The 57,671-nt window shown below is 63.6% G+C and carries 46 protein-coding genes, 3 tRNA genes and 1 pseudogene (2 of these 50 cut by a window edge); 43 read left to right on the top strand and 7 right to left on the bottom strand.

Annotated features, from left to right (window positions below; genetic code table 11):
* The 6 genes from pilV to HEP74_RS08400 form a co-directional block, all read left to right on the top strand.
* Positions 1-339, top strand: the 3' portion of a protein-coding gene (gene pilV, locus HEP74_RS08375) for a type IV pilus modification protein PilV (RefSeq protein WP_185816036.1). The gene continues 126 nt to the left of window position 1, outside the view; 339 of the gene's 465 nt are visible here — the last part of the coding sequence; its start codon lies beyond the left edge, outside the window; its stop codon occupies positions 337-339.
* A 59-nt stretch (positions 340-398) separates the two neighbouring features.
* The gene (locus HEP74_RS08380) at positions 399-1,298 is read left to right on the top strand and encodes a PilW family protein (protein WP_185816551.1); all 900 of its coding nucleotides are present in this window, start codon (positions 399-401) and stop codon (positions 1,296-1,298) included.
* A gap of 2 nt (positions 1,299-1,300) precedes the next feature.
* Positions 1,301-1,870, top strand: a complete 570-nt coding sequence (locus tag HEP74_RS08385; RefSeq protein ID WP_185816037.1) for a pilus assembly PilX family protein — start codon at positions 1,301-1,303, stop codon at positions 1,868-1,870.
* Positions 1,871-1,881: 11 nt separating this feature from the next.
* On the top strand, positions 1,882-5,604 hold the full coding sequence (locus HEP74_RS08390) for a pilus assembly protein (protein WP_185816038.1): 3,723 nt from the start codon (positions 1,882-1,884) through the stop codon (positions 5,602-5,604).
* Positions 5,604-6,023 (top strand): type IV pilin protein, encoded by a 420-nt coding sequence (locus HEP74_RS08395; protein ID WP_185816039.1) that lies wholly within the window; start codon positions 5,604-5,606, stop codon positions 6,021-6,023. Before HEP74_RS08390 ends, HEP74_RS08395 begins: the two co-directional genes overlap by 1 nt.
* A gap of 90 nt (positions 6,024-6,113) precedes the next feature.
* A tRNA-Asn gene (locus HEP74_RS08400) sits at positions 6,114-6,190 on the top strand.
* 76 nt (positions 6,191-6,266) lie between these two features.
* Here HEP74_RS08400 and HEP74_RS08405 read toward each other — a convergent pair.
* A complete protein-coding gene (locus tag HEP74_RS08405; RefSeq protein ID WP_185816040.1) occupies positions 6,267-6,803 on the bottom strand; it encodes a GspH/FimT family pseudopilin in 537 nt (178 codons plus the stop codon).
* 150 nt (positions 6,804-6,953) lie between these two features.
* On the opposite strand from HEP74_RS08405, the gene uvrB reads away from it, so the two are divergent.
* The 19 genes and pseudogenes from uvrB (at position 6,954) to HEP74_RS08495 (ending at position 26,685) form a co-directional block, all read left to right on the top strand.
* Complete coding sequence (gene uvrB / locus HEP74_RS08410; protein WP_185816041.1) at positions 6,954-8,975, top strand: excinuclease ABC subunit UvrB; 2,022 nt, start codon at positions 6,954-6,956, stop codon at positions 8,973-8,975.
* Positions 8,976-9,071: 96 nt separating this feature from the next.
* Positions 9,072-9,146, top strand: a tRNA-Val gene (locus tag HEP74_RS08415).
* A gap of 168 nt (positions 9,147-9,314) precedes the next feature.
* A complete protein-coding gene (locus HEP74_RS08420; protein WP_185816042.1) occupies positions 9,315-9,572 on the top strand; it encodes a hypothetical protein in 258 nt (85 codons plus the stop codon).
* A 35-nt stretch (positions 9,573-9,607) separates the two neighbouring features.
* The gene (locus HEP74_RS08425; protein WP_185816043.1) at positions 9,608-11,281 is read left to right on the top strand and encodes a type IV secretory system conjugative DNA transfer family protein; all 1,674 of its coding nucleotides are present in this window, start codon (positions 9,608-9,610) and stop codon (positions 11,279-11,281) included.
* A 423-nt stretch (positions 11,282-11,704) separates the two neighbouring features.
* Positions 11,705-12,133, top strand: coding sequence for a hypothetical protein (locus tag HEP74_RS08430; protein WP_179565412.1), 429 nt, complete (start codon positions 11,705-11,707; stop codon positions 12,131-12,133).
* A gap of 62 nt (positions 12,134-12,195) precedes the next feature.
* A complete protein-coding gene (locus tag HEP74_RS08435) occupies positions 12,196-13,212 on the top strand; it encodes a VirB8 family type IV secretion system protein (protein ID WP_185816044.1) in 1,017 nt (338 codons plus the stop codon).
* Positions 13,209-13,970, top strand: a complete 762-nt coding sequence (locus HEP74_RS08440) for a TrbG/VirB9 family P-type conjugative transfer protein (RefSeq protein ID WP_179565408.1) — start codon at positions 13,209-13,211, stop codon at positions 13,968-13,970. Before HEP74_RS08435 ends, HEP74_RS08440 begins: the two co-directional genes overlap by 4 nt.
* Positions 13,967-15,160 carry a TraB/TrbI/VirB10 family type IV secretion system protein gene (locus tag HEP74_RS08445; protein ID WP_185816045.1) on the top strand — a complete coding sequence of 398 codons (1,194 nt, stop codon included), beginning with the start codon at positions 13,967-13,969 and terminating at the stop codon, positions 15,158-15,160. The genes HEP74_RS08440 and HEP74_RS08445 overlap by 4 nt, the downstream gene beginning before the upstream one ends.
* 18 nt (positions 15,161-15,178) lie before the next feature.
* Positions 15,179-16,222 carry a P-type DNA transfer ATPase VirB11 gene (gene virB11 / locus HEP74_RS08450; RefSeq protein WP_179565404.1) on the top strand — a complete coding sequence of 348 codons (1,044 nt, stop codon included), beginning with the start codon at positions 15,179-15,181 and terminating at the stop codon, positions 16,220-16,222.
* Between the two features lie 134 nt (positions 16,223-16,356).
* Complete coding sequence (locus HEP74_RS08455; RefSeq protein ID WP_255427914.1) at positions 16,357-17,259, top strand: lytic transglycosylase domain-containing protein; 903 nt, start codon at positions 16,357-16,359, stop codon at positions 17,257-17,259.
* Positions 17,260-17,334: 75 nt separating this feature from the next.
* A complete protein-coding gene (locus tag HEP74_RS08460) occupies positions 17,335-17,736 on the top strand; it encodes a TrbC/VirB2 family protein (RefSeq protein WP_185816553.1) in 402 nt (133 codons plus the stop codon).
* Positions 17,729-18,040 (top strand): VirB3 family type IV secretion system protein, encoded by a 312-nt coding sequence (locus HEP74_RS08465; protein WP_185816046.1) that lies wholly within the window; start codon positions 17,729-17,731, stop codon positions 18,038-18,040. The genes HEP74_RS08460 and HEP74_RS08465 overlap by 8 nt, the downstream gene beginning before the upstream one ends.
* A 172-nt stretch (positions 18,041-18,212) precedes the next feature.
* Positions 18,213-20,681 (top strand): VirB4 family type IV secretion/conjugal transfer ATPase, encoded by a 2,469-nt coding sequence (locus HEP74_RS08470; protein ID WP_185816047.1) that lies wholly within the window; start codon positions 18,213-18,215, stop codon positions 20,679-20,681.
* A 66-nt stretch (positions 20,682-20,747) separates the two neighbouring features.
* The gene (locus HEP74_RS08475) at positions 20,748-21,521 is read left to right on the top strand and encodes a hypothetical protein (RefSeq protein WP_185816048.1); all 774 of its coding nucleotides are present in this window, start codon (positions 20,748-20,750) and stop codon (positions 21,519-21,521) included.
* A 138-nt stretch (positions 21,522-21,659) separates the two neighbouring features.
* Positions 21,660-22,781: a type IV secretion system protein gene (locus tag HEP74_RS08480; RefSeq protein ID WP_185816554.1), complete on the top strand. Its 1,122-nt coding sequence runs from the start codon at positions 21,660-21,662 to the stop codon at positions 22,779-22,781.
* 4 nt (positions 22,782-22,785) lie between these two features.
* A complete protein-coding gene (locus HEP74_RS22105; protein WP_185816049.1) occupies positions 22,786-23,316 on the top strand; it encodes a DUF4189 domain-containing protein in 531 nt (176 codons plus the stop codon).
* A 397-nt stretch (positions 23,317-23,713) separates the two neighbouring features.
* Positions 23,714-23,842, top strand: a pseudogene (locus HEP74_RS22110) (type IV secretion system protein); the annotation flags it as partial.
* A 222-nt stretch (positions 23,843-24,064) separates the two neighbouring features.
* Positions 24,065-24,565: a DUF4189 domain-containing protein gene (locus HEP74_RS08490; protein WP_185816050.1), complete on the top strand. Its 501-nt coding sequence runs from the start codon at positions 24,065-24,067 to the stop codon at positions 24,563-24,565.
* 509 nt (positions 24,566-25,074) lie between these two features.
* Complete coding sequence (locus tag HEP74_RS08495) at positions 25,075-26,685, top strand: alpha-glucosidase (RefSeq protein ID WP_185816051.1); 1,611 nt, start codon at positions 25,075-25,077, stop codon at positions 26,683-26,685.
* A gap of 583 nt (positions 26,686-27,268) precedes the next feature.
* Here HEP74_RS08495 and HEP74_RS08500 read toward each other — a convergent pair.
* Together HEP74_RS08500 and HEP74_RS08505 are read right to left on the bottom strand one after the other, a co-directional pair.
* The gene (locus tag HEP74_RS08500) at positions 27,269-30,028 is read right to left on the bottom strand and encodes a TonB-dependent receptor (RefSeq protein WP_185816052.1); all 2,760 of its coding nucleotides are present in this window, start codon (positions 30,026-30,028) and stop codon (positions 27,269-27,271) included.
* Between the two features lie 601 nt (positions 30,029-30,629).
* Positions 30,630-32,687 carry a glycoside hydrolase family 97 N-terminal domain-containing protein gene (locus tag HEP74_RS08505; protein ID WP_524540792.1) on the bottom strand — a complete coding sequence of 686 codons (2,058 nt, stop codon included), beginning with the start codon at positions 32,685-32,687 and terminating at the stop codon, positions 30,630-30,632.
* Between the two features lie 289 nt (positions 32,688-32,976).
* Here HEP74_RS08505 and HEP74_RS08510 point away from each other — a divergent pair, with 289 nt between their 5' ends.
* Genes HEP74_RS08510 through HEP74_RS08520 form a run of 3 tightly spaced genes read left to right on the top strand, consistent with a single transcriptional unit; the run spans position 32,977 to position 38,344 of the window.
* Positions 32,977-35,178 carry an alpha-L-rhamnosidase-related protein gene (locus HEP74_RS08510; protein ID WP_185816053.1) on the top strand — a complete coding sequence of 734 codons (2,202 nt, stop codon included), beginning with the start codon at positions 32,977-32,979 and terminating at the stop codon, positions 35,176-35,178.
* Positions 35,175-36,668, top strand: coding sequence for an MFS transporter (locus tag HEP74_RS08515; RefSeq protein ID WP_185816054.1), 1,494 nt, complete (start codon positions 35,175-35,177; stop codon positions 36,666-36,668). The genes HEP74_RS08510 and HEP74_RS08515 overlap by 4 nt, the downstream gene beginning before the upstream one ends.
* Positions 36,665-38,344 (top strand): alpha-amylase family glycosyl hydrolase, encoded by a 1,680-nt coding sequence (locus tag HEP74_RS08520; RefSeq protein ID WP_185816055.1) that lies wholly within the window; start codon positions 36,665-36,667, stop codon positions 38,342-38,344. Before HEP74_RS08515 ends, HEP74_RS08520 begins: the two co-directional genes overlap by 4 nt.
* A gap of 80 nt (positions 38,345-38,424) precedes the next feature.
* Here the strand turns inward: HEP74_RS08520 and HEP74_RS08525 are convergent, their stop codons facing one another.
* The 4 genes from HEP74_RS08525 to HEP74_RS08540 form a co-directional block, all read right to left on the bottom strand.
* Positions 38,425-39,996 carry a PepSY-associated TM helix domain-containing protein gene (locus HEP74_RS08525; RefSeq protein WP_185816056.1) on the bottom strand — a complete coding sequence of 524 codons (1,572 nt, stop codon included), beginning with the start codon at positions 39,994-39,996 and terminating at the stop codon, positions 38,425-38,427.
* Positions 39,997-40,006: 10 nt separating this feature from the next.
* On the bottom strand, positions 40,007-40,273 hold the full coding sequence (locus HEP74_RS08530) for a hypothetical protein (protein WP_524540777.1): 267 nt from the start codon (positions 40,271-40,273) through the stop codon (positions 40,007-40,009).
* Positions 40,270-40,569: a hypothetical protein gene (locus HEP74_RS08535; RefSeq protein ID WP_185816057.1), complete on the bottom strand. Its 300-nt coding sequence runs from the start codon at positions 40,567-40,569 to the stop codon at positions 40,270-40,272. Before HEP74_RS08535 ends, HEP74_RS08530 begins: the two co-directional genes overlap by 4 nt.
* Before the next feature lie 261 nt (positions 40,570-40,830).
* A complete protein-coding gene (locus HEP74_RS08540; RefSeq protein ID WP_185816058.1) occupies positions 40,831-41,892 on the bottom strand; it encodes a LacI family DNA-binding transcriptional regulator in 1,062 nt (353 codons plus the stop codon).
* A gap of 375 nt (positions 41,893-42,267) precedes the next feature.
* Between HEP74_RS08540 and thrS the strand changes: the two genes are divergently transcribed.
* The 15 genes from thrS to HEP74_RS08615 form a co-directional block, all read left to right on the top strand.
* The gene (thrS, locus tag HEP74_RS08545; protein WP_185816059.1) at positions 42,268-44,172 is read left to right on the top strand and encodes a threonine--tRNA ligase; all 1,905 of its coding nucleotides are present in this window, start codon (positions 42,268-42,270) and stop codon (positions 44,170-44,172) included.
* A gap of 48 nt (positions 44,173-44,220) precedes the next feature.
* Positions 44,221-44,760 (top strand): translation initiation factor IF-3, encoded by a 540-nt coding sequence (gene infC, locus HEP74_RS08550; protein WP_080601535.1) that lies wholly within the window; start codon positions 44,221-44,223, stop codon positions 44,758-44,760.
* A 493-nt stretch (positions 44,761-45,253) separates the two neighbouring features.
* Positions 45,254-45,451, top strand: a complete 198-nt coding sequence (gene rpmI, locus HEP74_RS08555; RefSeq protein WP_002811096.1) for a 50S ribosomal protein L35 — start codon at positions 45,254-45,256, stop codon at positions 45,449-45,451.
* A 10-nt stretch (positions 45,452-45,461) separates the two neighbouring features.
* On the top strand, positions 45,462-45,821 hold the full coding sequence (rplT, locus tag HEP74_RS08560) for a 50S ribosomal protein L20 (protein ID WP_003466653.1): 360 nt from the start codon (positions 45,462-45,464) through the stop codon (positions 45,819-45,821).
* Between the two features lie 199 nt (positions 45,822-46,020).
* Positions 46,021-47,016, top strand: coding sequence for a phenylalanine--tRNA ligase subunit alpha (gene pheS, locus HEP74_RS08565; RefSeq protein ID WP_185816060.1), 996 nt, complete (start codon positions 46,021-46,023; stop codon positions 47,014-47,016).
* Positions 47,017-47,148: 132 nt separating this feature from the next.
* Complete coding sequence (pheT, locus tag HEP74_RS08570) at positions 47,149-49,527, top strand: phenylalanine--tRNA ligase subunit beta (protein ID WP_185816061.1); 2,379 nt, start codon at positions 47,149-47,151, stop codon at positions 49,525-49,527.
* Positions 49,528-49,548: 21 nt separating this feature from the next.
* Positions 49,549-49,848 (top strand): integration host factor subunit alpha, encoded by a 300-nt coding sequence (locus HEP74_RS08575; RefSeq protein ID WP_003466661.1) that lies wholly within the window; start codon positions 49,549-49,551, stop codon positions 49,846-49,848.
* The gene (locus tag HEP74_RS08580) at positions 49,829-50,185 is read left to right on the top strand and encodes a MerR family transcriptional regulator (RefSeq protein WP_003466663.1); all 357 of its coding nucleotides are present in this window, start codon (positions 49,829-49,831) and stop codon (positions 50,183-50,185) included. The genes HEP74_RS08575 and HEP74_RS08580 overlap by 20 nt, the downstream gene beginning before the upstream one ends.
* A gap of 98 nt (positions 50,186-50,283) precedes the next feature.
* A tRNA-Pro gene (locus tag HEP74_RS08585) sits at positions 50,284-50,360 on the top strand.
* A 618-nt stretch (positions 50,361-50,978) separates the two neighbouring features.
* Positions 50,979-51,680 carry a polysaccharide biosynthesis/export family protein gene (locus HEP74_RS08590; protein WP_185816062.1) on the top strand — a complete coding sequence of 234 codons (702 nt, stop codon included), beginning with the start codon at positions 50,979-50,981 and terminating at the stop codon, positions 51,678-51,680.
* The gene (locus HEP74_RS08595; protein ID WP_185816557.1) at positions 51,662-53,089 is read left to right on the top strand and encodes a GumC family protein; all 1,428 of its coding nucleotides are present in this window, start codon (positions 51,662-51,664) and stop codon (positions 53,087-53,089) included. Before HEP74_RS08590 ends, HEP74_RS08595 begins: the two co-directional genes overlap by 19 nt.
* Positions 53,090-53,406: 317 nt before the next feature.
* Entirely contained in the window at positions 53,407-54,867 is a 1,461-nt protein-coding gene (locus HEP74_RS08600; RefSeq protein WP_185816063.1) for an undecaprenyl-phosphate glucose phosphotransferase, read from the top strand.
* 247 nt (positions 54,868-55,114) lie between these two features.
* Entirely contained in the window at positions 55,115-56,371 is a 1,257-nt protein-coding gene (locus HEP74_RS08605; protein WP_255427966.1) for a polysaccharide biosynthesis protein GumE, read from the top strand.
* Positions 56,368-57,465 (top strand): acyltransferase family protein, encoded by a 1,098-nt coding sequence (locus tag HEP74_RS08610; RefSeq protein WP_185816065.1) that lies wholly within the window; start codon positions 56,368-56,370, stop codon positions 57,463-57,465. Before HEP74_RS08605 ends, HEP74_RS08610 begins: the two co-directional genes overlap by 4 nt.
* Before the next feature lie 43 nt (positions 57,466-57,508).
* A protein-coding gene (locus tag HEP74_RS08615; protein WP_185816066.1) for a glycosyltransferase family 4 protein crosses the window boundary here: on the top strand, positions 57,509-57,671 show its 5' portion. 971 nt of this gene lie beyond the right edge of the window; only the first 163 of its 1,134 coding nucleotides appear in the window; it begins with the start codon at positions 57,509-57,511; its stop codon lies off the right edge, out of view.

The raw sequence follows: 57,671 nt of genomic DNA on the forward strand, positions 1-57,671 counted from the left end.
AACCAGAGCGCGATGCAGCGCAGCCAGATCGTCATGCAGACCTACACCATCCTGGACGCGATGCGCGCCAACCGCGACGCCGCCCTGATCGGCGGCTACAACACCACGGGGATGCTCTGTACGGCGCCCACTGGTGGCAGCCTGATCGAGAATGACCAGGCCGCTTGGCTCGCTGGCCTGAAAGACGCCATCGGTGGTGATCCCGAAACGACATGCGGTTCCATCGCCTGCCTCGATGGCAATTGCGCAATCGGCGTCCAGTGGGACGACAGCCGTGCAAAAGACGCTTCCGCCAATGGCAGTGCCACGCAAAAGCTGGAAACGGTGACGCAGCTGTGAGAACCCTCTCCCTTCGCACTTCCCCGTCGCGCCAGTCCGGCTTCAATCTGGTCGAGTTGATGATCTCGATGCTGCTCGGCCTGCTGGTAGTTGGCGCGGCCGTCGGTATTTTCCTATCCAATCGCAAGACCTATGCAGCTACCGAAGGCCTCAGCCGTGTCCAGGAATCGGCTCGCATTGCCTTCGAGATGATGGCGCGGGACATCCGCGAGGCTGGCGGCAATCCTTGCGATTCCGGGCTGCCCGTGGCCAATGTGTTGTCCGACCCTACCGCCACTTGGTGGAAAGACTGGGCGCAGCCGCTGCAAGGGTTCGACAACAGCAGCCCGCCTGGCATCACGTCCAAGAGCGGCACCGATGCGATTCAGGTGCTGTCCGCAAGCACCGGCGGTGCCACCGTTACCGCGCATAACGCCGGCAGCCAAACCCTGACCCTCAACGCCGCCGCCCCCGATCTGCATGCCAATGCGGTGATGTTGCTATGCGACCGACAGCAAGTCGCGGTGCTGCAGGCCGATGGCGTGTCCGGCACCAGCGTGACCTACGTAAGCGGTTCCTTGAACGCATGCAATCGGTTGGGTCGCTTGCCCGGAGTCTGCGTTGCCGGTTCCAACAGTTACACCTACGAGATGAACTCCCTGCTGACCGAACTGCGCGCAGTGCGTTGGTATTTGGCGGACAACACACGTGGCGGCACGTCGCTGTACCAGGCCGTGGTCGGGCCGGGCGGTACCGTCACCTCCAACGAAATCACCGAAGGCGTCTCGAATCTGCAGTTCGAGTATCTATTGACTGGTGCGAGTGCCTATGTGGACGGCAGCGCAGGCTTGAACTGGGCCAACGTGGTGGCAGTCAAGGTCGTCATGACGGTCAATTCCGCGGATGCCGTCAGTAGCGACAATACGCCGCTGTCGCGCGAGGTGACGACGATCGTGAGCATCAGGAACAGGAATTCGTGAGCATGAATGCGCCCATCAATCGGCAATCCGGTATCTCCCTCATCATCGTATTGATGCTGTTGCTGGTCATGACCTTGCTGGGTCTGGCGGTGCTGCGCAGTACCCTGCTGGAAGAGCGCATGTCGTCCAACATGTACGACCGCAGCCTGGCATTCCAGGCGGCAGAAGGCGCGCTGCGCGATGCGGAAAAAGTCATCCAGGGCGCCGCGGCAAGCGGTAGTCCCGTGGGATTCAACTGTGCTTCGGGTACGACTGTATGTCCTGCCGTTCCGAGCAATACCTATACCGGGAACGTCAACGGGTGTGCCCTGGGTGCCCAGGAGTGCTGGGTGGACGCTGTCGTCACCCAAAAGCTTCAGGCCAGCGCCGCGCAGTACTACATCCAGTACATGGGGCAACGCACCAGCGAAGATCAGCTAGGGCTGGGGTCGAGCATCAACCAGAACCAGTACGGCGGTACTGGCGGTACCTCGCTCGAACACTACTACCGCATCATCGCGCGTAGCGCCAACCCCACCGCTGCAGGCGGGCGCGCGATCGTCGTGCTGCAAACCAACGTCACCGTCAAGTAAGGGCCTTCACCATGACCAGTCGAACAAAGAGTGCGACGCGCAAGGATTCGTTCCTCGCCATGGCGGCAGGTCTCCTGATCGGGACAATCGGTAGTGCTGGCGCAGACGTCGATGTGTCGCAGTCTCCGCTGTACGTGGGCAGTACGGTTCCGGGCAATCTGGCGATCGTGCCCTCTGTCGAGTTTCCTACCGTCATCAGCAAGGCGAACCTATCCGATACGTATTCGGCGACCTCCAAGTTCGTCGGCTACTTCGATTCGAAGAAGTGCTACAAATACAACTACAGCGCCACAGAGACTGATCGTTATTTCTATCCGGTCAGCAGTCTCGGCAATAGTCCGGCAAATTATTCATGTGCCGGAACGCAAGGCGCCTGGTCGGGCAATTTTCTCAACTGGGCGGCTACCCAGACCATCGATCCGTTTCGCTCGGCCTTGACCGGAGGCTATCGCGTACGCGATACCGCGACCGAGACGATTCTGGAGAAAGCGGTGGCAGACCGCGCCAGTACGCAGAACTTCCCGCGGCGCGTGATCACTAACAATGCCGCACTCATCACCGGCGGTACATCGGCGAGGTGGCAGAACCTGAACATGCGCATCGATGGGCTTGGCAACAAGATGCGATTCGGCTACGGCGCGACCACCGATACGGTGGTGGCATACGATCCTTCCGTCCATGCCTTGAACGGCAGTTACCTCAATCCGAACGGGACCGCGTGTACTGCCAAGGACAACAAGGGCTGCGTCCTGGATACCACGCTTACCTTTGAAGTGTCGGTTCGCGTCAAGGTATGTGTCAGCGGCTTTCTGGAAGACAACTGCGTCGCCTACCCGAATGGGGGATACAAGCCAGAGGGCTTGATTCAGCAATATGCGACCCGCATTCGCTACAGTATCTTCGGCTACAAGAACGTCGATGATAATGGTGTCGATACGGGCATTTTACGTGCCAAGCAGAAGTTTGTTGGCCCCTATAGCTACAATCCTGATCAGGGACGCCTCGTCAACACTGCGCGCGAATGGGATCCACAAACCGGTATCCTGTATCAAAATCCCGACTCTGCCGATGCCAACGCTACGACGGCCGTGGTCGGAAATGGCTATCCGATCGTTAATAGTGGCGTCATCAATTACCTGAATAAGTTCGGTCAGCTTAATACGGGCAAGAACGTCAAATCATACGATGATGTAAGTGAGCTCTATTACGCTGCAATTCGCTATTTCAAGCATCAGGGTGGCGTCGCTGCTTATTCTTCCCTCAGTGGGGATTCGCTCAGTAAATACAGGCAGGCAGATGGCTTCCCGGTGATTACCGCCTGGAATGATCCGATCTCTTACCGGTGTCAGGTCAATGTCATCCTGGGCATTGGCGATACAAATACGCACAACGACAAAAACCTGCCAGGCAATACTTCAAATTTGAATGGGGAGCCGACCCAGCCTGCCGAGGTGAGTCGCGACAACTCCGTCAACGTCATCACCAGAATGACCCAGATTTGGCGCAAGGAGGGGCAGACTGCGGCGAATGCGGCGACCAAGGCTTCGGCAAGTCAGTTCAATGGCGGCGGCAATTCGGCCTACATCGCGGCGCTCGCCTACGATGCGCATACCAAGGATATGCGGCCGGATACCGCAAGCGACGGATTTCCAGGCAAGCAGACGCTTTCTACCCATTGGGTGGACGTAGTGGAGTACGGCGACTACAAGTCGCCGAGTACCAATCAGTATTGGCTGACGGCCAAATACGGTGGTTTTCAGGTGCCCGCGGGCTACGATCCAGATACCAATTTAGACGCTTTGTCGGATGGCACTTGGTGGAATGGCACATCCTATGTCAACGGCACTAATACCTATAAGCAACCGGACAACTATTACCTCGCCGCCGATGCGGAAAAGATGATTACCAGCTTGCGCAAGGCATTCGAGCGCATCCTGGATGAAATGAAGGGTTCCGCCGCATCGTTGGCCAGCAACACGACCAAGCTTGAGTCGGGTGCTCGCACCTACCAGTCCGTCTTCTACAGCGGCACCTGGCGCGGCGATTTGATTGCGTACAATGTCAACCAGACCACAGGCGCGCTTACTCAGGCATGGAGCGCCAGTGGCCAGTTTCCGGCATGGAATACGCGAACCATCAAGTTTGCCAGCGATGCCACCACCCTTACGAATTTTGCCTCTGGCAATCTGACCGGTACGCCGCTGTCTTCGGCCACCCAGCAGCAAATCGACTACCTGCGTGGCGATCGCACCAACGAAAAGGCCAATGGCGGTACCCTGCGCACCCGCACCGGGCTGATGGGCGACATCGTCAATTCGCAACCGGTCTATGTGGGTTCGCCGAATGCGCGGCTTTACACCACTGCGACCTTTACCGGTGCCAGCGCCTACGCGTCGTTCGCCGCTGCCAAGGCGACGCGCACGCCCATGCTCTACGTGGGCGCCAACGACGGCATGTTGCATGGTTTCAACGCCAGCTCTGGCGCCGAGAAGTTCGCTTTCGTGCCGAAGGCAGCGATGACCGGGCTGCTGAACTACACCAGTTCCGACTATGAGCATCGCTACTACGTGGATGGGGAGCTGACCGTTTCCGACATCTACGACACGTCGTCTGCGAGCTGGCGGTCCGTTCTGATCGGAACCATGGGGCGCGGCGGCAAGGGCATGTTCGCGCTGGACGTTACCGATCCTGACAACATTTCCTTGCTGTGGGACAAGACTTCCACAGACCTCACTACGCTCGGCAACAATCTGGGCAAGCCGATCATCGGCCAGCTTGGCAACGGTCAGTGGTATGCAATGGTCGGCAATGGTCCCAATAGCAGCGGAGACTCTGCCGATCTGGTGTTGGTCAATATCCTGAGTGGCGTCTCGAGCAACATCTCGACCGGTGCGACTGGCGACAATGGCCTGTCTTCAGTGCTGGCCTGGTCTTCGAACAACGACTACATCGTCGATCGAATCTATGCCGGCGATTTGAACGGCAACTTGTGGCGTTTCGACATGGCCGGCGCGTCCGGCACGGCCACCCGACTGTTCACTGCGCAGTACGGTTCCAAGACCCAGCCGATCACGGCAGCGCCTACCGCGGCGAAGGACCCATCGACGGGATTGACCTGGGTTTTCTTCGGTACCGGCAAATACCTGTCCGATGGCGACCTTTCCAACAAGGACGTGCAGACTTGGTACGGCTTGATCGACCGTGGTAGCGCGATCGCTTCTGATCGCTCCACCTTGAACAAGGTCGATATCCAGGAACAGGGCACTGTGAACGGTTACACCGTGCGCGTCATCGAAGATCAGCCAAGTCCCGGCGTGGATGGGTGGTATATGGATTTGGTGCCGCCATCGGGAACTGCCGAGGGAGAGCGCATGGTCGTATCCAACTTCTTCCAGGGAACTGCCTTGATCGGTACCACGCGCATACCCGACTCGGGTGATGTCTGCAGTCCAAGCGGCAAGGGCTTCGTGATGGCGATCAATCCGTTCACGGGTGGGCGTATGCCGCAGTCGTTCTTCGACCTGGATGGCAGCGGTGGCTCCAGCACCGGTGATACGCTGAATGGCAAGCCCGCCTCCGGCATCGGGCTGGACAGCAGTCCCAATAGTCCCATCTTCATCGGCAATCAGATGCAGATCGGTCTGGACAACGCCAGTACGATCGGCATCGGCACCAATAGCAGCGCGCTCAGCATGAAGCGCGTGTCCTGGCGTGAACTTCTGAGGAACGATTGATGCGTCCCCTTCTTGGCAACCCGTCGCGGCAGCGCGGCTTCACCCTCATCGAAATCATGATCGTGGTGCTGATCGTGGGCATCCTGGCGGCCATCGCGTTCGCGAGCTACGAGTCCTATGTCGTGAAGTCGCGGCGCTCCGCCGCGGCGGTCTGTCTGCAGCAAGGGGCGCAGTTGGTGGAACGTTTCTATACGACCAATATGACCTACGTCGGTGCAACCGCGCCCACATGCGATGCGGATTTGGCGCAGTTCTACACGATCGCGTTCGATGGCACGCCGAGCGCAAGTGCTTTCAAGCTCACCGCAACCCCGAAGGGGAGGCAGCTGACGAAGGACACAAAGTGCGGCACCCTTGGGCTGGACCAGAAAGGCGCGCGAACGACGTCAACCGGCGCGCTTGAGACTGAATGCTGGTGACCCGGTTGCCAGCCTCGTGCTGACGGGGAAGAGGAGTGCCTAGCAACCCTCTTGCCATGCTCACGAGGCCTCTATACAATGCGCCTCCCCGCCCGAATAGCTCAGCCGGTTAGAGCACTTGACTGTTAATCAGGGGGTCGTTGGTTCGAGTCCAACTTCGGGCGCCAGAAATATCAAGGGCTTGCGGATCATCCGCAGGCCCTTTTTCTTTGTGCCGGGAAAATTTCCGGGAAATTTGCTTTTTCAGCTTTTCGCTTGGCAAGCCTGGCTTTCCGCCGCCTTGGCCAAGCGGGTCCGGCCTGCGTTGTTCACGATGACCTCAGCCATCAGGCGTCCCTTCCCGCAGATCCTGATGCTGAGGTTGCTGCCAGCACTGCGGCCGTCAGGAAGAAAGCGAACGACGTGCCTGCCGCTGTTCGAAATCACGGTCATGGAGGTCACCGCCGGTGCGGTTTCCAGGCCCAGAACGCTGCCCGGGTCGGTCGGTTGCGACTGCCGATCCAGGTCGCGGTAGGCCATCCATCCGTGGCTCCAGTCGTTGTCGGCGCGGCACCTCCCATCGCCATTCGATGGGCATACGCTGACTGGCACGCCGTAGCTGATGGCGCTGCTGCGGGCCAGGGCAAGTTGGGAGCTGAGCCGATAGCTGGTGACGGCCAGGCGTTGGCGCATCAGAAGGTCCTGGAAGGCCGGTATGCCGACCGCGGTCAGCACGCAGATCATCGCCATCACGATTGCCAACTGCAGCAATGTGTAGCCTTGAGCACTGGATTTCCGCATGGAAGCCGTCCTTCGATGGGGAGGGCTATCAGTCTCGGTCCCCTGGCATGGGGGCTTGAATGAGAGGGTTCACCGTTCCCATGTAAGGAATCTTCCCGGCGCTGCGTCAGCCGAGGTTCGCTCCACTCAAATTCATCTCGAGGCCCGTTCATGTCCGACCGTTTCCAACTCGTATCGCCGTACTCGCCCGCCGGCGACCAGCCGCAGGCGATCGAGAAGCTGGTGGCCGGCTTCGAGGCCGGGCTGGCCAAGCAGACCCTGCTCGGGGTGACCGGTTCGGGCAAGACCTACACCATCGCCAACGTGGTCGAGGCGATCCAGAAGCCGACCCTGGTGATGGCGCCGAACAAGACCCTGGCGGCGCAGCTGTACGGCGAGTTCAAGGCGTTCTTCCCGAACAACGCGGTCGAGTACTTCGTCAGCTATTACGACTATTACCAGCCAGAGGCCTATGTGCCGTCGTCGGATACCTTCATCGAGAAGGACAGTTCGATCAACGAGCACATCGAGCAGATGCGCCTGGCCGCGACCAAGACGCTGCTGTCGCGCCGCGACGCGCTGGTGGTGGCCACGGTATCGGCGATCTACGGCCTGGGTGCGCCGGAGGACTATCTGTCGCTGCGCCTGATCCTGTCGATCGGCGAGCATATCGAGCAGCGCCAGCTGATCAAGCACCTGACCGACCTGCAATACACCCGCAACGAATACGAACTGCACCGCGGCACGTTCCGCGTGCGCGGCGAAGTCATCGACGTGTTTCCCGCCGAGTCGGACAGCGAAGCGCTGCGCATCGAGCTGTTCGACGGCGATGTCGAGCAGTTGACCCTGTTCGATCCACTGACCGGCGAGACGCTGCGCAAGCTGCAGCGCTACACGGTCTATCCGAAGACCCACTACGCCACCACCCGCGAGCGCACGCTCAGCGCCGTGGACACGATCAAGATCGAGCTGAAGGAGCGGCTGGAGCAGCTGTACGCGCAGAACAAGCTGGTCGAAGCGCAGCGGCTGGCGCAGCGTACCCAGTTCGACCTGGAGATGATGGCCGAGGTCGGCTACTGCAACGGCATCGAGAACTACTCGCGGCATCTCACCGGCAAGGCCGCGGGCGAGCCGCCGCCGACCCTGTTCGACTACCTGCCGGCCGACGCGCTGCTGGTCGTGGATGAGTCGCACGTCACCGTTCCGCAAATCGGCGCGATGTACAAGGGCGACCGCTCGCGCAAGGAGACGCTGGTGGAGTTCGGCTTCCGCCTGCCATCGGCGCTGGACAACCGGCCGCTGCGCTTCGAGGAATGGGAGGCGCGCTCGCCGCGCAGTATCTATGTGTCGGCCACGCCCGGTCCGTACGAACTGCGCGAGTCGGCCGGCGAGATCACCGAACTGGTGGTGCGCCCGACCGGGCTGATCGATCCGGAGGTGGAGATCCGTCCGGTCGGCACCCAGGTCGACGACCTGTTGTCGGAGATCGGGCTACGCGTGGCGCTGGGCGATCGCGTGCTGGTCACCACGCTGACCAAGCGCATGTCCGAAAACCTCACCGAGTACCTGAGCGAACACGGGGTCAAGGTGCGCTACCTGCACTCGGACATCGACACGGTCGAGCGCGTGGAAATCATTCGCGACCTGCGCCTGGGCAAGTTCGACGTGCTGGTCGGCATCAATCTGCTGCGCGAGGGCCTGGACATGCCCGAGGTGTCGCTGGTGGCGATTCTGGATGCGGACAAGGAGGGCTTCCTGCGTTCCACCGGTTCGCTGATCCAGACCATCGGCCGCGCCGCGCGCAACCTGCGCGGCAAGGCGATCCTGTACGCGGACCGGATGACCCGTTCGATGCAGGCGGCGATCGACGAGACCGGGCGTCGCCGCGAGAAGCAGGTGGAGTACAACCTCGAGCACGGCATCACCCCGAAGTCGGTGGCGCGGCCGATCGTCGACATCCTGGAGGGCGCGCGCGCCGATGGCGCGGTCGAGACCAAGTCCGGCAAGGGCAAGGGACGCCGGGTGGCGGAAGAGCCGGCCGACTACCGCATGCTGGAGCCGGCCGAGGTCGCATCCCGGCTCAAGGCGCTGGAGCAGAAGATGTACCAGCACGCGCGCGACCTGGAGTTCGAGGACGCGGCGCGGGTGCGCGACCAGATCAAGAAGCTGCGCGACGCCAGCCTGGTCAGCTAGCCGCACGGCGGCTGGCCTGGTCCGCGCGGCTATTGTTCTTGGCCGCAAGGTGGGCTAAGATTCGCGCCCCTGCAGCGGTATGTCCGCAGCAGCGATGGGCGGTTAGCTCAGCGGTAGAGCACTACCTTGACATGGTAGGGGTCACAGGTTCGAACCCTGTACCGCCCACCACGACATGCAGGCAATGCACTCGTGGAACACGACAAGCCGGCGCCCGCCGGCTTTTTTGTTGCCTATCGTCCAGAGCAGAGCAGGGCGGTCGCGTACCGGCGGCGGGTGGCCCTGGCGCCCAGCTTGCTTTAGCATCCAGGCCGACGATCAGGCGAGGAGGCCGTACGCATGATGGAATATCATCATACGATTCAAGTCAAAGGACGCTACCAGCTGGTGGCGTTGACGCGCGAACCGGAATACAGCCCCGCCAACGTGGTGGGCTACACCGTGACCACCGAGGGTGGCGCACGCCTGGACTCGCGCGACATGTCCTGGGACGAGGCGCGGGTCTGGATGGATAACCTGGTCGAGCAGGACGGCGGCGGCGTCAGCGTCGAAAAAAAGCCGTCGAAGAGCAAGCCGAGTACCCGGCGCCGAAGCTAGAATAGTCGCCAAGGTGCATCAGGGAGGATAGGGGCTTGTCGAATCGTAAGATCGTTGCGGCTGTGGTCGTCGTCGCACTCACTGTCGTTGTCGGCTATTTCCTGTCCGGCTACATGGTGTTGCTGCTGCTCAAGCTGGACACGCGCCTGTTCGGGCTGGGCACCTATTACGAATACGTGCATGCCATCGGCTTGCCGCAGGTCGCGCCCTACGTCGGCAAGATCAAGTGGGCCGGCTACCTGGGCTTCGGCTTGCCTGGGCTGCTGTGCCTGCTGACCCTGTTCTTGATGTTCAAGCCGCGCAAGCAGGCCTTGCACGGCGACGCCCGTTTCGCCGGCGCCGCCGACCTGGCCAAGCACGGCCTGTTCAAGCAGAGCGGCAACGGCATCGTGGTCGGCAAGTTCCGCGGCAAGCTGGTGCGCCTGAGCGGCCAGCAGTTCGTCATCCTGGCCGCGCCCACCCGTTCCGGCAAGGGCGTCGGCGTGGTGATCCCGAACCTGCTCGAATACCAGGAATCGGTGGTGGTCCTGGACATCAAACAGGAAAACTTCGATCTCACCAGCGGCTGGCGCGCCAGCCAGGGACAGGAGGTGTTCCTGTTCAACCCGTTCGCCGAAGACCGGCGCACGCATCGCTGGAACCCGCTCAGCTATGTGTCCGATGATCCGGCGTTCCGCGTCTCCGACCTGATGAGCATCGCCGCGATGCTGTATCCGGATGGATCGGACGACCAGAAATTCTGGGTCAGCCAGGCGCGCAACGCATTCATGGCGTTCGCGCTGTACCTGTTCGAGAACTGGGACGACGAGCGCAACATCGGCTTCCCAGGTGGCCTGGGTACGCCGACGCTGGGGGCGATCTATCGTCTGTCCTCGGGCGACGGCAGCGATCTGAAGAAATACCTGAAGTCGCTGTCGGAACGGCGCTTCCTCAGCAGCAACGCCAAGTCGGCGTTCTCCAACATGCTGTCGCAGGCCGAGGAGACCTTCGCCTCGATCCTGGGAACGTTGAAGGAACCGCTCAATGCCTGGATCAACCCGGTGCTCGACGCGGCCACCAGCGACAACGACTTCCTGCTGACCGACCTGCGCAAGAAGAAGATGACCATCTACATCGGCATCCAGCCCAACAAGCTGGCCGAAAGCCGCCTGATCATCAACCTGTTCTTCAGCCAGATCATCAACCTCAACACCAAGGAACTGCCCAAGAGCAACCCGGCGTTGAAGTACCAGTGCCTGCTGCTGATGGACGAGTTCACTGCCATCGGCAAGGTCGACATCATCGCCTCGGCGGTGTCATACATGGCCGGCTACAATGTCCGCCTTCTGCCGATCATCCAGAGCATGGCTCAGTTGGACGCGACCTACGGCAAGGACGTGTCGCGCACCATCATCACGAACCATGCACTGCAGATCCTCTACGCTCCGCGCGAGCAGCAGGATGCCAACGACTACTCGGAGATGCTCGGCTACACCACCTTCCGCAAGCAGAACGTGACGCGCGGCAAGGATGTGACCCGCAGCGTGTCGGAAGAGAGGAGGGCGCTGATGCTGCCGCAGGAACTCAAGGCGATGGGGAACGATCATGAGGTGTTCCTGTACGAGGGCATCCCGCATCCTGTGAAGTGCGACAAGATCAAGTACTACAAGGACCGGCACTTCACCGCAAGGCTGAAGCCGAAGGTGGATGTGCCCATGCTTTCGTTGTGACATAGAGTGACGTAGTTGGCAAAATTATTGGGAATTTGGCTGGATTGAACGCTTTTTTTCCAAATGCTTGACGTGAGCATGGCGCTACGGCACATTCTCGCGATGCTGGTGCGGTGCAATTGGCAATAGGAACAGGGGCGTGGGTTCTCAGGACACACGCGAGGGTGACATGGAAAGTTTTCTGACAAATTCCGTTTTTCTCGGCGCTGAAAGCCTGTCCTCGGACGTCCTTCGTCCGCGGGAGCGCACGCGCGCGCCGGATTTGCGCGACCCCCGACTCTGTCACCAGGCTCTTGCGCCGGCTGTGCGTCGCGCCGTGCCGTCCCTGTGGCGAAACCTGCAGTTCTCAGACCGTCGGCCGTTTGCCGGCCGTCCATCAAAAAACGTTTCCGCAATTTAGAGGCTCGCGTGAAAAGAACGCATATGTTTCGGATGATCGCCACTCTGAGCGCCGTTGCGCTGCTGAGCGCCTGTGCCACCAGGCCGGCGCCTGATTTCCGCGGCAGGTGGAAGCCGGTCAACCGGTTCTCCGAGTCGACGATGGAGATCCCGCTGTATTCCTCGTACGTGTACCAGGCGGTGCCGATGGACGGCACCCTGAAGACGATGCTCGAGCGCTGGGCCAAGGACTCGAACATGCAGTTGAGCTACAGCATCCAGTCCGACTACACGCTCTATGCGCCGGTGGCCAAGATCAACACCACGAGCATCCAGCAGGCGGTCGCCGAACTCAGCGTGGTCTATGCGCAGGAAGGCGTCACCGTCTCCGCTGCCGGCAACCGCATTCTCGTGCAGCCATCGTCTTCGCTGAGCGGGACCGCGGCCCCGGCCGGCGACGGCAACGCGAAGTGACTTTACTTTCGGGGGCCATCCATGTGCCTCCGCAGCCACATTACGTAACCTGGTGAAGTCTGATGTTCGGTAAAAAACCAGTTGAGAGCGAAAGCGTCAACAAGGCGGTTGCAAAGGCTGTCAACTACGAGGTCAGCATCGCTGATCTGGCGCGGCGCAGCGAGCGCCGTGCCTGGTGGGTCGCGTTCGGCGCGATCGTCATGTGCCTGCTGCTGGGCGGTGGCTATTACTACATGCTGCCGTTGAAGGAGAAGACCCCGTACCTGGTGATGGCCGATGCCTACACCGGCACTGCAACGGTCGCAGTTCTGCAGAACACTGGCGATGTGCGCAACATCACTGCAAGCGAGGCGCTGGCCAGAAGCAATGTGTCGCGCTTCATCACCGCTCGCGAATCCTACGATTTCGAGATGATGGGGCTCAACGACTGGAACACCGTCTTTGCGATGTCGGAGAAAGATGGCGCGGTTGCCAACGAGTATCGGGCGCTGCATTCGCAGAACAATCCGTCGGCGCCTTATTTCATCTATGGCAAGGTCAGGTCCATTCGCGTAAACATCTTGAGCATCACCTTGCAGGGTGGCGCCGGTAAGCCCTATACCGGGGCCAATGTCCGCTTCCAGCGCAGCATCTACGACAAGAAGTCGGGGCAGACCACGCTGCTGGACAATCGGTTCGCGATCATGGGGTTCCGCTATAACGGCAATCTGGCCATGTCCGATAACCTGCGAGTAGAGAATCCACTGGGTTTTCAGGTGACCGATTACCGCGTCGACACGGACTATGCCTCGATTCCTGCACCGCCGCCGGCGGCGCTGCAGGCGCCGGCAGTGCAGGCGGCACCCGTCGGCCAGGCCATGCCCGCAGGCCAGCAGCAGGTCATGCCAGGTCAGGTGCCGGGCCAGCCGATGGCGCAACCTGGTGCGCCGGGTGTCAATGGAACGGTACCCGCTCAGCAGCAGGCTCCGGTAATGAACGCTGCCGGCGTGCCTGTGTATCCGGGCACACAGCCCACCCAGGCAGCGCCCGTGCCCAACGCTGCACCTCAGAACAATGGCAATGGAGCGAACGTTAGATGAGTTTCATGACTAAAAACGGCTCGGCGCGTCTGGCGCTGGCGGCCCTGGCTTTGGTTGCGCCGCTCGCGTCCGCTCAGGTTGTCCAGCAATACGAGTACGAAGCGGACAAGATCTACCAGGTGCGTACCGGACTCGGCATCACCACGCAGGTCGAGCTGAGTCCGAACGAAAAGATCCTCGATTACAGCACTGGTTTCACCAGTGGCTGGGAGTTGAGTCGTCGCGAGAACGTCTTCTATCTGAAGCCGAAGAACGTCGACGTCGACACCAATATGATGATCCGCACCGCGACCCATTCCTACATTCTGGAATTGAAGGTCGTGGCGACCGATTGGCAGCGGCTTGAGCAAGCCAAGCAGGCCGGCGTCCAGTACAAGGTGACCTTCGTCTATCCAAAGGACACCAGCTTCGCTGCTGCCAGCGAAGAAGTGAAGGACGAGTCGCAGATCGATACCAGGCTGTCCAAGGACAGGCACTACTACTTCGATTACGACTATTCGACGCGCTCGAAGCAGACCTGGATCGTGCCCAACAGCGTGTACGACGACGGCAAGTTCACCTATATCAAGATGGATCTCACCAGGTTCCCCACCGGCAATTTCCCGGCCGTGTTTGCGCGCGAAAAGGAAAATGACGAGGACTTCTTGGTCAACACGACGGTCGAGGGCAATACGCTGATCGTCCACGGGACCTATCCTTTCCTGGTTGTTCGCCACGGCAAGAACGTTGTCGGCTTGCGTAGGAATAAGCAAAAGTGAACTCAAACATACCTCCGTCTGACGAAAATAACGGCCACAACGAGGGCCAGCCTCCTCGTTCTCCGCAAGGCGGGGATGTGGGCAAGGAAAATCCCTACTTCGCCCGGCAACAACAAACGGCGGATCCCGATCTCGATGCCAACGAGCCGGTTCTGAGGTCCAGCGACCTGCAGAAGCTCAACCGGAAGGCGCTGCTGTTCCTGGGCGGCATCGCGTTGCTGCTGATCGTGGCCATTTTCTGGCTGGTCGGCGGAAACGACTCGAAAGAGCCGCCGCCGAAGCCGCGCCAGGAAGCTGTGGTGGCGCCTGCGCTTCCGCAGACAGCGGCGCCGTTGCCGGCCGAACCTGTGCCTTTGGCGCAGGAGCAGACCCTGCCGCCGTTGCCGCCGATGCCTACGGATAACGACATCCGTACCGCGCCTGCTGCGCAACAGGAACGCGGTCCGTCGCTGCTCGAGCGACGCATGGCGGGGATGCAGGATCCGGCGCAGGTAGGCGGCGGTCAGCAAGGGTTTGGCGGGATACTGCCTCCTGGCGCGCAGCAGCCCGGCGCCGGCCAGGGACAGGAACAGGAGACCTCGGCGAAGCCGATCGCCAACCCTGATGGCCTGCTGGTGCGCGGCACCTATATCCGGTGCGTGCTCGAGACGCGGATCATAAGCGATTTCGCGGGCTTCACCTCCTGCATCATCACCGAGCCGGTCTACTCCATCAACGGCAGGCGTTTGCTGTTGCCGAAGGGCTCCAAGCTGTTGGGTAAGTACGATTCGGTTGAACCGACCGGGCCGCGCATGGAGGTCATCTGGGATCGGATCACCACGCCCACCGGTATCGACGTGTCGCTGATGGGGCCTGGTATCGACAATCTCGGTAGCTCGGGTCATCCGGGCAAGTACAACGCGCATTGGGCCAGCCGTATCTCTTCCGCCCTGATGATCAGCATGCTCAGCGATGCGTTCAAATGGGCGGCAGCCGAAAATGGTCCGAAGACCACGACGGTCGGTCTCAACTCCGGCCTGGTGACCGAGCAGCCATTTGAGAGCAACACGGCGCGCGCGGTGCAGCGCATGGCCGACCAAGCGCTGGAGCGTTCGGGACGCCGTCCTGCCACGGTGACGATCAACCAAGGCACCGTGGTCAGCGTCTATGTCGCCAAAGACGTCGATTTCTCTGCCGTGCTCACCCGCTGACAGCGAAGAGACAATCCCGTGACGCTCGACGATTCACCGACCGCGCAGATATCTTCGGATTTCCTGGATTACCAGTACTCGGTGCTGGGCATCCTGGATTATCTGAATTCGCCGGAAGTGACGGAAATCTGCATCAACCGCCCCGGTGAGCTGTACTTGGAAACGCTGCGCGGTTGGCAGAAACTCGATATTCCGTCGCTGACCTTCGATCGTGCGCGCCAGTTCTGCACCGCGGTGGTCAACGAGAGCAATACGGGTCAGCGCATTACCGATACCGATCCGGTCGTGTCGCTTACGTTTCCGACCGGGCAGCGCGCGCAATTCGTCATCCCGCCTGCGTGCGACGCGGGCAAGGTGTCGATCACAATCCGGTTGCCGTCCAAGCACACCAAGACCCTGGAGCAGTACCAGGAGGACGGTTTCTTCAAGGAGATCCTCGAGCAGGAAGCGGGCATCGGCGAGCAGGATCACGAACTACTGGAACTGCGCAGGCAGCGCAATTATTCGGAGTTCTTCAAGAAGGCCGTGCTGTTCAAGAAGAACGTCGTCGTCGCCGGCGCCACCGGTAGCGGCAAGACCACGTTCATGAAGTCGCTTGTGAACCATATTCCCAACGAAGAGCGCCTGGTCACGATCGAGGACGCGCGCGAGTTGTTCATCAGCCAGCCCAATACCGTGCATTTGCTCTACTCGAAAGGTGGACAAAGTGCCAGTAACGTGACGGCGAAAAGCTGCATGGAGGCTTGCCTGCGGATGAAGCCCGATCGCATCATCCTGGCGGAGTTGCGTGGCGACGAATCGTTCTACTTCATCAGAAACTGCGCATCCGGCCATCCGGGTTCGATTACCAGTTGCCACGCAGGCAGCATCGGCCAGACCTGGGATCAGCTCGCGTTGATGGTCAAGGCATCGGCCGAGGGTTCGGGGCTTGAGTTCTCGGTGATCAAGCGCCTGCTGATGATGACGATCGATATCGTGGTGCATATTAAGTCGCATGCGGGGCGTCGCTATATCACGGGTATCGATTTCGATCCGGAACGGACCCTTCATGGAAGCAAGTGAATTTGTTCACGAAAGTGATTGCTGAAGCGATGTTGGATTGACTTTGATTTTCTCTTCAGACACTATTAATTTGCGTGATCTGCGGCTGTATGGTTCTCAGGCCAATAGTCGACGGATATAGGAGGAATGACGGCATGTTGCCAGGCATGGAACTACTGAGCTGTCCCGAAATGGCAGTTCCGGCTGAAGTGATGCAGCACGTCGTGCGCGTCGAATCGTCGCACAATCCGTTCGCGATCGGCGTCGTCGGTGGCCGCCTGGTGCGCCAACCGCAGAATCTCTCCGAGGCCGTCGCCACGGCACGGATGCTCGAAGACAAGGGTTACAATTTTTCTCTCGGCCTGGGCCAGGTCAACCGCTACAACCTGCTCAAGTATGGGCTCGATTCGTACGAGAAGGCGTTCAAGACCTGCCCCAACCTGCAGGCGGCCTCACGGATTCTGGCCGAGTGTTATGGCCGCTCCGGCGGCAACTGGGGCAAGTCCTTCAGCTGCTATTACTCGGGCAATTTCGAGACCGGCTACAAGCACGGCTATGTGCAGAAGGTTTACGCTTCCATCAATCAGGGCAGGGCGCTCGCCGTCGCGTCCGCCGATGCCATCGCTGTCGTGCCGAATGGCGCTGGCCGACCTGCCCAGGCCGCCAAGGCATCCGTCGTCCGTGAAATCGACTCGGTCGTCTCGCGCCGCATCGCAGGCGCCAACCAGCTTGCCAACGGTCTGGCTGCCCAGGTCCAACCTTATCCGGCTGCGGCTGCAGCGCCTGCTCAAGTGCATCCAGCAGCGCAGCTTTCCAGTGCAGCGTCGAATGCCTCCGCAGTGCGAATGGGTCAAGCGGCCGAAACCGATGCGGAACTGTATGTAATACGCCCTACAAGCGCCGGCAAAGGAGTGGCGGTGCCTGCTGGTGGCGGAGCCGATCCAGCTTCGCAAGCATCTGTGGCCAGGGGTTCGGCCCTTGGTGGTTCCGCAGAGCCGGCCGTCCCGAGCTTGAATTCGCCACCGCTGGCCCCCGGCGATGGCGCCTTTGTCTTCTAGCGTAGGGAAGCAGCACCGCCATGGGAATGGCGTTTCGATCACCACCCCTCTGTTCCAATCAGGAGATACACCATGATGTCTAAGAAGAGCGAAATGACCACGGGCGCCAAGATGGCCGGCATGGCCGCGCTGAAGGCCGCCATTTTCGTAGGTTCGTTGCTGGTCGCCGGTGCGGCGATGGCGACGGGCGCGACCGATTACGCCGGTACCGACGGCAAGGTCTGCGGCTTCCTCACCAAGACCAACAATCTGCTCAACATGGGCTCGATCGCGGTCGTGACCATCGCCGTCATCATCGCCGGCTACCAGATCGCGTTCGCGCACAAGCGCATTTCGGAGGTGGCGTCGATCCTGATCGGTGGCCTCATCATCGGAACCGCGGGACAACTGGCCAAAATGCTGATCGGCGATACCGGTTCCACCTGCTCGGCCACGACCATGAATCTCGTCCAGCAGGCGCTGCAGCACTATGCATAAAAACGTACTTTTCCGTGGCTGCACGCGCCCCGCCATGTTCATGGGGGTGCCCTACATCCCCTTTTTCATCGGCGCAGGTGGCGGCTTGCTGGCGGGAATGTACTTCGACCTTTGGTATCTGTTGTCGATCCCGGTGATTATCTTTGGGTTGCAGCAGATGACCAAGCGTGACGAGATGATATTCAGGATGCTTGGGCTGCGTTGGTTGTTCAGGATGCGTGTGCGCAACCTGCAGCGCTACTCCGGCGCCTGGGTGTTTTCTCCCAACGAATATCGGAGAAACGTGCCTGGCGCCAAGCGGTAAGTTCGGCATTGTGCCAGTGCCTGAACCCCATGCACGAACGAGTCGTTTCGTGCATGGGGTTGTTCGGTTTTACCGTGTTGCATAAATTTTTGTAGATAGGTAAGCGTTCGACTACTCCCGGTTCGTCCGAATTGGGCCTTGGCAAGACGAAATGGATTCAGAGTAATTCCCTATGTTCATCCCAGACAGTTCGATCAGCGAGTTCATTCCCGTCTCTACGCATGTAGCACCATCGGTGCTCAAGACGACGGGTGGGGACTACATGTTGACCTGGCATTTGGGCGGGCTGCCTTTCGTCGGCCGCGAAGAGTGGGAAATCGAGCACCGCCACAACACCTTCAACCGCATGCTTCAGACCTTGCGCGCTCCCGACTTCGCCAACGTGGCCTTCTGGGTGCACGACGTGCGGCGTCGCCGGCGCATCAAGTCTCGCGGCAAGTTTCAGCAGACGTTCAACCAAGAGTTGTCGGATCAGTACTACAGCGCGCTCTCGTCGCAGAAAATCATGCAGAACGAGCTGTATCTGACCATGCTGTATCGTCCGGTGGTCACCGGGAAGCGCTTGATGGAAAAGTCGGCCAACCTGGCCCAACTGCAGTCCGAGCAGGATCAGTCCGTTGCCAAGATCGTGGAGCTGGCCGGTAACGTCGAGGCCGTGCTCAAGGACTACTCGCCCTATCGGCTGAGCATGTACGAGGCCAGCAACGGCGTCGTCTTTTCCGAGGCGCTGGAATTCTTCGGCTATCTGATCAACCGGATCGACGAGCCGGTGCCGGTCCTGCAGGCGCCGGTGCCTGCATACCTGCCGGTGAGCAAGCATATGTTCGCCAACAAGACCGGCGACTTCGTCATCAAGACACCCGAAGGCACCAATCATTTCGGTGCCATCCTGAATATCAAGGAATACACGGACGGGACCTATCCCGGCATCCTGAATGGCTTGAAGTACCTGGATTTCGAGTACGTGGTGACCCATTCCTTCAGCCCGATGGGGCGTCACGACGCCTTGAAGGTGCTGGATCGGACCAAGGGCATGATGATCTCGTCCGGCGACAAGGCGGTCAGCCAGATCCATGAGCTGGACCTGGCGATGGATCAGCTGTCGTCGGGCAATTTCGTGCTCGGCGAGTACCACTTCACCATTGCGGTCTACGCCGACACCCAGGAGAAGCTGTCGCAACAGATCGCGACCACGCGCGCCGAACTGTCCAATGCCGGCTTCGTGTCTTCGAAGGAAGACCTGGCCATCGCCTCGTCGTTCTATTCGCAGCTTCCCGGCAACTGGCGCTATCGCACCCGTCTGGCGAACGTGAGTTCGCTGAACTTCCTCGGCCTGTCGCCGTTGCACAACTTCGCGCAGGGCAAGCGCGACAACAATCCGTGGGGCGATTGCGTCACCACGCTGCAGACTACCAACGGCCAGCCGTACTACTTCAATTTCCATGCCACGCACCCTGCGGAGAATTCGCTGGGCGAAAAGGCGATCGCCAATACGATGGTCATCGGCAAGTCCGGTACCGGCAAGACGGCATTGATCAACTTCCTGCTCAGCCAGGTGCAGAAGTTCGATCCGATCCCGACGATCTTCTTCTTCGACAAGGACCGCGGCGCCGAGATCTTCGTTCGCGCCTGTGGCGGTAATTATCTCGCGCTGGAGAATGGTCGCCCCACCGGCTTCAATCCGTTCCAGTGCGAGCGCAGCGAAGCCAACGTGCAGTTCCTGGCGGACCTGATCAAGGTGCTCGCAGGCAAGGCCGAGTACAGCTCGCGCGACGACGAAGACATCTTTCGTGCTGTCGAGGGCATGCTGGATACGCCGGTGCAGCTGCGCAGCATGACCAATTTCCGCAAGAGCCTGCCCAACATGGGCGACGACGGCCTCTATGCGCGCATGCGCAAATGGACCGCAGGCAACTCGCTGGGTTGGGTGTTCGACAATCCGGTCGATACCATCAACCTGGAAAAGGCCAGCATCATCGGCTTCGACTACACCGATGTCATCGACAACCCGGAAGTGCGCGTACCGGTGATCAACTACCTGTTGCACCGGCTTGAGGCACTGATCGACGGGCGTCCGCTGATCTACGTGATGGACGAGTTCTGGAAGATCCTGGACGGCAAGGGTGGTCTCAAGGAATTCGCCAAGAACAAGCAGAAGACCATCCGTAAGCAGAACGGCCTGGGCATCTTCGCCACCCAGAGTCCGGAAGATGCGTTGGCCAGCGATATTTCCGCGGCGCTGGTCGAGCAGACCGCCACGATGATCCTGCTGCCCAACCCGAATGCGAGCAAGGAAGACTACATGGAGGGCCTCAAGCTGACCGAGGCCGAGTACCAGGTGGTCGTCAATCTGGACGAGCGCTCGCGTTGCTTCCTGGTCAAGCAGGGCCATGGCTCGTCGGTATGCCAGCTCAACCTGCGCGGCATGGACGACGCGCTGTCGGTCATTTCGGCATCCACCGACAACATCGAGATCATGCACCAGGTGCTCGAGCAGAAAGCGGCCGAGCACGGGGTGACGCAGGATGACTTGCGGCCCGAGCAGTGGCTCAGCGAGTTCTATGCCAAGCGCAAGGGGTCGGGCAAGTCTGCCAATAGGCCTTCTGCATCCGACAGTAAGGGCACCGCGGCGCTCGCTTGATCGATGCATCCCTGAAAGATCGTTTCGTTCTACATGACTAGATGTGAGGTCTATATGGACAACAATATGAAATCCTTCGCTCGATTCCGTTTGCTGGCGATTGCTTGCGTTATGTTCGCGTTGGCGCCGTCGACCGCGTTCGCACAGTGGTGGGTGCAGGACGACGAGCAGATCAAACAGAACAAGGAAAACACCAAGACGCTCGACAAGAAGCTCGACAATATCCGCGAGGACAACCAGATCGGCCCCAAGCCCTCTGGGGATAAGCCCAGCGGCGAAGAGGTTGAGGCGCTGAAAGATGGCGATACCAAGCCGAAGAAAGTCGAGGATGACTACGGCATCGCCAACTGTGCAGGAACCCAGGGCACACCAGTCTCAGACGAGCAAAAGACCAACTGCGAGCTGATGCAGAAGACCAGGAACGCTCAGTACAACTACATGGTTGCCATGTACGAGATCACCACCAAGCGGCTGCAGCGTCTTCGCGATCTGGAGAAAGAGCGCAATAACATCGCAGAAAACGAGATCGGCAAGCTGGAGGACAACACCAACAAGCTGATCGCGCTCAAGACCTTGATGGATATCGACCGTCAGCAGATGGAATCTGCGATGTTCGCGTACGAGATCCGGCTCAAGTATCTGCAGAAAGAGCAGGCCGACCAGACCGACGCCGCGATGAAGGGCAAGAAGAAGAACCCGAACGGTTGGTTCAATGACTGGCCTGGTCCGATCGCCGACCTGGCCAAGGCATCTGTGGCGGGTATGGTGATGAAGGGAGCGCTCGAGGGTGTCAAGAGCAGCAAGCCGTCCGGGATGCAGACGCTGAGCCTCGAAAAGTGAAGCGAAACGGCTTGAGATATGTCGCTCGCTCATTGTGCATGGATGTGCCGCCCAAGCCCATCTCCGAATTGAACACAGGTTCGGGTGCCACTTCGCCCGCATGGAAGATCCAACATGTTTAACACGACCACCGGTTTTATGGATGCCGCACTTGGCGGGGCGCTCAGCTCCTTTCTTGGCAACATGGCCAACTATGCGTTCTTTTCGCTGATCAATGATTATTTGCGCGACGAGATCGACATCTTCCAATGGGCGCTTCTGCAGCGCACCACGATGTGGATGGGTGCCATCGCATTGACCGTGCTGACCTTGTGGATCCTGTTGCAGGGGTATCGCATCGCGACGGGCCAGGCGCGCGATTCGGCGATGGCGATGGTGGTGACAGCGCTGCGCGCCACGTTGATCATCGCCTTGGCAACCAGCATGGCGACTGGCTCCTCCAAGCTGTACTGGACGCTGACCGACGGACTGAGCAAGGAGATCACCCAGGTGGTCACTGGCGATGACGACAGTCCCTACGACAAGATCGACCAGAACCTTCTGCTCATGCAGACGGCATTGTCGAGTATCGATGCGTTGCAAGCGGCCGGCAACAAGGAGCAGGAGGACGACAAGACCCGCGCGCGCTGGTTCATGGGTCTGGGCATCGCCGGACCGGGCGTGGTCGCCGGCTCGATGCTGCTGCTGAACAAGATCGCGATGGCGCTGTTCATCGGTTTTGGGCCGCTGTTCATCATGTGTCTGCTATTCAATGCCACGAAGCAGCTCTTCAGCAAATGGCTGTACTACGGAATCGGTACGGTTTTTTCGTTGTCGGTATTGAGCGTGATGGTCGCGATCACCACCAAAGTGGTGGGAGCCGTGGCTTTGGCATTCGTTACCAAATGGGCTTCAAATGGTTGGAGCCTTTCCGGCGAGGGCATCAGCAGCATGTCGCTGCAGCAAGGAGGGTTAGGCTTGGTGATGACGACATTGGTTGTGACAGCGCCCCCGATGGCGGCAGCGTTCTTCCAAGGCGTGCTCGGCCAGTTCAGCCCGTACTCGGCGATGGGTGGTGGTGGTGGCGCGGTGCCGGCTGGGCCGGGTGGTTCCTTCGTCCCTCCGACTCCTCAGGCTCAAAATAACAATCTTTCAGAAGTGAGTTCTGGGCAACAGCAAGGGCAAGGTGCGCGAGTCGCTATGAATCCTTCCGCGACCGATTCAGGTTCTACTGGAGTTATGGGGGCTGCAAATCGACCTCGGAATCAAGATTTAGGTTGAATATATGAATAAGTTATGCTTTTTTTCAAATTCATTTTTGTTGGTAATAATTTCGTCAGTTAGCTTTTTTGCCAAAGCTCAAACAGCTTGTCCCACGGGCGTAACTCCTGGTAGTGCTCTCTGTGGACCTGGTCCTGCAGGTTATGTAGAACCGCCGCCTCCTACGCCATCTGGTGAGTGGGAGACGAAATGGGGAGCTGTTGCTAGTGATACGACCGGAACAGGCAACATCGGAGTTGCGGAAAAAAAGGAATCGAAAGAGGATGCGCTACAAGAGGCGCTGGCCCAATGCAAGTCTCTTGGTGGGGGGCAGTGCAAGGTCGACATGTGGTACGCAAATCAGTGCGCAGCTATCGCTTCTCCATACCAGAATGGTTCGCCCGCTAAGGGAAATCCGGCTTCGAGGTCTGGAAAGGACAGTTCTGTCGCGCAACAGGCGGCAAAATCTGCATGCATGAAGTATAATTCGTCTAATGTGGATAGTTGCGTAATTATATATTCTGGGTGCAGTCAGCCTGTTTTTCATAAATATTGATTTGGATGATGTCTTGTTTGCTGTGTTTCGATTTGCTGGGTGGGGCTTGGTAAATTGTAAAATATTTCTATGATTTATTTGTTTTTTGGAATTTCTAAATTATTCGCTATTATGAGATTTGGAACGGGTTGGTAGATTGAATTTTTTGAATGCTGTCTGCTTGATTTTAAGTGAAAGTCGCATCTCGTAGAATTACTTGATTTCACGCCACCTCGGTTGCATTGCCGGGCTCATCCATTAGCAGAATTAGCGCCTTGGTCTTTAGCCATCCTTTCGAGTGGCAGTGCCACTTGTGCTATTTGCCCAGTTGGTGGGTAGATGACATATTGGTTGGAATGAATAGCTGCTCCCGTAGCAAGTGGCACGAGCAGCGCCTTCAACTTCAATGGTGAAGACGTCAGCTATGGCCTTGCAGCAAAGAGAATTGGGCTTGGTAATGGCGACAATGGTTGTGCCGCGCCCCCGATGACGGCTGCGTTCTTCCATGGCGTGCTCGGCCAGTTCAGCCCGTACTCGGCGATGGGTGGTGGTGGCGCGGTGCCGGCAGGACCCGGCGGGTCTTATGTTCCACCCAGACCTTCTGATCCCACCGGGCAACAATCTGACAATGTGAATAGTAATCAGGGTGCACGCATTGCTGGTGGCGAAAATAATACGAATATTGGGCAGTCAGGATTTATGGGGGCAGCTAATCGTCCCAGGCAAGATCCAGCTGTTTGATTGTATAAGTTGACGTGAGGTTTTGGTTATGTGCCGCTTTCTTCCTCTAATTTTACTTTTTGTCTGGGGTGACGCCTTGTCGCAAACTGCTTGCCCCACTGGCGTCGCACCCGGAAGTGCTCAATGTGGCCCAACTCAATACTATGCTGAGCCGCCGCCGCCCACGCCATCGGGTGAATGGATTACCAAATATGGTGCTATTGCATCTGATATTGAAGGTATTGGGAATATAGGTGTCGCTGAAAAGAAAGGAAGTCAAGAGGCGGCAGAACGTGAAGCCATAGCGCAGTGTAAATCTTTGGGCTCCAAGGAATGCAAAGTTACACTTTGGTATGCTAATCAGTGTGCATCACTTGCTTCTCCCTATTCTGATAATCGCCCCGTTGCAGGCCTCACTTCTCCAGGCGTCGGAAGTACGTTAAAGGCATCGGCTAAAAATGCATTAAAGAGATGTGGGCAGAAAAATAAATCAAAAGAGTGCTCGGTGGTTTACTCGTCTTGTAGTGATCCTGTTTTTAGAAAGTATTAGTCTTGTCTTGCCGGGAGGTCCCGGGTGGAAATGGTTCCGTGCCGTTAATTTCCTGGCGTGGATCGTTCATTCGTTATTGAAAGTGCAGGATAAAAAATATTTTTCTGTTGGTGGCTTTGAAATTCGTTGCAAAACGAGCTGCAAATGGCTTGAGCTTCTTCGGGAACGGCATTGAAGCATCTCGCTGCAGCAAAAAGATTGCTTGGCGATGACGGCGCTGGTTGCTAGGCAGTATTTCGGGGCTAGTTTTTTGTGCCGGTTTCGGGCTTGCCTGTTACTACTTGATGGCATCAATTCAACGATCTTCTGTAGATGATGATATCTGATGTTCTTCGTGCTCGATCCTTAGTGGTGTGTGGATATTACGGCTGGTGTCGACAAAGTCCGTGCATGCCATTGGATGTGAATACGTATGCAGGAGTGACTGCAATTCGTGCGTCGACGTTACCCTAACGCGGCTTTCCGTGTGCCCACTGCACACGTGATCTCTGCCCGAAGGGGGGCGTTGCATGACTCAGGCTCCATGGTGGCGCGGTGCCGTCATCTATCAGATCTATCCGCGTAGTTTTCTCGATGCGAACGGCGATGGCATCGGCGATCTTCCCGGCATCGTGCGCAAGCTGGACTACATCGCATCGCTTGGCGTGGACGCGATCTGGATCTCGCCGTTCTTCAAGTCGCCGATGGCCGATTTCGGCTACGACATCGCCGACTATCGCGAGGTCGATCCGCTGTTCGGCACGATGGATGATTTCGATCGATTGCTGGCCAAGGCGCATGCGCTGGGTCTGAAGGTGATGATCGATCAGGTGCTCAGCCACACGTCGGTGGAGCATGCGTGGTTCAAGGAAAGCCGCCAAAGCCGCGACAATCCCAAGGCCGATTGGTATGTCTGGGCGGACGCGCGCGAGGATGGCACGCCGCCGAACAACTGGATGTCGATCTTCGGTGGTGTCGCCTGGCAGTGGGAGCCGCGTCGCGGCCAGTACTACCTGCACAACTTTCTGTCGTCGCAGCCAGACCTCAACTTCCACAACCCCGAGGTGCAGCAGGCCACGTTGGACAATGTCGAGTTCTGGCTTGCGCGCGGAGTCGACGGGTTCCGGCTGGATGCGATCAATTTCTGCTTCCACGATCCGTTGCTGCGGGACAATCCGCCAAAGCCTCTGGAGAAGCGGGTGGGGCGGGGCTTCAGTCCCGACAATCCGTATGCGTTCCAGTACCACTACTACAACAACACGCAGGCAGAGAATCTGCCGTTCCTGCAGAAGCTGCGCGGTCTGCTCGATCGCTATCCCGGAACGGTGAGCCTGGGCGAGATCTCGTCCGAGGATTCGCTCGCCACCACCGCCGAATACACGCGGGCCGGGCATCTGCACATGGGTTACAGCTTCGAACTGTTGACCGACGATTTCAGCGCACGCTACATCCGCGAGACGGTGTCGAGTCTCGAAGTGGCGATGACCGAAGGTTGGCCGTGCTGGGCGATTTCCAACCACGATGTGCAGCGTGCGGTGACGCGCTGGGGGCGGGGCACGCAGACGCCTGCGTTCGCGCGGCTGCTGATCGCGCTGCTGTGCTCGTTGCGCGGTTCGGTGTGCGTCTATCAAGGCGAGGAATTGGGCCTGGGCGAGGCCGAGGTGCCGTTCGAGGCCTTGCAGGATCCGTATGGCATCGCGTTCTGGCCGAGCTTCAAGGGCCGCGATGGATGTCGTACGCCGATGCCATGGGACGGCAGCGCGCAAGCGGGGTTCAGCGACGGGAAGCCGTGGCTGCCGGTGGCGCCAGTGCATCGCGCGCAGTCGGTGGCGGCGCAGTTGGCCGATCCGCATTCGGTGTTGATCGCGTTCCAGCAGTTCCAGGCCTGGCGCAAGCAGCATGCGGCTTTGCGCGAAGGCGATATCGTGTTCGTCGAGACCGCCGAGCCGGCGCTGATGTTCCAGCGCCGGCATGCGCAGCAGACGCTGCTGTTGGCGTTCAATCTGTCGGCGCAAGCCACCGACGTGGCGCTGCCCGAGGGGCAGTGGCGACAGCTGGCAGTACCTGGCATCGACCCAGGCAAGGTCGAGGGTGGCCTGCAGCTGCCGGGTTACGCGATGGTGTGCCTGGAAGGCATGTAACCTTCGCGGAATTCTCCAGTTCCGCTGCCTGCATGACAGGCAGCGTAAGCGCCGTTCTTCTTCCGGACGGCTGACGCTGTCGGGCTTGGGAGTGCAGATTTTCTCGCTGATGCAGACGTTCGCTTGTTTCCTGCATGTGGCTACGCGTGTTGTACGCGTGCCGCCTGCTGCGCGATTGCATATCCAAACCCGCATGGTGCCGTCATGGCAGCGCCCAGAGCGCGGGCAGGTTGCGAAGCATTGGCTTGTGCTGTCCTACGGTGCACAAGCCGTGGCTCTGACTGAAATGGTGCTTGTCCATGATCTATGGGCGAAAGCGGCTCTTGCGATGTATGCGCCCGTTTGTCGCGGACGACACCGACACTTGCACCGGCACGGCCGTGGCCGTTACGCGCGTGGTATGGGCAACGAATGGACGGCACTCGCCCGCGTCATTCATTGTTCGCGCGCCGGCATCGCCGGTTTGCTCAAGCTGGACTGGCGGGCCGATGCGTTTCGCCGTGCGCCGCAGCGCTGCGCATTGGACACAAAAAAGCCCGCCGACATCGCGCCGGCGGGCTTGCTGCAGGCACGGAGGGTTGGCCTAGAACTTGTAATTCACCCCGAGCACGTAGGTGCGGCCCCATTCGATGTATTCCAGCGGGCGATCCTTGGTCCCGGCATAGGTGCGGTACGGCGAGTTGCTCAGGTTGCTCGCCTGCAGCAGCAGGCTCAGGCCTTTCAGGCTGCTGAGGTCGCCGAAGGTGTAGCTGATCTGTGCGTCGGTGATGTTCTCGCCGACCACGTAGCGCAGGGTGCGGTTGCCGTTGAAGTTGCCGATCTCGCCGATGAAGTCCGAGCGCCGGCGCTGGCTGACGCGCGCTTCGAAGCCGTTGCGCTCGTAGTAGGCGGTGAGGTTGTAGACGCGCTTGGACAGGCCCGGCAGGCTGATCTCGCCCTCGCCCACGCTGGATGCGCTTTCCGGGTCGCGGATCTTGACGTCGCTGTCGTTGAAGGTCGCGCTGGCCTGGATGCCGAAGCCTTCGAGCGGGGCGAACAGCATCTCCAGCGGCAGCGAGGCAGTCAGTTCCAGGCCGCGCAGGGTGCCGCCCTTGCCGTTGAACGGGGCGCTGTAGGTGCCGGTGGTCTGCACTGGCGCCGAGCCCGGCGGCGGCACGTAGCCGGAGACCAGGTCGGAGAAGTCGTAATCGTCGCGGGTCTGGGTGTAGATGTAGCTCTTCAGGTCCTTGTAGAAGAACGCGGCCGCGACATAGGCCTTGGCGCCGAAGTACTTCTCGTAGGAGATGTCCAGGGCGTTGGCGCGCCACGGATCGAGCGTCGGATTGCCGCCGCTGGCGCCGGGCTTGCCGGTGGCATTGTCGACGCCGAATTCCAGCGAGGCGCGCAGCTGGTCCACGCGCGGACGCGCGACCTGCTTGGCCAGCGCGAAGCGCAGGGTCTGCTCGTGCGGGAACTGGAAGGCCAGATTCAAGCTCGGCAGCCAGTCGTTGTAGGTCTTGCCTTCGTCGATCGGCCGCACTTCGCTGCCGGCCGGCTGCGAGGCATCCCAGTAGTTCGCCTGCGACGACTGGTCGGCGTGCTGCAACTGCACGCCGATGTTGCCGCGCACTCCCACCGCGCCCCATTCGGTGTCGATGTTGGCGCGCATCCAGGCGGTGGTGATCTTCTCCTGCACGGTCCAGGCCTTGGAGACCAGGAACGAGGCGTCTTCGTTGGGATCGAACAGCATGTAGCGCGACACCGCCCCGGGCACGTTCCAGGCGGGGATGTAGCCGATGCCGGCGAAGCCGAGGTTCACCGGCGCGTACTGCAGGTCGGAGGCGATGGTGGTGTCGCCCTGCGCGCCGAGGGTGCTGTTGCCTTCGGGCTGGTGCTTTTCCTTCTCGCGGTTGGCGTAGTTCACGCCCACGTCCAGATCGGAGAACCAGCGCAGCGCTTCGGGCATCGGGAAGCTGGCCTGCAGGCGCGCGCCCTTCAGCACGTCCTCCACGCGCGGCGCCTTGCCGTAGCCGGAGCCGTAGATGGTGTTGGTGATGTACAGCGCGTCGGGATTGGAATAGTCCAGCCCGGGCGACAGCTGCGAGAAGTCGTTGTTGCGGTAGGCCAGGCCGACCGTATCCAGCTGCGGCATCGGCGTCAGCTGCAGGTTGTTCTCGAGGTTGAGTTCCTTGCGCGTGGCTTTGGAGTAGTTCACGTCGGTGATGATGCGCACGGCACCGGCATTGATCTCGTTGTTCCAGCCGAACGCGTCGATCTTGTCTTCGCGCTTGTTGTACATGCCGCGCACCAGCGGATAGACGCCGCTGGCGGTGCCGCCGGTGAAGGTGCCGTTGCCGTTGACCTGGGGGCCACTGATGGCCAGACCCGGGGTGTAGCCGCCGTTGTAGTTGCTGAGGTTGAGCTCGAACTGGTTGGCGGTGTCGATCTGCTCGGCTTCGGTGTGGAAGGCGTCGAGCGTGCTGGTCCAGGCATTGGAAGGACGGTACTGCAGGGTCGCCATCACGCCGTCGCGCTTGGAGTCGCCGGTGCGGCGCAGCGCCTTGATGCCGTCGGAGAAATAGGTGCCGGCGGCTACGCCCGGGCGCGCGCCGCTGTCGGTGTTCTGCGTGGTCCACGGTTCGTACAGGCCGACCTGGTTCTCCTGGATCGGCGTGTCGGTATGCGCATAGCCGATCGCCAGGCCGATGGTGCGATCGGCGAACTGGTCGATATAGCTGGCGCTGAAGCGGTTGCCGTAAGGATCGGTATCGGCGGCCTTGCCCAGCGAATTGCGCTGGTAGCGCCCGCCGATCGCGATCACCCGCTCGCCGAAGCTGAGCGGGCGCGCGGTCTGCATGTCCACCGTGCCCGACAGGCCCTGGCCGACCAGGCCGGCATCGGGGGTCTTGTAGACGGTGACGCCGCTGACCAGTTCGGACGGATACTGGTCGAATTCGACGCTGCGGTTGTCGCCGGTGCTCACCACCTCGCGGCCGTTCAGCAGGGTGGTGGAGAAGTCCGGCGACAGTCCGCGCACGCTGATGACCTGGGCGCGTCCCGCCACGCGCTGCGCGGCCAGGCCAGGCAGGCGCGCGAGCGATTCGGCGATGCTGACGTCGGGCAGCTTGCCGATGTCCTCGGCCGAGATCGCCTCGACAATGGACGTGGAGTCCTTCTTGATCGCGATCGCGCTCTCGATGCCGCGACGGATGCCGGTCACCTGGACTTTGTCCAGTTCTGTGACCGGATTATCTGTGGCTGAGGTGGCGGTGCCGGACTGCGTCTCGGACTGTGCGGCGGCCAGCATCGGCGTCATGGCGATGGCCAACGCCAGCGTCAGCGCATTGCGCTTGTGGTTCAACATTTTCCCCTCCCAGGCAATGTTGTCATGCAAGTTTTTCTGATCCGGCACAGTGGTCGGATATAGGGATCGCGCCGCCATTCTTCGGCGACACGACTGCGATGTATGGTAGACACCGCGATCCGCCGCGAACGCCGGCTGCATACGTATTCACTGGGTTTCATCGCATTGGAATCGATTCCACGGTGGCGATGTCGTGTGGCGGTAAAGCGCGAGCGTGTCGTGATCGTGAAGGCGGTGTGTGGGAATTTGCGGCGCAGTGCGCTGCGATGTGCGTGGAGGTGCGGGATGCAGGCGATGGCGGCAGTCCGACGCATGTGAATGAGCAGAGCGGATCTTGGAGAAAGACTCGGATACGAGCGCGACGAGCGCTATTGGCCAGGGCGGCAAGCGTTCGCGCGCAGCATGCTCGGCTAATGGAAAGGGCGGTGTTGCGCGGATGCGTCAGTCATCTGCGCGAGGCAGAGATTTTGCCCACCGCATGGGCGATTGCAGGCTGTTGAGCGGCTTCGGTCGTGGCGGGCATTGTCGGTAGTGCCTGTCGCGGCTGAAGCCGCTCCTACAGGTAACGTCATCCAGCGACTCGGCCCGGAGCGGGAATGCGCTAGCGCCGCGCCGCTGGATCGCCGTTGTCGGCGGCCGCTGCGTCCAGCGGCGTGAAGCGGATCGCCTGGCCGCCGCCCGGTGCCAGCTTCAGTTCCAGGGAATCGCCGCTGCCGACCTCGCGTTGCTGGCGCACGAAGTCGAACGGGTTGTGCCGGTAGTCGGCGGCGTCGCCGTCGCGGTAGATCTCGGCGCGGTAGCGCACGCCCGGTTCCAGGAACGACAGCGACACCGGCAATACCCGGCCGTGTTCGTCGGTGATGCTGCCCAGGTACCAGTCGCGGCTGTGGCGGTCCTTGCGCACGATGGTCACATAGTCGCCGACTTCGCCGTCGAGGACGCGGCTGTCGTCCCAGTCCACCGCCACGTCCTCGATGAAGCGGAACGCGTCGCGGTGCTGCAGGTAGTGCTCGGGCAGGTCGGCGGCCATCTGGATCGGGCTGTAGATCGCCACGTATAGCGCCAGCTGCCGCGCCAGCGTGCTCGGGATCGGCTGGCCGTCGCGACCCTTCAGGCTGAGGATGCCCGGGGTGTAGTCCATCGGCCCGGCCAGCATCCGGGTGAAGACCAGGTTGACCTCGTGCTCGGGCGGGTTTGGCGGCTGCCCCCAGGCGTTGTATTCCATGCCGCGCGCGCCTTCGCGCGATAGCCAGTTGGGATAGGTGCGGCGCAGGCCGGTGTCCTTGATCGGCTCGTGCGCGTTGACCGACAGGTGCCGCGCCGCGGCTTCGCGCACCACCTTCAGGTGATGCTGCGCCATGAACTGGCCGTCGTGCCATTCGCGCCACAGCGGCCCGCCGGCCGGATTGCGCCGGTCCACCTGGCCGTCGTCGCAGACGTAGCCGGTCTTGAACGTGTCCACGCCCAGGCGTGCATACAGGTCCAGGGCGGCATCCAGCTGGTCTTCGTAGTGCTGCACCGCGCAGCCGGTCTCGTGGTGGCCGATCAGGTGCACGCCGCGCTTGGCGGCATAGGCGCTGAGCGCTTCGATGTCGAAATCCGGCGTGGGCCGGGTGAAATCGAAGCCGCCGCCGTTGCCGAACCATTCGCCGTTCCAGCCGGGATTCCAGCCCTCCACCAGCACGCCACGGAAGCCGTGCGCGGCGGCGAAGTCGATGTAGCGGCGGGTGTTGGCAGTGGTCGCGCCGTGCTTCGGCCCGGTCGCCCAGGTCTGCTGGTTCAGGTGCATCGACCACCACACGCCCACGTACTTGGCCGGATGCACCCAACTCACGTCGCCCAGCGCATTGGGTTCGTTGAGGTTGAGGATCAGGTTGGAGTCGACCAGGCCGCCGGCGTGGTCTGCGATCTGCACGGTGCGCCACGGCGTATCGAACGGCAGGCTGCGCTTGACCTTCCAGCCTTGCGCCGACGGCGACAGCTGCGCGTGCAGGCGCTGGCCGTCGCCGCGGCGCAGCCACATCCCGGCGTAATCGACCAGGGCCGCCTCGTGCAGGGCGATATGCAGCCCGTCGCGGCTGCGCAAGGTGATCGGCGTATGCGCCAGCGCGACCTGGTTCAGCGGCGTCTGCCGGTACAGGTATTCGTAGTGGATTGGCTCGCCGGCCGGGATCCACCAGGCGGTGGCCTCCTGCACGATGTCGAATTCGGTCAGTTCCTCGTCGATGATCGCCTCGCGCAGGCCCGCCTGCTGCGGGAAGCTGTAGCGGAAGCCGAGGCCGTCGTCGTAGACCCGGAACACGACCGCGAAGCGCCGCCGCAGTCCACTGCGCTCGCCCAGTTCCACGCGCAATTCGTTGTAGTGGTTGCGCACGTAGCGGCGCTCGCCCCACGGCTGCTCCCAGGTTTCGTCCACGCTGCGCGTGGCCTGCGCCAGCACCGCCAGGTCGCGGTCCAGGCGCCCGTCGCGCAGCTGGAAGCCCAGCCTGGATTCGCCGATCACGCTGTCGCCCAGGCGTTGCACGCGGTAGCTCGGCTTGCCGTCGTCCAACTGCAGTGCGACCTGCAACACCTTGCCCGGCGAGTCCACGCTGGCCACGGTCCTGGGTTCTGCGCGCAGCAACGGTGCGATGCACAACAGCGCGGCCGCGAGCAGCATCCGCAGGGGCGACGATGGCCGCGTGCTTGGCATGGCGTGAATCTGCGGCATATCCCCTCCCAAGGCGGCCGTTGCACCTGCGGCGACTATAGCGAGGCGCTGCGAGCGCGCTGCGGCCAAGGCGATGAATACGTATGCAGCTGCGCGCAGTGCGCTGCGGCGCGTCTACCATGTCCGCAGCGCTTCTCGAAGAGGCGGCGAGCGCGGTGCCGGCATGCCGGTGCGGCGAACCCACAATGCAGGCAAAGAGGGAGGGAGGCCGACGGGCGCGAGCCGGTCCGCCGCTTCGATGCTGAAGATGATCTGCTTGGCCGCCACCTTGGGTGCCGCGGTGTCGGCGTCTGCGTGGCAGACGTCGTTGCAATGGCGCGGCCAGACCGCGCAGGCCGTGGCCACCGCCGACGGCGGCTTCGTGCTGAGCTCGGCGCAGGGCACGCGCACGCTGGCGGCGCAGCCGCTGCGCAGCGACACCGCCAGCCCGCTGTTCGATGCGCTGTTCGCACTGGCGCAGCAGGAGTTGCGCGACGACCAAGTGGACGCGATCCGCGATCCGGCCTTCGATCACGGCAAGCCGCTGCCATGCGACTGCTACCAGACCGGCGAGCGCTGGCCCTACGTGTGGACCCGCGACGTCAGCTATGCCGCCGATCTGGCGCTGGCGCGGCTGGATCCGCAGCGCACGCGGCGCTCGCTGCGCTTCAAACTGTCGGCGATGCGCGGCGCGGATGCGCTGCCTGGGCTGTTCGTGGCCCAGGACACTGGCTCCGGCGGCAGCTGGCCGGTGAGCAGCGACCGCGTGGTCTGGTTCCTGGCCGCGCGGCACCTGCTCGACGACGCGCAGTTCGCCACCGACACCCGCGCCGCACTCGAGGCGACCCTGGCGCAGGACCGCGCATTCGCATTCGACCCGCGCATCGGTTTGTACCGCGGCGAGACCTCATTCCTGGACTGGCGCGAGCAGACCTATCCGGCCTGGACCCGCAACGACGTGCGCTTCATCGCCGAATCGTTCGCGCTGTCCACCAACGTGCTGCACTACCAGGCGCTGCGGCTGGGCGAGCGACTGGCGCGCGGACAGGGCGACAGCGCGGCGGCAGCGCGCTATGCCGGCTGGGCGGACGCGCTGAAGCAAGCGATCGCGCAGCGCTTCTGGCGCGAGGACCGCGGCACCTACGTCAGCTATCTCGGCAGCGCTGCGCATCCGGTGGCCTACGAAAGCTACGATCTGCTCGGGCTGTCGCTGGCGGTGCTGGCCGACGTGCTGCCGCGCGAACGCGCGCGCCAGGCGCTGGCGCGCTATCCGGCGGTCGAGGCCGGCAGTCCGGTGGTCTGGCCGCAGCAGCAGGACGTGCCGATCTACCACAACCGCGCGATCTGGCCGTTCGTCAGTGCCTACGCGCTGCGCGCGGCGCGGCATACCGACGACAGCGCGCGCATCGCCTTCGAAGTGCGCTCGCTGCTGCGCGGCGCCGCGCTGGCCGGCTCGAACATGGAGAACTACGAATTCCTGAGCCAGGCCGCGCATGCGGACGATGGCCCGCTCAGCGGGCCGGTGGTCAATTCGCCGCGGCAGCTGTGGTCGGTGGCCGGCTATCTGGCGATGGTGATCGAAGGCGTGTTCGGCGTCGAAGACGACGGCGGCGTGGCGCCGAAGCTGCCGGTGAGCCTGGTGCCGATGCTGTTCGGCGAGCGCGAGGAAATCGCGCTGCAGTTGCGCGAGCGGCGCATCGTGCTGCGGCGGCCTGCGCAATTGCATGGCGACCTGCTGGTGGCCGGCGACACGCGCACCCATGACGGCGTCACCACCGTGCAATTGGTCGCGCGCGACACGGCGAGTACGCCGGTGCCGCTGCTCGCGGCCGCCGATGCGTTCGCGCCGCTCGCGCCACCAGCGCCGCGCGTCGAGCGCGATGCGCAGGGCTGGCGCGTCGCGGCGGCCGCCGACACGGTGCTGTACGTCGATGGACAGCGTCGGCCAGGCGCTGCCGACGGCGCGCGCTTGCCGCTGCGCGAGCAGCTGCAATGCCTGAGCCTGACCCGGCGCGATGCGCACTGGGAATCGCTGCACAGCCCCAGCGTCTGCGTCGGCGACGTGGTCCGCCTGGCCGGTGGCGATGACTGGCGCTGGACCGCGCCGCGCGATGGCGAGTACCGGCTGAGCCTGCGCTACGTCAACGCGCATGGCCCGATCAACACAGGCGTCACCGCTGCGGTGAAACAGCTGCAACTGCAATGCGGCGATGCCGCGCCGCAGCGCATGCCGGTGGTGATGCCGCACAGCGTCGGCGAACAAGAGTCCACTGCCGCTGTGTTCGCGCTCAAGGCCGGGCAGGCGTGCCGCATCCGCCTGGCCCCTGCGGCCAACATGAGCGCGTTGCAGCACTTCGCGCGCTACACCGGCGGCCAGGGCGGCGCCGATGGCGTGGTCAATGCGGCGGATGTCGCCGCGCTGCTGATCGCGCCGGCCGGCGCCGTACAGGTGCGCCGATGAGTACGGCACCGCGCGCCAAGCCGGCGCTGTCGTTCTGGCAGATCTGGAACATGTGCTTCGGCTTCCTCGGCATCCAGTTCGGCTTCGCGCTGCAGAACGCCAATGCCAGCCGCATCTTCCAGACCCTGGGCGCGGACATGGAGCAGGTGCCGGGATTGTGGATCGCCGCGCCGCTGACTGGATTGATCGTGCAGCCGATCGTCGGCTATCTGTCCGACCGCACCTGGAACCGCTTCGGTCGGCGCCGCCCGTATTTCATGGTCGGCGCGCTGTTCACCACGCTGGCGCTGCTGGTGATGCCGAACTCGCCGGCGCTGTGGGTGGCGGCCGGCACGCTGTGGATCCTGGACGCGTCGATCAACATCTCGATGGAGCCGTTCCGCGCCTTTGTCGGCGACCAGCTGCCGCAACGCCAGCGCGCCAGCGGCTATGCGATGCAGAGTTTCTTCATCGGCGTCGGCGCGGTGGTGGCGAGCATGCTGCCGTGGCTGTTGGCGCAGTGGGGCGTGAGCAATACCGCCGCGCCCGGGCATGTGCCGGCGACGGTGCGCTACGCGTTCTACCTGGGCGGTGCGGTGCTGTTCCTGTCGATCGGCTGGACCGTGCTGCGCACGCGCGAGTATCCGCCCGAAACGCTGCACGCGTTCGACGACGCGCCGCCGTCGCACGCCGCCGAACACGCGACCACCATGCCGCGTTCGGATGCCGCCGCGGCGCTCTGGCTGCTGCTGGGCCTTGCCGGCGCGGCGGCGATCTTCTGGAGCGGCGGCGACCGCATGCTGTACGTGCTGGCAGGATTGTTCGCCGGCTACGGACTGCTGCAATGGCTGGCGCCGCGACTGCGGCCGGAGCACATGCTGGCCGCGATCATGCGCGACGTGCAGGCGATGCCGCAGGCGATGCGGCGCCTGGCCTGGGTGCAGTTCTTCTCGTGGTTCGCGCTGTTCGCGATGTGGATCTACACCACCGCGGCAGTGACGCAAACGCACTACGGCGCCACCGACACCACTTCCGCGGCGTACAACGACGGCGCGAACTGGGTGGGCGTGCTGTTCGGCGCCTACAACGGTTTCGCCGCGCTGGCGGCGATCGCCATTCCGCTGCTGGTGCGCGCGGTCGGCCTGCGCCTCAGCCACCTGCTCAACCTGTGCCTGGGCGCGGCTGGCTTGCTGTCGTTCCTGTGGATCCGCGATCCGCAGTGGCTGCTGCTGTCGATGCTCGGCGTCGGTTTCGCCTGGGCCTCGATCCTGTCGCTGCCGTATGCCTTGCTGTCCGACAGCGTGCCTGCTGCGAAGATGGGCGTGTACATGGGCATCTTCAATTTCTTCATCGTGATCCCGCAGCTGGTCGCGGTCAGCGTGCTGGGCTTCGTGCTCACCCACTGGCTCGGCGGCCGGCCGCTGTACGCGCTGGGCATCGGCGGCGTCAGCCTGCTGCTGGCGGCGCTGTGCGTGCTGCGGGTTCCCGCCGAACATGAGGCAAGGCAATGACCTATCGGATCTCGCTGCTGGCGCTGGCCTTGCTGGGCGCTGTCGCGCCACCGGCGCGTGCGCAGGCGGCGGCGGAGTACTACGGCACGCTGGAGCCGTTCGCCAGCGAGGCGGTGTACTTCGTGGTCACCGACCGCTTCGTCAACGGCGATCCCGGCAACGATCACCGCGACCAGGGCGGCGCGCACCGCACCTTCGACATCCCGCTGCCGGCACCGCCGGGTGAGAGCGACAACATCGGCTACCTGGGCGGCGACTTCAAGGGCGTGGTCGACAATGCCGGCTATCTCCGCGGCCTGGGCTTCGGCGCGGTGTGGATCACCCCGATCGTCGACAACCCCGACCAAGCGTTCACCGGCGGCAAGCCGATCAGCTGGGGCAGCAACCTGAGCGATCGCGGCAAGACCGGCTATCACGGCTACTGGGGCGTCAATTTTTACAAGCTGGACGAACACCTGCCCAGCGCGGGCCTGGATTTCGCCGGCTTCACCCAGGCGATGCATGCGCAGCGGCTGAAGGTGGTGCTGGACATCGTCGGCAACCATGGCTCGCCGGCGTACACGATGCCCAAGCGGCAGCCGATGTTCGGCCAGGTGTTCGATCGCGACGGCAAGCGCGTCGCCGATCACCAGAACCTGCCGCCGGCCAGGCTGGATCCGGTGCACAACCCGCTGCATGCGTTCTACAACACCGGCGGCGGCCTGGCTGAGCTGTCGGATTTCAACGAGCGCAATCCGGAGGTGATGGACTACCTGGTCGGAGCCTATTCGCAATGGCTGGGGCAGGGCGCCGACGCCTTCCGCATCGACACCATCGGCTGGATGCCGGACAGCTTCTGGCACGACTTCGTGCGTCGCATCCGCGCGCAGCGGCCGGGCATGTTCATGTTCGGCGAGGCCTTCGACTACGACGCGCGCAAGATCGCCGGGCACACCTGGGCGCGCAATGCCGGGGTCAGCGTGCTGGATTTCCCGTTGAAGCAGGCGCTGTCCACGGTGTTCGGGCATGCGCGCGGCGGCTTCGAGCAGTTGCAGGCGCCGCTGTACCTGGAGCGCGGCCCGTACGCGAATCCGTACGAGCTGATGACCTTCTACGACAACCACGACATGGCGCGGCTGGACGCCAGCGATGCCGGCTTCATCGATGCGCACAACTGGCTGTTCACCGCGCGCGGCATCCCGGTGATCTATTACGGCTCGGAAACCGGCTTCATGCGCGGCCGCGCCGAGCACGCCGGCAATCGCAATTATTTCGGCCAGGCGCGAGTGGACGCCGCGCCGCAGAGTCCGATCTTCGCGCCGTTGCAGCGCATCGCGCTGCTGCGGCAACGCACGCCGGCGCTGCAGCGTGGGCTGCAGCTCAACCTGCGCCTGTCCGGCGACGAGGCGGTGTTCTATCGGGTGTTCCAGCATGCGGGCAGCACTCAGACCGCGCTGGTACTGCTGAACAAGAGCGACGCGCCGAAGACGCTGGAAGTGCGGCGTTACCTGCAGCCGGGCACCTGGCGCGACGGCTTCGACGGCAGTGCGGTCGAGATCGTGGACGGTTTGCGCGCCGAGGTGCCGGCGCACGGCGTGCGCGTGTTCCTGTCCGATGCGCCGATCGTTCGCTCGGATCTGCGCGCACGGCTGGATTGGCTGATGGCGGTGAAGGACGGTGTGGAGCCGCCACTGTAGGAGCGGCTTCAGCCGCGACCGGGCATTACCGATCGCATCCGGTCGCGGCTGAAGCCGCTCCTACAAAAAAAAACGGGCGGTTACGCCGCCGCCGGCTGCGGCTCGGCCCACACGCTGTTCGGTTCGCCATGCCGTGCACGGCGCGCGGTTGCGCGTGCCAGCGCGGCGAAGCCCGCCGCCATCGCTACGGCCATGCCGTCGACCCAGAACAACGGCCATTGCCCGGCGGCGGCGCTGGTCCACATCCACCAGCCGCTGGCCAGGCCATGCGCCAGCGGGATCGCCGCGGTCACCGCGGCCGCGGTCCACAACAGTTCGCGCGCGGCCTGCGCCGGCGCGCGCAGCGCCGCCCACAGCGCGCACAGCGCCCAGCTGCCGAAGCAGGTCCAGCGCATGCCGGCATCCACCGCGTCAGGCGCAGCGCGTTCCAGCAGCTGCACCGCCACGAACGCCGCCGAGATCGCCACGCACAGGCCGATGCACACGCCGACCGTGGCCCGCGCCATGTTGATCTGCGCGCGGCCCTGCTGCGCCTGGCGGCGCTTGCGCCGCGACTCGATCCACAGCAGGTTGCCCGAATAGAACAGGAACGCGCCGCCGATGCCGAGCAGGAAGTACAGCCACGGCACCAGCGCATTGCCGTATTCGCCGAAATGCAGCGCGTAGGCCGAGGTCAGCGTGGCGTGGTTGGCGTCGCGGCGGCCGGGCAGCTGGGTGGCGATCACCTTGCCGCTGGCCGCGTCCAGCGCCACCGTTCCGGTCGGCCCCAGCGTGCCGGGCGACTCGCCGCTGATTTCCACCGTGGCGTTGCGGTCGCCGGCGTGCTGCAGCTTCATGTACACCGGCTCGAACTCGTGCAGCCCTTGCCGCCGCGCCTCGGCCACGGCGCGCGCGCTCCAGTCGGCCAGCGTGCCTACCGGCGCAGGCGTGCCGCTGGCGCTGCGCACCGGCGCGGTGTCCATCGCCACCGGCACCGCGTCCTGCACCTTGCCGTCGAAGACCAGCGGATTCAGCGCCGCCATCAGCACCAGCGACAGGCACAGCACCGCGCCGGTCACCGCGAACATCAGGTGCAGCGGCAGGCTCAGCACCCCGACCACGTTGTGCGCATCCAGCCAGAACTGCTTGAGATTGCGGCCCGGGCGCAGCGCGAACAGGTCCTTGAGCAGCTTCGGCAGATGGATGATCACCCCGGACACGATCGCCACCGCGTACAGCAGGCTGACGATGCCCATCAGATAGACGCCGGCCACCGGCAGGCCCAGCGTGTAGTGCAGTTCGTTGACCAGGGTGGCCAGGCCCGCCTGCGGCAGGTCCGGCCCGCCCTCCAGGTCGTCGAGCGTGGCCATCTGCCACACGCCCTCGGCATCGGGCCAGTAGATCAGCGCCTTGGGAAATTCGCCGCTGGGGAACAGCATGCCGAGCATCGGCTTGGCTTGCGGATGCCGCGCCAAGGTCGCGTCGAGCAGGCGCTGCGCATCGTCCACGGTCTGCACCGGCACCACCTGCTGCGATTGCCAGCGCGGCAGGTCGTGGTGGAACACGGTGATCGCGCCGGCATAGAAGGCGACGAACAAGGCGAAGCCGGCGATCAGGCCCATCCAGGTATGCAGCGCGGTGAAGGTGCGCAGCGTGGTGGCGTGCAGTTTCATGCGAATGTCCTCATTGCGCCCAGCCCAGGGCCTTCAGCGCCCACAGCAGGGCGAAGCCGGCCAGCGCCAGCGCGCTCAGCCAACTCCAGGCGCGGCGCCCGCTGGCGAAGCAATAGGCGCCGATCGCCACGCCCACCCACAGCGGCACGAACGCGATTAGCGCCGGGACCAGTGCCTGCTGCCAAGGCCCCGGCGGCAACCAGCAGACCAGGCCGGTCAGCGCGGTGGCCAGGAAGAAGCCGGGAATCAGCGCGGCCAGGCCGCGGCTCCACATCATCGCGGCCGGCTCCGCACGCCGTGGCCCGGATCGCCGCGCAGCGCGCCGATGGTCGGTACCAGCATCAGCGCCAGCATCCAGCTGGCGAGCATCGCGCACAGCCCGGCGCCGACGCCCAATTGCGCGATCCACGCCACCAGTGAGGCACCGGCCAGCGCCAGGCCCAGCCAGTTGCCGAACCGGCGCAGGCGCCGCAGCGGCGCCAGGCGGCAGTTCGGCGAGCCGGCGTACAGGGCCAGCGCGGACAGCGCCGCGCACACGGCGGCCAGGACGATCCCGGCAATGGCCGCGCTCATCGGGCGTCGATCCACGCGGCCGATCGCCCCTGCCTGCGCTTTGCGGCGGCTGCGGGCGGTACGGCGGAGGGCGGATGGGAAGCGGGGCGGGCAGGGGGCATCGGCATTCCAGGCGGCGGCATGCAGCCGCGGCAATCCGCGGCGCTCTCTCGCGGATGATAATCATTCTGCTTTCGTAAGGAAAACGCAGCCGGCGCGCGTGGGCCTGGCGGCCCGGGCGAATGCAGCGTCTGCGGCCGCGTCCGCGGGCCGGTCGGGGGATCAGCTGCGCAGCGAGGAGCCGCGCAGCGCCAGCGTCACCGGCAGGGTGCGGCTGGCGACCGGCTGCCCGGCGATCTGCGCCAGCAGGGTCTCGACCAGCACCGCGCCGGCCAGCTTGGTGTCCTGCTGCACGGTCGACAGCGCCGGCGCCACGCAGGCGGCGATCGGGATGTCGTCGAAGCCGGCCAGGGCCACGTCCTCGGGCACGCGCAGGCCGTGTTCGCGCAAGGCCTTCAGCGCGCCGATCGCGATCAGGTCGCTGGCGGCGAATACCGCATCGAAGCGTTCGCCGCCGCGCAACAGCGCCAGCGCCGCCTCGTAGCCGGATTGCTCGGTGGTGATCGCATCCAGTTGCAGGCCGGGAACGGTGTCCGATCCGGCCGCGCGCAGCGCTTGGGCGTGGCCGCGGTAGCGCTCCAGAAATTCGGGATAGTGGCTGGAGGCGTCGCCGAGGAAGGCGATGCGCCGGCAGCCCTGTTGCAGCAGATGCGCGGTGATGTCGTGGCCGCCCTGGAAGTTGTCGCTGCCGATCGACACCCCCGGCTGCCCGGGCAGCACCGCGCCCCAGCGCACGAAGTGGGTGCCTTGCTCGACCAGGTGCTGCAGCCGCTGCTGCGCCTGCAGATAGTCGCCATAGCCGAGCAGGATCAGGCCATCGGCCTTCTGGCTGTCGCCGTAGTCGGCACGCCAGTTGTCCGACAGCTGCTGGAACGACACCAGCAGGTCGTAGCCGTGGCGCGCGCAGGCGCGGGTGATCGAGCCCAGCATCGAGTGGAAGAACGGGTTGATCAGTGAGTCGTCGGTGGTCGGGTCTTCGAAGAACAGCAGCGCCAGCGTGCCGGCATTGCGCAGGCGCAGGCTGGAGGCGTGCTTGTCGACCTTGTAGTTCAGCTCGTTGGCGATCGCCAGGATCTTGCGCCGGGTCTGCTCGTTGACCGCCGGGCTGCCGCGCAGTGCGCGCGACACGGTGGGCTGCGATACGCCCGCCAGATAGGCGATATCGAGCGATGTGGCCTTGCCTTTGATGACGGCGCTCGCAGTGCAGGAAACAGCCCGAAGCATGCCATGGCGTACGGGAGAGCACTTGCTGCGGCGCAGCGTAGGCTCGGGATTCGGGATTCGGGATTCGGGATTCGGGATTCGGGATTCGGGATTCGTGGCGGCGCGGCGCGGCGTTGCCGACGGCGCGAATTCATAACTCCGCCAAATGGGTTACCATTTGCTGATTCTTAAATGCGGAACTACGGGTGGCCCGCGGCAACGCCGGCCGAGCGTGCGACATGAGCACTACCATCGCCCCAGCATGAACCCCCGTCCAAGGCTGTCCGAGCAGGCGCCCTTGTGGCGCCTTCTTTGTATCCCGCGCCTTGCGCCGCCGGCTTCCGGCGCGCCGCGGGAAACGCCCGACCCGCATCGCTTTCCTTCTTACTGACTCCCATGATCACGATCACGCTCCCCGACGGCCGCCGCCGCGAATTCGAACACCCCGTCAGTCCCATGGACGTGGCCCAGTCCATCGGCCCGGGCCTGGCCAAGGCGACCATCGCCGGCCAGGTCGACGGCCGCCTGGTCGACGCCTGCGACCTCATCGAGCACGACGCTAGCCTGCGCCTCATCACCGCCAAGGATGCCGAGGGCGTGGAGATCATCCGCCACTCCTGCGCGCACCTGGTCGGGCATGCGGTCAAGCAGCTGTATCCCGAGGTCAAGATGGTGATCGGCCCGGTCATCGCCGAGGGCTTCTACTACGACATCTACAGCGAGCGCCCGTTCACCCCCGAGGACATGGCGGCGATCGAAAAGCGCATGCAGGAACTGATCGCGCAGGATTACGACGTGGTCAAGAAGGTCACCCCGCGCGCCGAGGTGATCGAGCTGTTCCGCCAGCGCGGCGAGGACTACAAGCTGCGCCTGATCGAGGACATGGCCGACGACGTCACCGCGATGGGCCTGTACTACCACCAGGAATACGTGGACATGTGCCGCGGCCCGCACGTGCCCAACACGCGCTTCCTCAAGGCGTTCAAACTGACCCGCATCTCCGGCGCCTACTGGCGCGGCGATGCCAAGAACGAGCAGCTGCAGCGCATCTACGGCACCGCCTGGGCCGACAAGAAGCAACTGGACGCCTACATCCTGCGCATGGAGGAAGCGGACAAGCGCGACCATCGCAAGATCGGCAAGCAGCAGGGCCTGTTCCATCTGCAGGAAGAGGGTCCGGGCCTGGTGTTCTGGCATCCGAAGGGCTGGTCGATCTGGCAGGTGGTCGAGCAGTACATGCGCAAGGTGTACCGCGCCAGCGGCTACGGCGAGGTGCGCTGCCCGCAGATCCTGGACGTGTCGCTGTGGCAGAAGTCCGGCCACTGGGACAACTACCAGGACAACATGTTCTTCACCGAGTCGGAGAAGCGCACCTACGCGGTCAAGCCGATGAACTGCCCGGGCCACGTGCAGGTGTTCAACCAGGGCCTGCACAGCTACCGCGACCTGCCGATCCGCTACGGCGAGTTCGGCGCCTGCCACCGCAACGAGCCGTCCGGCGCGCTGCACGGCATCCTGCGCGTGCGCGGTTTCACCCAGGACGATGGGCACATCTTCTGCACCGAAGAGCAGATCGAGTCCGAGGTCACCGCCTTCCACCTGCAGGCGCTGAAGGTCTATGCGGATTTCGGCTTCTCCGACATTTCGGTGAAGCTGGCGCTGCGCCCGGACAAGCGCATCGGTACCGACGAATTTTGGGACCGCACCGAGGAGACGCTGCGCCGCGCGCTGCGCGCGGTGAACGTGGAATGGGAGGAACTGCCGGGCGAGGGTGCCTTCTACGCGCCCAAGATCGAGTACCACCTGAAGGATGCGATCGGCCGCACCTGGCAGCTGGGCACCATGCAGGTCGACTACTTCATGCCCGAGCGCCTCGGCGCCGAGTATGTGGACGAGCAGAGCCAGCGCCAAACCCCGGTCATGCTGCACCGGGCCATCGTCGGCTCGATGGAGCGGTTCATCGGCATCCTGATCGAACACCATGCCGGCGCGTTCCCGGCCTGGCTGTCGCCGGTGCAGGCAATGGTGATGAACATCACCGATGCCCAGGCCGACTATGTAGACAGTGTGCGGAAACTCCTTGCAAATCAAGGCTTCCGCATCGAGGCCGATTTGCGGAACGAAAAAATCGGCTATAAGATTCGCGAACACACGCTGCAGCGGGTGCCGTACCTGTTGGTGGCGGGCGACCGCGAGAAGGAAAACGGCGCCATTGCAGTGCGCACGCGATCGGGGGAGGATCTGGGAACCATGTCGGTTGCCGCCTTCGCCGAAAGGCTGATCGCCGAGCAACTGGCGTAAGACAACCCCGATGCGGGCGGAGCCTCCGCCCGCGTCGGTCCGATTCCCCTGGGAGATTGCAACATCAGTACCCCTGACAACAAACAGAACCGTAAGAACCAAGAGATCCGTGTCCCGCGCGTTCGCGTGATCGGCAAGGACGGCGAGATGGTCGGCGTGCTGACCCGCGACGAAGCGCTGGCGCTGGCCGAAGAGGATGGGCTCGACCTGGTCGAGATCCAGCCGCAGGCCGATCCGCCCGTCTGCAAGATCATGGACTTCGGCAAGTTCAAGTTCGAGCAGCAGAAGAAGGCGAACGAAGCCAAGAAGAAGACCAAGCAGGTCGAGATCAAGGAAATCAAGTTCCGTCCGGTTACGGACGAGGGCGATTACCAGATCAAGCTGCGCAACATGCGTCGCTTCCTCGAAGAGGGCGACAAGGTCAAGGTCAACATCCGTTTCCGTGGCCGCGAGATGAGCCACCAGGAACTCGGGCGCGAAATGGCGTCGCGGATCGAGGCCGACCTCGGCGAAGACATCGTCATCGAATCGCGTCCGCGCCTGGAAGGCCGGCAGATGGTGATGATGATCGCGCCGAAGAAGCGCTGACCGCAGCAGCTTGAGGATCGCGCCCCCGCCCATGTGCGGGAGCGCGGCCGCCGTCGGGCGCCTGCCGGCGCCTTTCGCGTTTTCCGATCGTCGCCGTGGCCATCAGATGGTGGACGCGCGTGGCTGCCCGCTGTCCGGGGGGTAAGCGCTCGCTGCACCCCTTAGGTGTCGCACGCAGGTCAGGGCCGGTATCCGTTTGAGGCAGCAGCGCACAGCGAGCGCTCCCTGTCCGATGGTGCGCAAGCACCCGCCGATGCCGCAGCCTTTCCGAATCCCGGCGCGCCAGCGCCCATACCGAAATACATGATTTGCAAGGCATTCCAAGCCCTGGCATAATGCGCGGCCCAGTGCATCGGGTTTGCCGTCAACGCGGCAATAGGACCCGCCCTGATTCTTTGAGGATCAAGGGCTTACAAGCCGGTACGGGCACGGACGGAAAGCGTGGCGCAGCCACCGCCCTGACCAGTGACAAAACACCATCAAGGACATTGCAATGCCCAAGATCAAGACCAACCGGGCGGCGGCCAAGCGTTTCCGCAAGACCGCCTCCGGCAAGTACAAGTGCGGCCACGCCAACCGTAGCCATATCCTCACCAAGAAAGCGACCAAGCGGAAGCGCAACCTGCGGCAGACGAATCATGTTCGTGCCGAGGACGCTGGCCGTCTTGACCGTATGCTGCCTTACCTCTGAGGACTGAACCATGGCTCGAGTAAAACGTGGCGTCCAGGCACGCCGTCGTCACAAGAAAGTTCTGAACCTGGCCAAGGGCTACTACAACGCCCGTCGCAAGGTCTTCCGCGTCGCCAAGCAGGCGGTGATCAAGGCGCAGCAGTACGCCTACATCGGCCGCAAGCAGAAGAAGCGCGTGTTCCGTTCGCTGTGGATCACCCGCATCAATGCGGCGGCCCGCATCAACGGCCTGAGCTACAGTCGTTTCATGAACGGCCTGCTCAAGGCTGGCATCACCCTGGATCGCAAGGTGCTGGCGGACATCGCCGTGCACGATGCGCAGGGCTTTGCCGCCTTGGCGGAGAAGGCGAAGGGCGCGCTGGCGGCATAAGTGCGAGTCCCTCGCAGGAGCCCGCACATCCATGTGCGGGTTTCCAACGAGGCGCCATCGCCAACATGCAGGGGAAGGGCGCGAGTCCTTCCCCTTTTTGCGTTTTGTGCATCCCGATATCGGGTTTTTCCCGTGATCGAGATTCTCCCGATCGCGGGGTACGGGTCGGGTGGTCGGCTGATATTGAGGCGCGAGTGCAATGAGTGAGATCGAATCCCTGAGTGGGCAGGCGCTGGCGGACATCGCCGCGGCGCACAGTCCCGAAGCGCTGGAGCAGCTGCGGGTCGCGCTGCTGGGCAAGAGCGGCAGCATCACCGCACAGCTGAAGCAGCTCGGCGCGTTGCCGCCGGAGCAGCGCAAGCTGGCCGGCGAGGCGATCAACCAGGCGCGCGACGCGGTCTCCGCGGCGCTGGCCGAACGCCGTGCGCTGCTGGAAGGCGCGGCGCTGGATGCGCGCCTGGCCGCCGAGCGCATCGACGTGACCCTGCCGGGCCGGCGCGGCGAGCGCGGCGGGCTGCATCCGGTCACGCGCACGCTGGAGCGCATCACCGAGATCTTCGCGCGGCTGGGCTATGAACTGTCCGATGGTCCGGAGATCGAGGACGACTGGCACAACTTCGAAGCGTTGAACTTCCCGCCGCACCATCCGGCGCGGGCGATGCACGACACCTTCTACTTCGGCGACGGTCGCCTGCTGCGCACCCATACCTCCGGCGTGCAGGTGCGCTACATGGGCGAGCATGCGCCGCCGCTGCGCATGATCGCCGCCGGCAAGGTCTACCGCAGCGACAGCGACCAGACCCACTCGCCGATGTTCCACCAGGTCGAAGGCCTGCTGGTCGACGAGCATTCCACCTTCGCCGACCTCAAGGGCACCTTGTCCGAGTTCGTGCGCGCGTTCTTCGAGCGCGACTTCGAGATGCGTTTCCGCCCCAGCTATTTCCCGTTCGTCGAACCCGGCGCGGAAGTGGACATCGCCTGGCAGCAGCCCGACGGCAGCACCCGCTGGCTGGAAGTGCTCGGCTGCGGCATGGTCCATCCGAACGTGCTGCGCAGCGTCGGCATCGATCCGGAGCGCTACACCGGCTTCGCCTTCGGCATGGGCGTGGAGCGCTTCGCGATGCTGCGCTACGGCGTCAACGACCTGCGCGCGTTCTTCGAGAACGATGTGCGGTTCCTCAGGCAGTTCGCCTGAGGGCTGGGAATCGGGAAACGGGAATCGGGAATGGGTAAAAGCAACGCCAAGACCCGTTTCTCGCATCCGTTTCTGATCCAGTAGACCGCTCTTTCGATTCCCCATTCCCCATTCTCGATTCCCGGCCCCTCAATGAAATTCAGCGAAAACTGGCTGCGTAGCCACGTCCCCATCCAGGCCACGCGCGATGAACTGGCCGCGACCCTGACCGCCATCGGTCTGGAGGTCGAAGAGGTCACGCCGCTCGGCGAATCGCTGCAGCAGGTGGTGGTGGCGCGCATCGTCGAAGCGACGCGGCACCCGGAGGCCGATCGGCTGCAGGTGTGCCAGGTCGATGCGGGGCAGGGCGGTTTGCTGCAGATCGTCTGCGGCGCGCCGAACGCGCGCGCCGGGCTGGTCGCGCCGCTGGCGCTGGTCGGCGCCCAGGTCGGCGGCATCGCGATCAAGGCGGCCAAGCTGCGCGGCGTGGAGTCCAACGGCATGCTGTGCTCGGCCAAGGAACTGGGTCTGGACAGCGATGCGTCGGGCCTGTTCGAACTGCCCGACGACGCGCCGATCGGCCAGGCGCTGAGCGACTACCTCGGTTTGCCCGACGCCAGCATCGAGATCAAGCTGACCCCGAACCGTGCCGATTGCTTCGGCGTGCGCGGCATCGCCTACGACGTGGCCGCGGCCTGCGCCAGCGAAGTGCTGCCGTTCGCGGCCGAGCCGGTCGCCGTTTCCAGCGAGCGCCGCCTCGAGGTGCGCCTGCAGGCGGGCGGCGATGCGCCGCGCTACTGCGGCCGCGTCGTCGAGGATCTCGACCCGGCGGCGAAGACGCCGCTGTGGATGGCCGAACGCCTGCGCCGCAGCGGCGTGCGCCCGGTGTCGCTGCTGGTCGATATCACCCAGTACGTGATGCTGGAACTTGGCCAGCCGATGCATGCCTTCGACCTGGAGACGCTGCACGGTCCGGTCGGCGTGCGCCGCGCGCGCGCCGGCGAGACGCTGAAACTGCTCGACGGCCGCGACGCGACGCTCGACGACGGCTTCCTGGCCGTTACCGACGGCGACCGCGTGGTCGCCCTGGCCGGCTTGATGGGCGGCCACGACACCCGCGTCACCGATGCGACCCGGCATGTATTCCTGGAGGCCGCGCACTTCGCGCCGGCGGCGATCATGGGCCGCGGCCGCAAGCTCGGCCTGCACACCGACGCCGGCCACCGCTTCGAACGCGGCGTGGACCCGGCGCTGCCGCGGCCGGCGCTGGAACTGGCGACGCGGCTGGTGCTGGAGCTGGCTGGCGGCCGCGCCGGCCCGGTGGTGGAGGCCGAGTTGCGCGAGCACCTGCCGACGCCGGCGCCGATCACGCTGCGCCGCGCGCGCATCGTGCGCGTGCTCGGCATCGAGATCGCCGACGCCGAAGTCGAGCGCATCCTGCGCGCGCTGGGCATGGAGGTCGTGGCAACCGGCAATGGCTGGCAGGTCACCGCGCCCAGCCGCCGCTTCGATGTCGCCCTGGAAGAGGACCTGATCGAGGAGCTGGCGCGCATCCACGGCTACGACCGCTTGCCGACCACGCTGCCGGGCGGCGCCTCGCGCATCGCCATGGGCAGCGAGACGCAGCTGGACGAACTGAGCGTGCGCCGCCAGCTGGTCGCGCGCGAGATGCTGGAAACCATCAACTACGCCTTCGTCGATGCGGCGCTGCTGGACCAGTGGGGACTGGATGAGCGGCGCGTGGCGCTGGCCAACCCGCTCAGCGCCGAACTGGCGGTGATGCGTCCGTCGCTGTTGCCCGGGCTGGTCGCGGCGCTGGGCCGCAACGTCGCCCGGCAGGCCGGGCGGGTGCGCCTGTTCGAGCTGGGCAAGGTGTTCGCGGCCGCGGCGACGGCCGGTGCTGCGCCAGCGGAGACGCAGCGGGTGGCGGCCGCGGTGTGCGGTGATGCCGAGGCGCTGCAGTGGGGCCTGCCGGCGCGCAAGGTCGACTTCCACGACCTGAAGGGCGACCTGGACGCACTGGCCAGCGCCGCCGGCGCGCGCCTGGACTACCGTCCGTCGGCGCTGCAGTTCGCGCATCCGACCCGTGCCGCCGACGTGTACCGCGATGGCGCGCGGATCGGCTGGATCGGCCAGCTGCATCCGCGCCTGCTGCAGGCCATGCAGATCGACGTGGAGGTGCTCGGCTTCGAGCTGGACTTGGCGCCGCTGGCGGCGCGCGCGCTGCCGCGGGCCGCCGAGCTGTCGCGGTTCCCGTCGGTCCGCCGCGACCTGGCCTTCCTGGTGCCGGAGGCGGTGGCCTGGTCGGCGCTGGCGAGCAGCGTGCGCGGCGCGGTCGGGCCGCTGCTGCGCGACGTGGTGCTGTTCGATCGTTACGTCGGGCCGGGGGTCGAGGCGGGTTTCAAGAGTCTCGCTATGGGCTTGATTTTGCAGGACAACTCGCGCACTCTGACGGATCGCGATGTGGATGCCGTGGTCGCCGATGCAGTGGCGGCGCTGGCGCGCGAACACGATGCGCGGATTCGCGGCTGAGACGTAGGGGATAGCAGGGCAATGGCGTTGACCAAAGCGGAAATGGCCGAACGGTTGTTCGACGAAGTTGGGCTGAACAAGCGCGAGGCCAAGGAATTCGTCGATGCTTTCTTCGATGTGCTGCGCGATGCGCTGGAGCAGGGACGGCAGGTGAAGCTGTCCGGTTTCGGCAACTTCGATCTGCGCCGCAAGAACCAACGGCCCGGTCGCAATCCCAAGACCGGCGAAGAAATCCCGATCTCGGCGCGGACGGTGGTGACCTTCCGCCCGGGACAGAAGCTCAAGGAGCGAGTGGAGGCTTATGCTGGACCCGGGCAGTAACCGCGAACTTCCGCCGATTCCGGCCAAGCGCTACTTCACCATCGGTGAGGTCAGCGAGCTGTGCGACGTCAAACCGCACGTGCTGCGCTACTGGGAAACCGAATTCCCCAGCCTGGAACCGGTCAAGCGCCGCGGCAACCGCCGCTACTACCAGCGCCACGACGTGCTGATGGTGCGGCAGATCCGCAGCCTGCTGTACGAACAGGGCTATACGATCGGCGGCGCGCGCTTGCGCCTGGAGGGCGAGGGCGCCAAGCAGGAGTCGGCGCTGAGCAACCAGATCATCAAGCAGGTGCGGCAGGAACTGGAAGAAGTGCTGCAGTTGCTGCGGCGCTGAGCGGCAACGGCGCAACCGGCTAGGAATGGCCGCGCCAATCCCGCTATAATCGCCAGCTCGCCGCAAGGCGTGACCGCCGCAACGGCGGATGTTTTTACCGGGGTATAGCGCAGCCTGGTAGCGCACTAGTCTGGGGGACTAGTGGTCGTCGGTTCAAATCCGGCTACCCCGACCATCTTCGAAGGCCCATGTCAGCGACATGGGCCTTTTTCGTTTTGCGGGGTTTGGGCGGCCTGTGCGGCTACAGGTACGCAGCCGGCAGCTGCGGGAATCCGCGGCAGGAAGTCGTCGTAATGAACGCCCATGCGGCGGTCGCCGATTGCCCGCTCAGCCGATGCCGGCCCGATACCGATAGGGCGGTCAGTTCGGTTCGGACGAAGGTGTAGACAAACGCATCCGCGTCGATGCGATGCCTGCCGGAGCCGCCGCAGGACCTGCGACGGCCAGGACGGAAATCCGGCAGAGAACTGCGGACGAGGGCCGTCAACGCCTTGACATGCGTCACGTTAACGTCGTGTATTTTGCGACGCGGCTTCGTTCGTCATGCTGAATATTCGGACATGTACTTGAATCCACGCGGTATAGCGTCAAAAAAATGCCGCAAGATGGCTTGGTGAGGACGGGTAGCTGTGCCATAGTGCACTGCAACACGAGGCTTCGCTGTTGGCCCGGGCAGTCGTCCCAGGCAGGAAATGACACTGCAATCGTCTTGCCCGACCGGTGATGGAGCGCTGGCCGGATAGAGGAGTGCGGCGTTCCCAAAACCACTCGACAGAGGGCGTCTGCATCACGCATGGGTAAACTCTCCGGTACGTTCAACTGGGCATTGTGTTTGGCCCTTTCTTGTCTGGTCTTCCTGTCTGGCTGCAGTAGCGCCGGGCCGAAGATGCTGACGGAATTGCCGCCAGGCGATCCGCTGGCCGCCTCCATGGGACAGCCGGAGTACCTGCTCGGCCCCGGCGATCTGCTGACGATCAAGGTATTCCAGGTGGACGACCTGGAGCGCCAGGTGCGGGTCGACAACGCGGGCCGCATCTCGCTGCCGCTGGTCGGCGACATCAAGGCCGCCGGGCTCAGCGCCAACGCCTTGCAGAAGGACATCACCGAACGCTACCGCAATGGCTATCTGCAGAATCCGCAGGTGTCGGTGCTGGTCGACGAATTCACCGGCAACCGGGTCACCGTCACCGGTGCGGTGGGCGAGCCGGGCATCTACCCGATCGCCGGCTCGGCGCTGACCCTGCAGCAGGCGCTGTCGCTGGGCAAGGGCGTCAGCGATGTGGCCAGCCGCGGCAACATCGTGGTGTTCCGCAACGTCGGCGGGCAGAAGATGCTGGCCCGTTTCGATCTGCGCGATATCCAGAAGGGCGCCTCGCCGGATCCTGAAATCTACGGCGGCGACATCGTCGTGGTGTACCGCTCCGATGCGCTCGTGGTGCTGCGCACCATGGTGCAGTTGACCCCGTTCGTCATGGTCTGGCGGGCATACCGATGAGTTCCTCGAGCATGCACACCCGTACCACCTCCTCGGCGCCGCTGAGCCCGGCCGACATCAGCCTGCTGGACTACTGGAACGCCCTGTACCGGCAGCGCTGGCTGATCGTCGGCATCACGGTGGCGGTCGTCGCGCTGGCGCTGCTGGTAACGTTATTGATGACGCCCAAGTACCGCGCCACCAGCGTGTTGCAGATCGAGCGCGAGTCCTTGAACGTCACCAACGTGGCCAACCTGATGCCGGTGGAATCGCCGCAGGATCGCGATTTCTACCAGACCCAGTACGAACTGCTCGGCAGCCGCTCGCTGGCCCGCGCGGTGATCCGCGAGGCCCGACTGACCCAGGACCCGGCGTTCAAGCCGCTGGTCGACGAGGCGCTGGAGAAGCTGCAGGGCAATGGCGATGGCCGTGCCCCGTCGCCGGAGGCGCGCGCCGCCGCCGCCGAGAACGCGCTGGTCGGCCCGGTGCTGGACGCGTTGACGATCGAGCCGGTGCGCGATTCGCGGCTGGTTCGGATCAACTTCGATTCGCCCGACCGGGTGCTGGCCACGCGCGTGGCCAACACCTACGCCAAGATGTTCATCGCCTCGACCCAGGAGCGGCGCCTGCAGGCGTCCTCGTTCGCCGCCAAGTACCTGTCCGAGCGGCTGGAGCAGCTGCGCGACAAGGTGGAAGAGTCGGAGAAGAACACGGTCGACTACTCCAGCAAGGAGCAGATCGTGTCGCTGGGCGACGACAAGCCGTCGCTGCCGACGCAGAACATGAGCGAGTTGAACGTGCGCCTGGCCGCCGCGCAGGATGCGCGGATCAAGGCCGAGTCGGCCTGGCGCCAGGCCGGGATCGGCGACGGCCTGGGCCTGCCGCAGGTGATCAGCAGCCCGCTGATCCAGAGCCTGCGCGCCGAGCAGGCCAAGCTGGCCGCCGACTATCAGCAGAAGCTGGCCACCTTCCAGCCCGGCTACCCGGAGATGCAGCGCCTGCAGAACCAGATCGCCGAGACCAAGCGCCAGATCGGCAATGAGATCGCCAACATCCGCAGCGGCCTGAAGAACGATTACGAAGCGGCGCGACAGCAGGAGACGCTGTTGTCCGAACGCATCTCCAGCCTGAAGAACGACGAGCTGGATCTGCAGACCCGCAGCATCCGCTACAACATGCTGCGGCGCGAAGCCGACACCAACCGCCAGCTCTACGACGCGCTGCTGCAGCGCTACAAGGAGATCGGCGTGGCCGGCAACGTCGGCACCAACAACGTGTCGATCGTCGACCGCGCCGATGTGCCGGGCAAGCCGAGTTCGCCGAAGACCTTGCTGAACCTGGCGCTGGCATTCGTGTTCGGCCTGTTCTCGGCGATCGCCATCGCCTTGATCCGCTATTTCCTGCGCGAAGCGCAGGCGGCCGCGGCATGAAGCGCGCGGCGCGACGCCTGCTGCGATGCGCCGTGACCGCGGTCGCGACCGATGCGACGACGCAGGCACATCGTCATGTTTCCTACGCAAATTCTTCAGAGAGGTGATACGTGGTTCAGCTAAGTACAGAGGTGTTCCATTATTTTCCTGACCGGTTGTACGCAGTCGCGGTTCTGTTGAAATAAACACGGGCTGCCGTGGACCTGGGGTCGGTGAGGAAGGCACCGCAGCGGTCCACTGGCAGATGAGATCGAGGCTCGCATACGTCGCATGTTCCCCCGCATGCCACCGACCGAGTTTGGATGGGAATCCCGACCATGCTTCTGGCAGACCTGAGTAGCGCCACCTATACAACTTCGTCCCCCCGCCTGCTGTCCAAATATGCAGCCGCCGCGGACATTCTGCTGCGCGTGTCGGATCTGACGGTTATCGTCGCCGGTGCGCTGCTGACCCACCGCCTGCTGTTCGGCAACTGGATGCCGGAGGCGTCCTACCGCGTCGCGATCGGCACCACGCTGCTGTACGCAGTGATCTGTTTCGCGCTGTTCCCGCTGTACCGCAGCTGGCGCGGCCGCGGCCTGATGCGCGAGATGATGGTGCTGAGCCTGGCCTGCGGCGGCGTGTTCGCGCTGTTCGCGGTGCATGCCTTCGTGGTCCAGTTCGGGCAGCAGGTCTCGCGGCTGTGGATCGGCCTGTGGTTCGCCACCAGCCTGGCTACGCTGCTGGTCTCGCGCACCATGGTGCGCGGCGTGCTCAACCACCTGCGCTCGGAAGGCGTGGACGTGCAGCGCGTGGTGGTGGTCGGCCTGCGCCATCCGGTGGTCAAGATCCACAACTACCTGAGCCGCAATCCCTGGGTGGGCATGCAACTGGTCGGCTATTTCAGCAGCGACTACGACCTGTCGGTGGCCGATCATCCAAAGAAGCTGCAGTGCCTGGGGGCCGGCACGCCGGAATCGCTGATCGACTACCTCAACAACAACGAGGTCGAGCAGGTGTGGATCTCGCTGCCGCTGGGCGAGCGCGATCACATCAAGCAGCTGCTGCAGCAGATGGACCGCTATCCGATCCAGGTCAGGCTGATCCCGGACCTGTTCGACTTCGGCATGCTCAACCAGTCCGGCGACCAGATCGGCAACGTGCCGGTGATCAACCTGCGCCAGGGCGGGGTGGACCGCAACACCTACTTCGTGGTTGCCAAGGCGCTGCAGGACAAGGTTGTGGCGCTGGCCGCGCTGGCGATGCTGTGGCCGGTGATGCTGGCGATCGCGGTGGGGGTGAAGCTGAGTTCGCCGGGTCCGGTGTTCTTCCGCCAGCGCCGCCATGGCCTGGGCGGGCGCGAGTTCTACATGTACAAGTTCCGCTCGATGCGCGTGCAGCAGGAGCCGAGCGACGTGGTGGTGCAGGCCAAGCGCGGCGACAGCCGGGTCACCCCGTTCGGCGCGTTCCTGCGCCGCAGCAGCCTGGACGAACTGCCGCAGCTGTTCAACGTGCTCGGCGGCAGCATGTCGGTGGTGGGGCCGCGTCCGCATGCGGCGCAGCACAACACCCACTACGAAAAGCTGATCAACCATTACATGCAGCGGCACTACGTCAAGCCGGGCATCACCGGCTGGGCCCAGGTCAACGGTTTCCGCGGCGAGACGCCGGAGCTGCGGACGATGAAGAAGCGCATCCAATACGATCTGGATTACATCCGGCGTTGGTCGCTGTGGCTGGATACGCGGATCATCGTGCTCACCGCAGTGAAGGTGCTCGGGCAGAAGACCGCCTACTGATGCGCCCGATGTACCGTTATCGCGCCGACCGTCCCCACTGCCGGCGCCGCCCCGTCGTCGCCGCCGTTGGCGGGGACGGCGGCGGCTGGGCCGGGTGCCGCAGCGCCATCGAGGTCGCTTGCCACAGTCCCGTGCGCGCTCGGCGTGCCGCCGTTGGTGCGTGGCGCCGGCCGTTGTCGCAACGCGTGGCGCGTCGCGTCGCGCAGCGAGGTGCCGCGTGCTGAACGCCGCCATCGCTGCGCCGCCGATGACGCTGCGCGAGCAGCGCCACAATCTTCTGATCGAGCTGGTGCTGCTGTTCGCCATCGGCTACAACTTCCTGCTCGCGGTGGTGAACGCCAAGGTGTTCCGGGTCAGCCCGGCGATGACCTATGTCGCGGAACTGGCGATCTACGGCGCCTGCTTCCTGATCGGCCTGTGGTCGCTGGATCGCAAGCGCACGGCGATGGTGTTCACCGGCATCGGCCTGCTGGCGCTGCTGATGCTGGTGCGGCTGTTCCTGGTCTGGTCGATCGACCCCAAGTTCTTCCGCGATGCGCTGATTCCGTTCGCGTTCCTGGTGCTGGGCGCGGCCTATACCGGTTCGCTGCCCAAACTTTTTCTGCGCATGGCGCTGATCGTGTCGCTGGTGGCGGCGTTCGAGCTGGCCTTGCCCAAGGTCTACGGCGACGTGGTCAACCCGAAGAGCTACTTCGTCAATGCGCGCGGCGCCAGCGCGTCGAGCTTCTGGAACCAGGACAGCAATCTGTTCGTCAGCGCGACCCGGCCCGGTGCACGCAACTTCCTGCCGTCCTCCAACCTGCCGCGCGCCTCTTCGGTGTTCATCGAGCCGGTGACGATGGGCAACTTCATCATCTTCTTCACCGCGATCCTGCTGACCTTCTGGCGCTGGATGCGGCCGGTGGGCATCGCCGCGTCGGTGGCGATGATCGGCTTCCTGATCGTGGCCTCGGACGGACGCCTGGCCGCCGGCACCTGCGTGATGATGGTGGCGCTGACCCCGCTGCTGCTGCGCATGGACCAGCGCCTGGGCTTCCTGATCTTCTTCGGCGTGTTGCTTGGCGCGTGGCTGATGGTGTGGGCGTCCGGCATCCAGAGCTATGAGGACACCACCCTGGGACGGGTGTTCTTCACCGTGTACTCGATCCGCAACATGACCGCCGAAGCGTGGCTGGGCCTGGATTTCGACACGCCGTACAAGTATTTCGACAGCGGCATCGCCTATTTCATCTCCTCGCAGTCGGTGGTGCTGGTGCTGGCGTTCCTGCTCGCCTATTCGTTCGCGATGCTGATGCGCACGATCGAGGGCCAGCTGTTCAAGAACCTGCTGATCTTCGCGTTCGCGTTGAGCCTGCTGGTCTCCAACGGCTACTTCTCGATCAAGACCGCGGCGCTGTGGTGGTTCGTCTGCGGCTGCCTGTGGCAGATGGTGCCGCGGCGCGCAGTGGCGGCTGCGTTGCCGCTGGCAACCGACACCACGCCGCGTGCGGCGGTGGCGACATGAGCGCCTCCACGCCTGCCCTGCAGACGGTGCTGGCCGAGCAGCCGGCGCGCAGCGGCGTGCGCGGTACGCGCGATGCGCGCATCGACGCGGCCAAGGCGCTGGCGATCCTGCTGGTGGTGTTCGGCCACGCCAAGGGCATCCCGCATGCCTATGTGATCCTGGCCTACAGCTTCCACGTGCCGATGTTCTTCGTGCTGTCCGGCTGGGTGGGCGAGGCGTTCGGCAAGCGGCCGCTGGGCATGGCGACCTGGACCAAGCTGGCGCGCAGCCTGTTGCTGCCGTATCTGGCGTTCTTCCTGGTCGCGTATGGCTATTGGATGCTGACCCGCAACATCGGTTCCAAGGCGCAGCTGTGGGGCGACCGGCCTTGGTGGGAACCGTTGCTGGGCCTGGTCAGCGGCATCGGCCCCAAGCTCTACGTGATGCCTGCGCTGTGGTTCCTGCCGGCCCTGTTCGTGACCACGCTGAGCTATCTGTACCTGCGCCGGCGCCTGTCGCTGGAAGTGCTGGCGGTGTTGTCGCTGCTGCTGGCCTGGGGCTGGGCGATCTGGTTCCCGACCCAGGATTACCGGCTTCCTTTTGCGCTGGATGTACTACCGGTGTCGCTGTGTTTCTTCGCGATCGGCGCGGCCGCAGCCAAGCGCAGCGGCCTGCTTCCGACCAGCCGCATGGGCAACGCGCTGGCGGCATTGCTGCTCGGCGCGGCGTGGTTCGCGATCGCCTGGAACAACGGCCGGGTGGACGTGAACATGATGAAGTTCGGCCATTCGCCGCTCGGCTTCCTCGCCGCCAGCCTGCTCGGCAGCGCGATGGCGCTGTGCGCAGCGCGGTTGGTGCAGGAGTGGGCGTGGGTGCAGTGGATCGGACGCAACACCTTGCTGATCCTGTGCACGCATACGCTGCTGTTCTCGGTCATGGCCGGCCTGGCCAGCCGTACCGGCCTGGTTCGCGGCGATGCCTGGGGGCCGGCTTGGGCGGTGTCGGTGAGCGTGGTGGCGGTACTCGCCAGCGTGCCGATGCGCGCGGTGATCGTGCGTGTGGCGCCGTGGATGATCGGGCTGCGGCGCGAGCCGGCAAGACAGGAGGCGAGCTGATGCCGCTATCGCAATGCTGTATGTGGTCTCGCGGGAGCGCGCAATGAAGGTGGTTCACGTCGTGCGCCAGTTCCATCCGTCGGTGGGCGGCATGGAAGAGGTCGTGCTCAACATCGCGCGCCGGCATCTGCAGCAGGGCCGCGACCAGATCGAGGTGGTCACCCTGGACCGGGTCTTCACCCGGCCGCAGGAACGGCTCGCGCAGC

The sequence above is a fragment of the Xanthomonas sp. SS genome, from assembly GCF_014236835.1.
In the GTDB taxonomy this organism is placed as follows: Bacteria; Pseudomonadota; Gammaproteobacteria; order Xanthomonadales; family Xanthomonadaceae; genus Xanthomonas_A.

Excerpts from the sequence above, each read along its gene's own strand:
- HEP74_RS08500 (WP_185816052.1), bottom strand. The coding sequence starts at position 30,028 with ATGTTGAACCACAAGCGCAATGCGCTGACGCTGGCGTTGGCCATCGCC.
- HEP74_RS08390 (WP_185816038.1), top strand. The coding sequence starts at position 1,882 with ATGACCAGTCGAACAAAGAGTGCGACGCGCAAGGATTCGTTCCTCGCC.
- HEP74_RS08440 (WP_179565408.1), top strand. The coding sequence starts at position 13,209 with ATGAGTTTCATGACTAAAAACGGCTCGGCGCGTCTGGCGCTGGCGGCC.
- HEP74_RS08475 (WP_185816048.1), top strand. The coding sequence starts at position 20,748 with ATGAAATCCTTCGCTCGATTCCGTTTGCTGGCGATTGCTTGCGTTATG.
- HEP74_RS08480 (WP_185816554.1), top strand. The coding sequence starts at position 21,660 with ATGGATGCCGCACTTGGCGGGGCGCTCAGCTCCTTTCTTGGCAACATG.
- HEP74_RS08490 (WP_185816050.1), top strand. The coding sequence starts at position 24,065 with ATGTGCCGCTTTCTTCCTCTAATTTTACTTTTTGTCTGGGGTGACGCC.
- HEP74_RS08395 (WP_185816039.1), top strand. The coding sequence starts at position 5,604 with ATGCGTCCCCTTCTTGGCAACCCGTCGCGGCAGCGCGGCTTCACCCTC.
- HEP74_RS08590 (WP_185816062.1), top strand. The coding sequence starts at position 50,979 with ATGGGTAAACTCTCCGGTACGTTCAACTGGGCATTGTGTTTGGCCCTT.
- HEP74_RS08535 (WP_185816057.1), bottom strand. The coding sequence starts at position 40,569 with ATGAGCGCGGCCATTGCCGGGATCGTCCTGGCCGCCGTGTGCGCGGCG.
- HEP74_RS08515 (WP_185816054.1), top strand. The coding sequence starts at position 35,175 with ATGAGTACGGCACCGCGCGCCAAGCCGGCGCTGTCGTTCTGGCAGATC.
- HEP74_RS08610 (WP_185816065.1), top strand. The coding sequence starts at position 56,368 with ATGAGCGCCTCCACGCCTGCCCTGCAGACGGTGCTGGCCGAGCAGCCG.
- HEP74_RS08460 (WP_185816553.1), top strand. The coding sequence starts at position 17,335 with ATGTCTAAGAAGAGCGAAATGACCACGGGCGCCAAGATGGCCGGCATG.
- HEP74_RS08520 (WP_185816055.1), top strand. The coding sequence starts at position 36,665 with ATGACCTATCGGATCTCGCTGCTGGCGCTGGCCTTGCTGGGCGCTGTC.
- HEP74_RS08580 (WP_003466663.1), top strand. The coding sequence starts at position 49,829 with ATGCTGGACCCGGGCAGTAACCGCGAACTTCCGCCGATTCCGGCCAAG.
- uvrB (WP_185816041.1), top strand. The coding sequence starts at position 6,954 with ATGTCCGACCGTTTCCAACTCGTATCGCCGTACTCGCCCGCCGGCGAC.
- HEP74_RS08380 (WP_185816551.1), top strand. The coding sequence starts at position 399 with ATGATCTCGATGCTGCTCGGCCTGCTGGTAGTTGGCGCGGCCGTCGGT.
- HEP74_RS08530 (WP_524540777.1), bottom strand. The coding sequence starts at position 40,273 with ATGATGTGGAGCCGCGGCCTGGCCGCGCTGATTCCCGGCTTCTTCCTG.
- HEP74_RS22105 (WP_185816049.1), top strand. The coding sequence starts at position 22,786 with ATGAATAAGTTATGCTTTTTTTCAAATTCATTTTTGTTGGTAATAATT.
- HEP74_RS08385 (WP_185816037.1), top strand. The coding sequence starts at position 1,301 with ATGAATGCGCCCATCAATCGGCAATCCGGTATCTCCCTCATCATCGTA.
- rplT (WP_003466653.1), top strand. The coding sequence starts at position 45,462 with ATGGCTCGAGTAAAACGTGGCGTCCAGGCACGCCGTCGTCACAAGAAA.
- HEP74_RS08495 (WP_185816051.1), top strand. The coding sequence starts at position 25,075 with ATGACTCAGGCTCCATGGTGGCGCGGTGCCGTCATCTATCAGATCTAT.
- HEP74_RS08430 (WP_179565412.1), top strand. The coding sequence starts at position 11,705 with ATGTTTCGGATGATCGCCACTCTGAGCGCCGTTGCGCTGCTGAGCGCC.
- HEP74_RS08525 (WP_185816056.1), bottom strand. The coding sequence starts at position 39,996 with ATGAAACTGCACGCCACCACGCTGCGCACCTTCACCGCGCTGCATACC.
- HEP74_RS08455 (WP_255427914.1), top strand. The coding sequence starts at position 16,357 with ATGTTGCCAGGCATGGAACTACTGAGCTGTCCCGAAATGGCAGTTCCG.
- HEP74_RS08435 (WP_185816044.1), top strand. The coding sequence starts at position 12,196 with ATGTTCGGTAAAAAACCAGTTGAGAGCGAAAGCGTCAACAAGGCGGTT.
- HEP74_RS08600 (WP_185816063.1), top strand. The coding sequence starts at position 53,407 with ATGCTTCTGGCAGACCTGAGTAGCGCCACCTATACAACTTCGTCCCCC.
- HEP74_RS08405 (WP_185816040.1), bottom strand. The coding sequence starts at position 6,803 with ATGCGGAAATCCAGTGCTCAAGGCTACACATTGCTGCAGTTGGCAATC.
- HEP74_RS08575 (WP_003466661.1), top strand. The coding sequence starts at position 49,549 with ATGGCGTTGACCAAAGCGGAAATGGCCGAACGGTTGTTCGACGAAGTT.
- HEP74_RS08470 (WP_185816047.1), top strand. The coding sequence starts at position 18,213 with ATGTTCATCCCAGACAGTTCGATCAGCGAGTTCATTCCCGTCTCTACG.
- HEP74_RS08605 (WP_255427966.1), top strand. The coding sequence starts at position 55,115 with ATGACGCTGCGCGAGCAGCGCCACAATCTTCTGATCGAGCTGGTGCTG.
- HEP74_RS08510 (WP_185816053.1), top strand. The coding sequence starts at position 32,977 with ATGCTGAAGATGATCTGCTTGGCCGCCACCTTGGGTGCCGCGGTGTCG.
- pheT (WP_185816061.1), top strand. The coding sequence starts at position 47,149 with ATGAAATTCAGCGAAAACTGGCTGCGTAGCCACGTCCCCATCCAGGCC.
- pheS (WP_185816060.1), top strand. The coding sequence starts at position 46,021 with ATGAGTGAGATCGAATCCCTGAGTGGGCAGGCGCTGGCGGACATCGCC.
- rpmI (WP_002811096.1), top strand. The coding sequence starts at position 45,254 with ATGCCCAAGATCAAGACCAACCGGGCGGCGGCCAAGCGTTTCCGCAAG.
- HEP74_RS08505 (WP_524540792.1), bottom strand. The coding sequence starts at position 32,687 with ATGCTGCTCGCGGCCGCGCTGTTGTGCATCGCACCGTTGCTGCGCGCA.
- HEP74_RS08465 (WP_185816046.1), top strand. The coding sequence starts at position 17,729 with ATGCATAAAAACGTACTTTTCCGTGGCTGCACGCGCCCCGCCATGTTC.
- thrS (WP_185816059.1), top strand. The coding sequence starts at position 42,268 with ATGATCACGATCACGCTCCCCGACGGCCGCCGCCGCGAATTCGAACAC.
- HEP74_RS08540 (WP_185816058.1), bottom strand. The coding sequence starts at position 41,892 with ATGCTTCGGGCTGTTTCCTGCACTGCGAGCGCCGTCATCAAAGGCAAG.
- HEP74_RS08420 (WP_185816042.1), top strand. The coding sequence starts at position 9,315 with ATGATGGAATATCATCATACGATTCAAGTCAAAGGACGCTACCAGCTG.